Consider the following 57,671-nt stretch of genomic DNA (forward strand, 5'->3'; position numbering starts at 1 on the left):
GCTTCATCTTTGAAGCGTTCAAAGTCGAATGGGGTCTTTTCTTTCATGACCATGTCGTTTGAATAATTAAATATAAAAAATCTTATTAAATTATTCCCTTGACACAGTTCACGTTACAATCTCCCTTCGTTTGTATGGTATCAAACCCAGGATTATTCTCGGTAATCATAATTCTTTTTCAGAAGTTTCAAAATATTTTATTTCTGATTTTGCATCAGATGCACAGGTGATGTTAAACGTACAGGAAGATAACTTTTTTAAATATATTTATTTGGATTCATCTTCTAACGCTATACTGCTGGACAGTTGATATGGCTCAAAGAACAGTTGCAAACAGTAAAAAAAATATTATTTTTTCGCATCATCCTATTTTAGAAATCAGTACTCCAATTGATTATCTAGGTACAGCTCTGAATAGACGGGACGAAATAAAATATGCTTTATTTCAGATTAACAATGAAGTAACTATCTTTTGCGGACATTACCATATGGAAGATATCACGTCTGAAAAAATATACTTCAATATTCAACCCTTGCTTGTTCCTGTCAGATAGAAAAAGATGTTGATACTGTCATTATAAACGATCAGATTTATGGATACAGCATCATAACAATCGAAAATGATCATATTAACAGAACCCTGATTAGGTTTAATAAGTACTATAATTACTGAGTATATCAAATAGGCTAATCGCTAAAGACAATTTTTCTTGAAAAAAATCATAAATAGATCGATCACAAGTCAAAAATCATTTCATTCACATCGCCCGATAATGTTCATTTACATATACGGCTACCATGAACATTAACTTATTACCTTTAATGTGGTAATAAGCTATTCACTTCCGAGATGATTTCGTTGAGATCAAAAGGTTTTGCTAGAAAGCTGTCAGCTCCCGCTTCCATGGCGATCTTATTTCCGTCTCCACTCGCAGATATCACAATAACAGGTAACTTTTTTATCTCCGGATTATCCCGGATTATTTTTAAAATCTCATCGCCCGGCAAGATGGGCATCCAAAGGTCCAGCAGTAGAAGATCGGGCGATTGCGTTAAAATTTCATTAATAATATGAATACTATTGATCTGCGGTAAAACCTCAAACCCCTCAATCTCCAGAAGCATCTGGAGCACATCAAGTATTCCTTGATCATCGTCACAAACCATTATCCTTTTCTTATCCATAGCATTAACTTTTTATGATTGGCAACGTAAAATTAAAGGTCGATCCTTCACCCACTTCACTTTCTACCCATAAGGTTCCTTTGTGATTCACAATAATTTCATGAGAAACATACAGGCCGATTCCTAATCCAGGGTATTTTTTTTGAATATCGCTTGCTCTGAAAAATCTTTCAAAAATCTTGATTTTATCTTGGTGACCGATACCCATTCCATAATCTTTAACAGAAATTTTTACAAAATTTCCTACTGTATTGATATATACTTCTATGTTTTTAGATTCTGGAGCATATTTTATTGCATTTGAAATCAAGTTGTTAAAGACCTGTAAAACCTGCATCTCATCACCATTTACAAGAGCATTCGTGCATCCTGTAAACGAAATCTGATATCCCGGTGTGGCAACAGATAGATTTTCAATTGCATCTTTAATCGTTTTATCAATTTCAAAAGGTTCTACATGTAGCTCGATATTTCCGGAATGAATCTTTGAAGTATCCAGTAATTTAGAAATAAGTTTATTTAATTTTTCTATATATAGCGCTACTTTATCGAGTGAAGTAGTAAAAAGATCCGGATTTTTAGCAGGATCCATACGCTGAAGCAACTGTATAAGACTTTTGATTGTTGTTAACGGAGTTTTCAATTCATGACTTGCTATAGATAGGAAATCATCTTTTCTACGATCCAGTTCCTTTTTATCCGTAATATCTTCTATAGCAATGAGTATCCTGTCTTTATATTGTCCTTCAAACTCTATTCTATAAGCATTTAGAAGCATCACTTTTTTTCCAATATGCTGAAAATGATGTTCCACTTCATAATCTGTGACCGGATTATTTGTCGGCAATATTTTCGTTAAAAGATCTTTTAACGTTTCAATGTCCCATTGATGGTTTCCGAGTTCAAAAAGTACTTTACCCACCGTTTCTTCCTGAGTAACTTTAAACGAACTCAGAAAGTGATTATTTGCACTCAAAACGACGTAGTTAGAATCGAGAACTAATAAACTTTCTCTTACTGTTTGAATGATACTGGATAAGAAAGCCTCCTTTCCCATCAGTTCTTTAGTGCGTTGCTGAATTTTTTCTTCTACAGAAGATTTCTCTTCACGCAATTCGTACTCTACCTTTTTCCGATTTGTTACATCATTTTGCACTCCAATAAAGTGCGTAATCAGTCCGTCATCATTTTTAACCGGAGATATGAATAATTCATTCCAGAACAATTGACCATTCTTTCGGTAGTTTCTAATTTCGACCTTACACTCTATGCCATCTCTTATACTTTCTTTAAGGAGTTGTCTTTCAGCTTGCGATCTGTCCTGGGCTTGAAGGAAACGACAGTTATGACCTATTATTTCATCTTTACTGTAACCGGATATTTTTTCAAACGCACTATTACAATAGATTATAGGATTATCGGGTTGTAAATTATCTGTGATAATAATACCCGAGTTTGCCGAATTTAAGGCTTGAAGATATATATGGAGATTCTCATTTATCATAAAATTTATTTTCGTTACATGCAGTCTTTATCATGATGTATAAACTGCATTTCAAAATATATTAATTATAGAATCAATTTTACAAATACTATGCCTTTACAAGCACTTCATCTTTTATAATTTTCTACAAGCGGATCGTTTACTGCCCATAAAACCTTCCCGATAATCATCTTATTTAAAGATGTCTTGCCATCATTTATTTGACTTTATTGTGGTTTTAACGGTTAAAAATAAATGAATTAAGTTTTTTATATCCATCGAATGGAAAGATAGTTTATAACAAATTAGCATTGTCGATCAAACGGTATTTTTTCGATGAATATAACGTAGTGTTGTAGTTATAAACCGTAGAAATTCGTGAAGGTCAGGTATTTTTTGATTGTTCTTTACATGCCATAAGGAAATTCGAATTTATTACATTTCGTTGCTAAAGATCATTTAAAAATGATGCTTTAATTCCGTTGTAAATTTAATTCTCTGCTATATGTAATTTATAAATCGATCTTCTTGTTTAACTTTTACGTTCAGCGAGCATCTCCAGGCCTTTGTTATAAATTGATTAAAATCAAAAGGGCCTAATTCTCATTAGACCCTTTATCTTGGCGTTCAACTGCACAGTAATTTTTATGTTTCTTATCGTTTCCTCTTTTTTGTTTCATCATCCAAATGGTTTTGGGACACTTGGATTTTATTACTGCACTACGTCATTTATCGTTTTATACTTAATAAAAAGTAATGTTGAGTACTGCTTTATATGAGATGAACACTTGGGCTCAGAAAAAGTTCATATAAATAAATATTTTTTTGATTTTTCGGAACTTTTTGAATAATTACCGCTATAACATAATTGTTTCCTGGTAAGCAGGTTTTATCGAAGGTGTTTCGGTTTTAAGTTTTGTTCTGCACTTTCGACAATTTCAGTGATTCTTTTTTGTCGTACCTGCGATTGTTTGGCAAGAACAATCCATTGTAAAATAGCTTTCTTTACCGATTTGCTTAAACTTACATAGAATGCTTTAGCATGAGGTTTAGTTGCAAATTCCGCTTCAAGATCTTCTGGGATAATCAATTCTTCCACCTCATCCAGTACTGTCCAGAAACCATTTTCCTTTGCAATTTCTATGCTCTTGTGACCAGCTTCATGCATGAGGCCGTTTTCAATGAGATGTATTATTTTTTGTTTATTGATTTTTGACCAAGTACTTTTAGGTTTACGTCTGCTAAAATATTGATGGGAAGTTTCACTATCGACAGAAATCCTTTTACTGTCAATCCAGCCGAAGCAAAGTGCAACATCGACTGCCTCACTCCAGGTAATCGATTTTTTTTCAGAACTTTTTTTATGAAAAACAATCCATACAGCCTGTTTTGTCTGATGGTTTTCCATTAACCATTCGCGCCAGGCTCTACTATCAATAGGATAAAATATTTCTATTTCTTGCTTCATCATTTAAAACGATAGTTTCAGGTTCTATTGTTCCAGTATCGAACGTCTTAATATATCGTAAATGTAATGATAAACGGAATGGTATTGATAAACTTCATGTGAAAAACAGGAAGCATTATGATTAGTTATATTCTTTTACATTAAAACTATTGTTGATTAATATTACATTAATCAACAATAGTTGTTTCATAGAAGTTTTTATTCCTCTAGCTAAAACAGTATTTTATATTGATTACAGCGTTGCCATATCAATCACAAAACGGTAACGAACATCGCCTTTTTCCATCCGTTTATACGCTTCATGAATATCTTTAATATCGATCAGTTCAATATCCGATACAATATTATTTTCAGCACAGAAATCTAACATTTCCTGCGTTTCTTTAATACCGCCTATACCCGAGCCGGCTAGACTTTTACGGCCATCTAATAGTGCAAATGGCGGTATTTGAGAAGGAACTGCAGGAATTCCGACACAAATATGAGTTCCGTTTGTACGTAATAGAGATAAATATGATGCGATATCATGTTCTGCACTAACGGTATCTAATATAAAATCAAATGTTCCTTTAGCCGCTTCAAACTGTTCAGGGTCTGTTGTTACAACAAAATGGTGGGCACCTAATTTTCTGGCATCCGCTTCTTTTTTAGGCGAAGTACTTAGCACCGTAACATCAGCACCAAATGCAACAGCAAATTTCACTCCCATATGGCCTAAGCCACCTAATCCTAAGATTGCGACTTTGTGACCTTTTCCCACTTTCCAGTGGCGTAGGGGAGAATAAGTAGTTATGCCCGCACATAACAAGGGGGCTATTGCCGCTAAATCTAACTTATCAGATACATGTAGTACAAAATCTTCATTAACGACGATTGTTTTAGAATAGCCGCCATATGTAGGCATACCATCCGTGTACGGATTCACACCATTGTAAGTTTGTACGTTACCATTTTTACAATACTGCTCCAGTCCCTCCTTACAATTTTCACAATCTCTGCAAGAGTCCACCATACATCCTGTTCCTGCTAAATCACCGATTTTGAATTTCGTGACTTCAGATCCGATTTGAACAACCCTTCCTACGATTTCATGTCCCGGTACCATGGGAAATAAACCTTCAAACCAATCATTATTAATCTGATGTAAATCCGAGTGACAAACCCCACAAAATAAAATATCAAACTGTACGTCCTTAGGCCCCAGTTCACGACGTTGAAAGTTCCATTCGGCAAGCTCAACACCAGCCTGCTGAGCCGCATATCCTTTTGTTGTAATCATAGATTCTGTTTTAAATAAATTAATTTTTTATTTGATAGCTTTTTCTAAATCCTTGCGGAGTTAGGCCTATATTTTTCTTGAAAAATTGATTAAAATTGGACTGATCTGCAAAGCCTATACTAAATCCGATTTCTTGTAAACTCCAGTCCGATTGTATCAATAAAGCTTTACTTTCTTCCAGTAAACGATTTTTAATGTGTGTGCTTACATTTTGCCCCGTATACTTCTTTAATATCGCATTTAAATAATTTGGATGTATAGCGAGCGAGTTGGCAAATTCTTTAGCCGTTTTAATGCGTACAGGATTATGCCTATTGATATTCGAAGCTTCTGCTTCCAGTAATTGAAAAAAATCATGAATTTGTCTATATTCATCACTAACAATATCTGGTTTTGGAAAATTAGCAACTTGTAAACTTTCGATCATCACCATTTGCATATACGTTTGTAAGCGGTCCTCCTTCATATCATCCTGATCTTCATATTGCCTTAGCATGATTTCAAACCAATGGTTTAAAGGAGCTAGATCATTTTCTCCCAATCGAATGACATTTTTCTCTATTTTACTAAACAGTTCATATTTTTCCATAGCAACTTTTAAGATCGGCTGCTCATCCAGATAACGCTTTTTAAACAGAACGTAATATCCGTCAGAATCATCAGAAAGATTTTTCCAGGAGATTATTCCGTTCGGATGCAGAAATATAATTGTCGGATTATCTATATAATAAGTGTGGGTACCAATAGTAAGAATACCTGTACCTTTAGAAATATATAATATTTTATAAAAGTCTCTACGATGTGGAGACAAATAATTTTTACAAGGATCCTCTTTTCGGCTCACCACACGAATATTCCAATTCTCAAAGTAGGCATGACTTATTGGTAAGAAATCCTCTGAATTTCGTAACAAATCTATTTTTTCGACATCCGAAGCTTTCAACATAATGAGATCTTAAATACTTTATTGGATACAAATGTACAGGTTGTCTTTTTCAAACTATTATGATTTACTTTCTGTTTTTTATGAAAATCAAAGGTCACACCCAATAAGAATATGAACCAACCTAGGTGGAAATCAATATAGATGCGCCATAGCTAATTTAAATAATATTTAAGATAGTTGCTCTATTTCATTATCGAGAAAGTAGATGCATAACTCCATTTTTTTCAACATGCTGGGGTTAATAAAAGCAGGAGGGTATGATGTTTCAGAAAGGAGTATAAAAAAATCCTCCTAAGGTTTTAAGCTCAGGAGGATATCAAGTGCGGAAGAAGGGACTCGAACCCCCACGCCTTGCGGCGCCAGATCCTAAGTCTGGTGCGGCTACCAATTACGCCACTTCCGCATTAGGATTTCTTTGATGTCGCAAATATAAAAACGAAACCTATACTTTGCAAGTATTCTGCTTTTATTCGTTATGGCAGATACAGATGATGCTGTTAATGAGTAGGATATTTTTTTAGCAAATTCATTTTTTTGTTTACAATTCTATTTTAGCTTCATGATAATAAACATCAAGCTTTGAAAATATGATTGTATGTTAAAGCTTTGCTCCCAAAAGCACCCAAATTAATCGAAAACTAGATTCATTTAATGTTCTGTATCCATATTGTTTTTTTATAAGGCTGTTATATATATAAAATAGCTAATGTTAGCGCGTCAAGAATCCTGGTGAATGGGTTGAAATATTCTGTTTTTTTATTTTAATTTACTCATTTGTAGTGTTTTATAATAATGTGATAGCAGTGTGAAATGTCTTTTTTCTTTGATTATTTATTTAATGTTAATCTTTACCTCAGCGATCATTAAGATATGTTTGTGCTTTGCTGGTGGTGACAATAGCACCATCGATTGGTAATGTATATTGCTTTTTTAATTATCAAATGGAATTTCAATTGTATGTTCATAATGGTACAGTTGAATTCATTCAACAGGGATTAACGTGATCCTTGTTGAGTTCATTTTCTTTCCATATTATTTAACATCGATATGTGTGGTAACAAAATATCCTCCTAGCATGTAGTTAATAATAGACTTCGGAAAAATATTATTACTGGATCTTTTGCATTGTCCATAATTAAATCCTTTGTATTGTTAAGGATAAATGATGTTTTCAATTAGCATTATTCCAAGGTTTAAAATCAGATGAAATCGGTTTTGTCAAATCAAATTCGACTGAAAAGACCCTTTCCGAACCTATTCGCCTCAAGTTGTACGAAAACTTAGTCTCATCAATTGTTACCCACCAGACATTATAAGCAGCGTAATCGATAAGTTCTTCAGTTGCTGCATCAGCAGGAAACATCTGCATATGAGCTGTTCCTTCGTTGGTAGCGGTCCCGCCATAAAAAGTAATTTTGTCAGGATTTCCATCCGGTTTTCTATGATCATGTTTTAGTTCTACAAGATTATTGTTCAAAGAGAAGATCCAGGTGCGTGATTTGTCATCCCCAACGAAGAAGGGAACTTTTATCGCACTGTCATTATAGCTCATTACCTGCATCAACAAGCGTTTGCCTGTAAATCCGTCGCCTTCCTTTCCACCAGCGGTAATAATTCCTTCATAATAATTACCTAAATGTGGTTTAAAAGCCTGCATAAAAGCTTTTGAATTTGATTCTTGAGCATTCGCCAAACTGATTACGAAGTATGCTATTATGAGTAACATGTATTTTTTCATATGTTATTAATTTTGAGATTTCAACCTTATTTTATGGCTTTACATATACTTATGATATGATAGCTTCTCCGGGAAATTGTAGTAGCAATCTGGGGTCAGATTCTATAAAAGTACAAAAATTACCTTATTCAAATTTGATTATTTACATTTTAGACCTTATAGTAGTTTATTAAAATTAATCGCTTTTTTATAACAATTAATAAATTTCCAATACCGCACGTTTCGGATTTTATAGCGTTCTCTTTCGCACTAGCTTTGTGTTAACCAAAAAAATAAAACACATGCAAATTTTTAAAGACAAGACCATCCTGATTACAGGAGCCAATAGGGGTATAGGCAGATCATTTGTAGAGGCTCTGCTAAATAATGGGGTAGGAAAGATATATGCAACATGCAGAGATGTAAATAAAATGCCGACATTTAATGATGACCGGATAGTACACTTAGCGCTGGACATTACAGATGACAAGCAGGTTGCATTGGTTGCATCTGCTGCTCAGGATACTGAAATTCTTATCAACAATGCAGGAACAGTAAACCCTGGAAATATCTTAGAAGGAGGTCTTTTAGGAATGGAAAATGATCTACAGGTTAATTATTTTGGAACAATAAAGATGATGCGCGCATTTGCGCCAATTCTGATCCGAAATAAACCCTCCCTTATGATCAATATAATTTCTATCGCCGCTTATTCTCCTTTGCCATCCATTGCAGGATATGCAGCTTCAAAAGCAGCTCTTTTTTCTGCTACCCAGTCTGTTAGAATAGAACTGGCTAAAAAAGATGTATCCGTTTATGCTGTTAATCCTGGAGCAATTGACACGGATATGAATAAGGGAAGCGATTGGAAAATGGCAGATCCAGATAGAACAGCAATAAAAATATTGGAAAATGTATCTGATGGGACACTTGATAGCATTCCTGATGAAATGGGGCAGGGGATGTATACTACGTGGAGAGAAGAGCCAGCTAAACTGGCGAAACTATTTTCTGATCTGTATTATAGTGAAAATACTAAATAAATGGTATTTAAATGTATGTTTCAGTTGTTAAAACATTTTCATGTTTAACAACTGAAACATGTATAGCGTGGAGATTTATTTGTTATACTAGGTTCTTTTGGAATAGAATGCTCTTTTAACTTTGGTGTCATCTATAAAAGAATTTTGTATGCTTTAAATCATAAAGGTCTGCTGAAATAACCTTGAGTGCTCAGCAGACCTTTTATTAAACCTATTTCTAAAATACCAGTACTCCTAAACGGGTATGCTTCAAAATCGAATACCCTTATAACTTGCACTGGACTGATCGGATGTACTTTCTTAATGCGGTATTACAGATACTAATATCTATCGTGGCCGAATAAAATAGTTTCGGCTGATAATGACGCTTGGTGCTTGAGCCAACCAGCTAAATTTCTTGTATCATATACATTTCCACCTCTATCATTTGTCCATTTCATACCCCCTTGCACACCTTTCATCTGTTCTTTGGAAAGCTTGGTCAATTTTTCTTTTAACAATTCTAAATTTTTCATATGCATAACGTTTTATCTGTGAAATTAAGGTACGGACAATTTACAGTAGGTATCGGCTTAAATGTATATTCGCTGGTTCTGCGTCAATATTTGCAATACTTGGTTTCAGGACATGACAGTCTTTAGTAATTTTGCTAAAACGTTTTAAATTTATTAGGTGAAATTAAAAATAATTTTCCCGATCGCTCCATTTATCTTATATTGGCTTCTTATTTTTCTTTATTAAAACATTTTTTAGGTTTATAGGATCATATTTAGGCCGATTAACGGGGACAATTTATAGGTAAATTGAATGAAAAATAGATACTAGAAAAGTGGGCAGGGATTGATCTTTATCAAGTTTGAAAGTAAATCAAATTCCTTTAGACAGTAAAGAGAATTTACTTCTAATAATGGAAATACGTTGTAAATAATATTTAAAAATCGATATATACAATGAAATATGTGAATTATATGGTTTGTGCGAGTCTATTGGTTACTTTAGGCTGTGCTTCCAAAAAAGATACTCAGCATGACTCGTATGCAAAATCTGTTAATCCTTTTATAGGGACAGATTTTACGGGGAATACCTACCCCGGAGCGCAGGCTCCATTTGGTATGATCCAATTGAGTCCTGACAATGGTTTACCAGGCTGGGACCGCATATCGGGATATTTCTATCCGGATAGCACCATCGCTGGTTTTAGTCATACACACCTAAGTGGAACAGGAGCAGGGGATCTGTATGATATCTCTTTTATGCCAGTTACGCTTCCTTACAAAGAAGCAGAGGCTCCACTCGGTATTCATTCCAAATTTACGCACAGCGATGAACAGGCACACGCCGGATATTACCAGGTAAAATTAACTGACTATGATATCAACGTTGAATTGACAGCAACTCCTCGTTGCGGTATTCAGCGTTATACCTTTCCAGAAGCAGATGCTGCCGTATTTTTAGACCTGAAGAAAGCCATGAACTGGGATTCGACAGTGGATTCGCATATTGAAGTTGTCGATTCGGTAACGATTCGCGGCTATCGATTTTCTGAAGGTTGGGCGAGAGGGCAACGTGTCTATTTCGAAACACGTTTTTCAAAACCCTTTACTGCTGTACACCTGGATAGTACTGCCATTCTATCCATTACAGACACCCTTACAAAAGCCACTAAACGTACCGGAACGGCTTTTAAAGCCCGTTTTGATTTTAAAACAGCTAAAGGAGATCAAGTTACATTGAGTACAGCACTTTCGGGAGTAAGTATGGAAGGAGCATCAAACAATTTAAAAGCAGAAGCACCAAAAGATGATTTTGACTATTATCTCGCGCAAGCCGAAAAACATTGGAATGATGAACTTGGAAAGATCGCCATTCAGACGGCAGATAAAGAGACCAATGTGAAATTTTATACTGCATTGTACCATAGTATGTTAGCGCCTACCATATTTGGAGATGTAGATGGATCCTACTTTGGTGCAGATCGAAAAATACATAAAGCCGAAAATTGGACCAACTACAGCACGTTTTCATTATGGGATACGTATAGGGCATCACATCCCTTGTTTACCATCACCGACCCCAATCGCGTAAATGATATGATAAAGTCCTTTATAGCTTTCTACGAGCAACATGGTCGTTTACCGGTTTGGAATATTTATGGAAGTGAGACGGATATGATGATCGGGCATCACGCTATCCCTGTTATCGTCGATGCCTATTTAAAAGGGATCGGTGACTTTGACGTCAATAAAGCGCTTGAAGCTTGTGTAGCTTCAGCAAATACAGATGAATACAGAGGAGTTGGTCTATATAAAAAGCTCGGCTATGTTCCATATGATGTTTCCGATAAATATAATGCCGAAAATTGGTCCTTATCCCGCACATTAGAGTATGCATTCGATGATCATTGTATTGCAGTGATGGCAAGTAAGATGGGGAAAGCGGATATCGCAGCGACATTTTTGGCGAGGTCAAAAAATTATAAAAATGTCTATAATCCAGCAACGTCGTTTATGCAACCACGTCATAGCAATGGTCAATTTATAAGTCCATTTGATCCTGAAGATTATAGCGAACATATCTGTGAAAGTAATGCTTGGCAATATTTTTGGTCGGTACAACACGATATTCCTGGCTTGATCAATTTGGTCGGCGGGAAAGAACGCTTTGGACAAAAACTCGATAGTATGTTTACTTTCCATCCATCAGATACAACCAAACTGCCTATTTTTAGCACCGGTATGATTGGGCAGTATGCACATGGCAATGAACCGAGCCATCATGCCTTATACCTATTTAACGCTGTTGGACAGCCATGGAAAACACAACAGTATGCGGCCGAAGTAATGGAAAAGCTGTATCTGAACAATCCTTCTGGTTTAAGCGGTAATGATGATTGTGGACAGATGTCCGCTTGGTATGTATTCAGTGCATTAGGTTTTTATCCAGTAGATCCGGTCAGTGGCCACTATGAAATTGGCACACCGCTTTTTGCACATAGCGAAATTATGCTTGCTAATGGAAAAAAATTTACGGTTAAAGCCAATCACGTCAGCAAAGATAATATCTACATCCAATCTGTTTCAATTGATGGTAAACCTCTTGAAACAAGTTATATCACACATCAGCAAATGATGTCTGGAGCAACATTGGTATTCGAAATGGGAAACAAACCAGGACCGGTATGGTATAAATAATAATTGCGTGTAGTAGCACCGTTTTCAATTAGAGCGTTGCAAAAAGTTACTGATTTTTTGCAACGCTTTTAGATGGTACAGCCCGTTTAAACATGAACAATCCTTCCACTTCCTCCAACTACTTGTATTCCACTAGGGAATGTTTTCCAAAAACGGATGTAATGAAACTTACTGTCAAAGTCTTGACCACTGTAATTTCCTTTTAATTCCAAGGTCAACGTAATCACTGCTGTATCATCTATGATGTTTAGATGTTCAACATGGGGAATAAGCTCACGGATTTTTAAATTACCGTCACGGTAACTCTGTAAATCCATTTCCTTTGTGATGACGTCTCCGCTTGGAAGGACAAAAAGCAGCTCATCGTGCAGCAGTTCTTCAAGCACGTTTATATTACTTTCCTTGATCGCTTCATAAAGCCTATTTTCCTGATCTAAAATATCTGTTTCTGTCATTAGTTATTATATTTTTAGCTTCCAACTTAATTGATTTATTTTTACTCCACTACTAATTTAATAAACTTTTAAAGAATAACTCTCCTCATACTCCTGTTGCATAAATGGATAATTGCTGTGTACCGAAACTGTTATTAAATGGTAGATTGATAATTTGAAAGTGGCAACTGCGAAAAAGATATTAATCCTGGACCTTCTAAGGCATTGTATAACCTTTGAATATCGCCTTCTTTTGCGATCTGGTGAATTAAAAGTGTGTTATTTTCGATGGAAATACAACGTACATTGTAACGATGTAAAATTTCCCAGATGTTTTCATTTGTGTCGAATGATATTTTAAATAAAGCAGCATTTAAAACAGAACCAAAAGTGATGGTAACATCCAGTACATCGGCTATTTTTTTAAGAGTGAGTATGGTATTGTCGATTAAGATTCCTGGCATAGCTACCTCAATCGTTATCAAAACTATTTCCGGAATATCTGTACGGGATTGTGAAATCGTCTCAATTTCTAATCCTAATTGATGCATTGTTGAAATGATTTCGGGTAGTAAATCACGTTGATTTTTGCAATTCAAAGTGAACAATTTAGCGGTCATATTTTTCTTTTTCATAACATGGAATCAAAAAAAAAGCTTCCCAAATTTTTTGGGAAGCTTTTTATAATATTATTTATTTTTAAATATCTTACAAAGTATTAACCTCCCATTTTGAACAAATAATGACGATGACCACGACTGTAGCGTTAATCAAGATGTTAATATTAATCTGTCCTAGATTGTTCATTATGAAAGTGTTTTCTTTTGTGTTTTTACAAAGAAAAGAAAATACTTTTATTATCCAATTTTTTGAAGAATAATAATTTTTTTGATCAGATTAAAATCACTGATCGTGTTCCATTGTCCATATTCATTTTCCAGGCTGCATTTATCTCTCTGAACAGTAAGGCAAAAGGATGGTCTTATCATTTATTAAAACAGTAAATTAGAAATAATTATTCCTGTACTGCGTCAATTAAAATGGCAAGTTGTATACATGGATGATCGGAGCGGTTGCTCCAAGCGTGGTTAGTGCCCCTCTGAATGACAATATCTCCTGCTTTTAAAAGCGTTTCACCTTCTTCCATGATCAGATAGAGTTCTCCTGAAAGGATAATGATGTAATCCAAGGTTGAGGTTTGATGCATCATCGGGTGGGGCTGTCCGATTTTTACATCCACCCCCAGTTCTTTATCAGGCGGGATAGAAACATAACGAAAATACGTTCCGTTTTTTGGCGTTTCGGGGAAACCTTTATTCGGGATCTGTACTTCATAGTCCAGGCTCGCGGGCATCTGTTGGGTATTCCAAACGTCTGATATGACCAGATTAGGGAAATGTTCTACAGCATTTGCCACAATTTTATCTTCAATGATTACAGACTTTCCGTTTTGGATTCCGGTGACGATTCTTCTTGGTATTTTATTCATGGATCATTATTAATTTATTTCCCTTTGTCTGGTTGTTTTTAAGTATGCGATGAGCTTCTAGTACTGTTTCGGTGGAAAGCTTGCCTACAATTTTATAACTTGGCGGACTTATCGTCCCATCCTGGATCAGTTTGGAAATATGTTGGAGATTATCTTTGTAGTAGGCGTAATTTTTGTTTACGCTGTGAGCATAATTGGAGATATTCACGATGCTTATTCCTTTATTAAAGAGCGTTTCACGGGATTTCGTGGTGTTCATAAAAGTAACATCAACATAGATTCCATTAATTTTTAGTAATTCCGCTGTAATTTCAGCAATCTCGTTTCCAACCAGATCGATTCCGATATCAAATGGTTGATTGTTGTTTGCTTTAAGCAGGTTATCTCTTAGATTAGGCAGTTTATAATTGACGATCTGATTTTCCTTTAGTCCCATATTCAAGAGAAGTTTAGTACTTTCCTCACTACCTACAGTAGCCATGATATTCTTAATTTTATGCGCCACTAATATCTTGACAAGAAACGAACCGACTCCTCCAGTAGCTCCCGTAATCAGTATTGTGTCCTTCGGACTGATTTGGAGCCGATTAAAAATTTGTAGTGCTGTCAGCGCTGCGGATGGTATTGCTGCCGCTTCCTCAAAAGAGATTTTCTTGGGTTTTAAGACAACGATAGCTTCAGGAACGGTAATAAATTCAGCATATGTACCATTACTTCCCATTGATCCACTAGCACAGAGAACTTCATCACCAATTTGAAATTCAAGTACTTGAGTGCCCTTGTCGACTACAATTCCTGCCAGTTCTCGTCCCAATATTGGTGAACTGATCAGTTTTCTTTCGTGTTCATTTTCCAACATCTGGTAATCGATAGGATTAAAACCACTGACTTTTATGTGAATCAGAACCTCATGGTCTTTAGGAATTGGTTTAGGAATGGATCCATCTTCTAGTTGGCCATATTGATTGATCGTTACTACTTTCATGATGTGTTGATTTTAGACAAAGGTATAGGTAGAATAGTTTATATTTGCTACTAGTTAACTGTTGGTAACTAGTAACATTAAGGTAACTATTATGGCAAATATTATAGAGAACGGTGTAGAAAGACCGGCGACATGTACAGAGGAGCTATTTGCAATGCGCGATAGTCTCGATGTGCTGGGCGGTAAGTGGAAACTGATGATTTTACGCTATCTAACCAACAGAACGGACCAACAGATTCATTTTAAGAAGTTACAACGTGGTATCGCGGGAATTTCAGCTAAAATGCTTACTAAAGAACTCCGAGAGCTTGAAATTAATCTTCTGATTACAAGAACCATTCAAGATACCAAACCCATTACGGTCATTTATGCTGTAACAGAATATGGGAAATCAGTATTTCCGGTGACCGAGACACTGGTAAACTGGGGTTTGATCCATAGAGACAAAATTAAAAATTCGTTGTAATAAAATATCCTATTCCCTTTCCCAGTCGAATGGATAAGGAAATAGGATATTTAAAGTTGTTAAGTGATCGATTTACTTATGGAGTAGCTGTCAACAAGATGACTACGCTTCTTCTGTTATTTTCTAAAACAGGATTTAAACCGATATTCATTAAGAAGTCTCCGGATAGAATCAGGTCTTCAGCGATTGTTTTATCATCTTGATACAAGTTTATTTCTTGAACCCTGTAAGATTTATTTGGGTCTAAACCTTGCCATTTGATCGGTTTAGTGGTTTTAAAAACATGGTTATAAAAGGTGAGGTAATTGAACATAACCGCTTTACTTTTATCGCTGTTGATGTATGCAAGACTAGCATAATTATTTTCTCTAGGATTAGAAAATCGATAAAGATCACCATGCCATACGATGTCTTTGATGTTATCGTATGTTTTAACCGCTTTTTGTGCGAAACTTAGTTCTTCCGGACGCAATTCTTCTAGATTGAGGTCAAAACCCATTTTTCCCATCATGGCTACATCAATTTTAAATTTAAGATCCTGCTTCCCAAAAGTGGTGACATGGTTAGCACTTCCTATTGCGGGGAAGAACAGCGAGTTTTCATATTGCATAAAGATCCGATCGTAAGGATCCGTGTTATCACTTGGCCAATATTCACTAAAGTAATTTAATGCACCGTAATCGATACGCCCACCACCACCAGAGCAAAGCATCATAGGAAGTTTCGGATACTTGGCGCGGAATCGTTCTAGAATCTTGTATAAGCTTAATGTGTAGTCAACATAGAAATTATTTTGGTCACTTTGGAAACTCGAGTATGCGTTGTATATAACAGCATTACAGTCCCATTTGATATAAGCTAAAGAAGGATTTTTCTGTAATAATTGATCAAGAGTGTTGAAGACAAAATCCTGTACTTCGGGATTGGATAAGTCCAGCACGAGCTGATTCCTAAAATAATATTCAGGCCTGTTTGTCTGCTTCACCACCCATTTTGGTTTCTTTTCATAAAGTTCACTTTTGGGACTTATCATCTCGGGTTCTACCCAGATACCAAATTTTACACCCACTTTATCGGCTTCTTTTGTGATTGAGGCAATTCCATTGGGCAGTTTTTTCTTATTCTCAGTCCAATCACCTAATGCAGACGTGTCCGCATTGCGGGGATATTTATTTCCAAACCAACCATCATCTAACAGGAAAAGATCAACACCTAATTTTTTGGTATTTTCCAGCAGATGAAAGATTTTCTTTTCATCAAAATCAAAATAGGTACTTTCCCAGTTATTGAGTAAAGTTAGGCGTTCTCCGTTTCCATCAACTAGGCGATTATTTTTTGCCCATCGATGGAAATTACGAGATCCTTCTCCTACACCTTTGGTGGAAAGTGTATAAGTAAATTTCGGAGTGACGAAAGGTGTTTTAGGCTTTAAGGCATAATGTGAAGCATAATTATTGATGCCCGCAATAATTCTCAAATTATCTTGCGGATCTTTTTCAAAATCAATTCTGAAGTTACCGCTCCAATCCAATCCTCCCAATAATACAGTTCCCTGTGTTTCATTCCATATCTTATCCATACCAATGGCAAAATAAGAGCTCATCAACAAGTTGGTCCGGGTACCCAGTTTACTGTCCAGTGTTTTGATGCCGTGGGTAAGTCTTTCTGTTTCAGGTTGCATTTCCGCTATCCAGTCGCCGTGATAGCTGCGCAAGTAGAAATCGTCTGATTTCAGGTTGAGGTTAGCCGAAGCAAATTTGGTTAGTTTTACATTTTTTTTCTCTTCATGCCGAATAACCGTCCATTGTTCAAAGATATTGTCCTGATAATTTGCCAGATAATGTAATTCCACATAAAAGGGATACAGATCATCTTTCATAAAGATGGTGACATGCTGTTTTCCTGCCGTACTGATATCATTTTTATGGTCGATATATTTAAGATCTAAAGATTGATTTCCGTCGGCATGCTCGACACTTATTGCGGGTTCAAGTAAGTTTCGGGTGCCCGAAGCTGCATAAGCAGATTGATACATACTGGTGTAGTCATGAGCCTGTTTATATTGTGTGGTTACTTGTGTATATTCATCCGATTTTGACAGCTTATTTCCAAGGTAAACCATATTGACATCTTTGTTTTCCTCTACATTCAGAACCAGTGCGATGTCAGCAGTTTCGAGGATGATATTTTTTGCGGTTTTGAGTTGCAATTGCGTTTGTTGTGCACTACTATCAATAAAAATAGGGAGCAACAAAAATAGGAGCATAAATTTTGTCATATTGTTGGTTTAGGGTTATGAAGTAATTAGTATTATTTAATTAAAGCCTAATGTATTCCATATCGTATTGATCGGATGCATCGGTCTCGACTATAATAAATAGAAACGGTTCAACTAAGATAGTGATTGCTAGATTGTTCTCAAAATCATCAATCGTTATAATCAGTATGGCAGATTACTTCTTTGATTTTTTTCTTTTTAGTAGCGGGTTGAAAAAGCTTCATATTGCAAGATATATGAACAAAAAAAATGCTTGCAAATCGTATATTTACAAGCATTTTATATTGTAATCGGCTTAGAACGTCTTACTTGATCTACTGATTTATTATTCCAGATTGAACAGAAATTCTCCCCCACCTTGTTTCAATTTCATTGTCTTATCTTCCGGGCTAAATTCTAAAACAATCCCTGCCTGTTCAAATTTGAATTTATCTTTTTCTGTTGCTTCAAGAGGAAATGCCGACTGTCCTGTTGCCTGAGCCATCAACGTTTTTTTGTCTTTTGTAATCGTAATTTTCAAAGGGATTTGTTTGGACGCATAAATGCCTAAATACTTTTCCAGATCTTCTGAAGATACTTCGTGGCTGGAAAAATTTGGAATATCATATGGTTTATTATAGACTGCACTTAATAGCGCAATAGCAATATTGTTATTATTAAAATGAGTTCCGTTTGAAGTTAAAGCAAAATCAATATTCTCGTCAGCAAAATGAGAAAAGACAGAACTAAAACCATCAATTCCTCCGGTGTGTCCATATCCAATTTTGTCATAAAAAGGAATTTGAAATAAGCCTACACCATATTGATCTTTGATGCTTTTCATGATTTCAAGATTTTCAGGATTCAACAATTTGCCATTAAACAGTGCATTGCTGAAATCGACCAAATCGCTTGGTGTAGAAACAACTCCTCCAGCTCCCAAAGGTATAGAAATATCTGTTTCAGGTTGAAGAATCCATTTCTCATTAAAGGTATATGACTTACATTCTTCTTTCGCCGGATTAATTTTTCCTCCCATATAGGTATTCTTCAAATCAAGAGGCTTTGTGATCAATTCTTTTAACAGATCTGTATAACTTTTTTTGAAACTTTTTTCAAGTATGTAGGTTAGAAGTACAAAATTCGAATTGCTGTATTGCGCTTTACTGTCGGGTACAAAATCGCTGCCCGCTTTTGCAATGATTGCTACCATTTCTTTTTCGGTCTTAGGTTGTGTATTCCAGGTCAGGTAATCCTTGTCATCTGTAAAATTATGTATTCCACTTCTGTGGCTTAATAAGTGTTTTATGGTTATTTTTTCGGCATTTTTAATCGTTGGAAAAAAGCTTTCGATCGTTTGATCTAGCTTTAGTTTATTCATTTCTACAGCTTTCAAAACCAAAACAGAAGTAAATGTTTTTGAAATGGAACCAATTCTATACTTAGAATTTGGGGTTGCTTTCTTATTGTTCTCAAGATCAGAAAAGCCAACCGATTTGGAATAGATAAGTGTACCATTTTTTGATATAGCCACACTTCCCATAAATTTGTTATTTTGCTCCAGTGATGCAAAATACGAATCGAGTTTTTGGGAGTCGAAATTTTGCGCATAGCTACCAGTCGAAATCAAAAGAAGTACGAAGTAACCTGAAATTTTTTTAAGCATAATAATTTGTCTTATGGTTTTTAATTTGATGGATAATGAGCTGATGTAACTTGCAGCTTCTTAGACTTTAAAGATAATTGTTTTAGTTTATATTTTAATGCTTCCTGAGTTCGATTTTCTTTTAATAAGATCCATTCGATCATTAGAATTATGTATTAGAAAATGGAGTTCAACGTTTTAAACAAGTTTTTGCGGTACATCCGACTGCCCAATTGTTGTGTAAATGATTTTTTAAAGGAATTCTTATATAAAGAAGGGCGTTTTCATTTTTAACTCTATCATTACCTTAAATGCTTTATATTTGAATTATGATGGTAAGTGATATTTTTTACGGTAATTTCGAACTTGAAGATATTCTTAGCGAGCTTATAAGCTCGAAACCCGTTCTACGATTAAAAAATGTTCATCAGGGAGGTGCCATCTTTCTGGTCTCTCCACATGTTGATCATAGCAGATATGAACATTCTATCGGCGTTATGCTTCTTGTGCGGAAACTTGGAGGTAGTCTGGAAGAACAGATCGCTGCGCTTTTGCACGATGTTTCGCACACTGCTTTTTCACATGTGATTGATTATGTCTTGCAGCATAAAGGCGAAGATTATCATGAGCAAATTTTTGAAACAGTAATAGGAAAGTCTACGATACCTAACATTTTCGCTAAATATGGATTCAGTACTTCCTTATTGGAAGATCCAAAGCATACCTTGCTTGAGATGCCGCTACCTGAGCTTTGTGCAGATCGAATAGATTATACCATTAGGGATCTATATCATTTTGGCCTGATCGATATTGTGGAGGCACATGATTTTATAAGCGAACTTGGTGTTCAAGATGGTAAGATAGGTGTCCAGAGTGAAGAAGTAGCTTCATGGATTAGCAGTAAATACCTTCAGCTCAATCATGCATATTTCAGAAAACCGGAACATATATTTGCTAATACCAAGCTTGCAGAATTGATTGCTTTAGGACTGGAAAAGTGTATCCTTGTTTTATCAGATCTTTGGCAAGATGACCCTGCCGTTTTATCAATAATAACGACCGATCCTTATCTCAATTCAGAACTTGACAAAATTAAAAACCTGGAAGGTTTTGAAAGTTTTTCAAAAACTCAATCTGGGAAAATTTTCAAGGAAAGGATACTAAAGCCTCTGGTTATAGGTACTTACTAAATAAAATCTTTTTTACCTCCACTAAATAATTTATATCTGCCAATTCCCCTCATAAATCGGTCATAATAAGTGTGTGCTTCAGAAGCCTTAAATACATTTTATAACAATAATGTTACAAAATGTATTGCTCCAGATACTATAGGTTTTTTTTCGTCGTTAATTATTTGATAATGCTTAAGTTTTAATGTAAATGTTTTCATTAAAATACTTTTTATTAATCGTTATCGACAATTTATAGATGATCTAAACTTAAAACCTTTGTATGAAATTTAGTGCTACCCAATGTAAACTATGGTTGTCATATTATGTACCATCCTTGTTCTTTTTGCATGTCCTATTGATTATTCCTGGCGTTGCGGCAGCGCAGCAAAAAACGATCCTCGGTAAAGTGATCGATGCGGTGACAAAGACACCTTTGTTAGGTGTTACGATAAAGCTTGACGATAAAAATGGTACGACCGTAACGACAGATAAACAGGGTGGTTTTGTATTAGACAATGGGGCAATAGGACAATCGCTAACTTTTTCATTTTTGGGATATTCCAGTCAGACGATAAAAATAGATACGCGCACAAGCTATACAATATCTTTAGCACCTGTTTCCAATGTGATCGAAGAAACGGTTGTGGTGGGATATGGCCGTCAGAAAAAACGAAATCTAACAGGAGCTATTGTTTCTGTGGGGGATGCTGAAATTGAGAAAACAACGTTGCAGGATCCGATTTCCATTTTACAGGGACGGGCAGCCGGCGTGCAGGTATCGTCCAATTCGGGAGCACCGGGTGGAGAAATGAGTATCCGTGTTCGGGGAAGTTCTTCGCTGAACTCGGGTAATAATCCGCTTTTTGTTGTAGATGGTATCCCGTTAGAATCCAATTCTATTTCTTCTTTAAATGGTACAGAAAATTCAGGTCTAAATCCAATGGCGGATATCAATCCAAGCGATATCGCCTCCATTGAAATACTAAAAGATGCAGCGTCAACAGCAATTTATGGTTCCCGCGCGGCCAATGGAGTTGTGATGATTACGACCAAACGTGGTGCAGCAGGTAAGCCAGAAGTAATATTGAATGCAAATGCAGGAGTGAGTTCCTTGACGCGAAAACTAAGTGTTCTTAATGCCAGACAGTATCGAGAAGCAGTGTTGGACTCTTATCGCGGCATGACAATCCCAGAAGACCCTTTCTATACGATTATCGACTCCCTAAACCCCATGAACAATGGTGATGTAGACTGGCAGGATGAATTGATGCGTACAGCAAAACAGTATAAGTTAGATCTCTCTGTAAGGGGAGGGAATGAAGGAACAAAATACGCCTGGAGTTCGTCCTATTTGGATCAAGATGGAGTCATATTGAATTCGAATTATAAACGGTTTACCTCCCGACTGAATGTTGACTTTACAATTTCAGATCGTGTGCGGATAGGGCAGAGCATTTCGTACACCAACGCGGTAAACAATCGAACGAATGCTGCTGGCTCCGGGAATTTGAGTATTATCAGGAGTTTATTGGTAAGGCCACCAAATATGTCAATGTACTTACCTGATGGATCATTGAACGGCTATATGATTGGTCAGCGGAATCCTGTCGGTATGGCTTTATTTTCCACCAATCTCAATAAGAGCAACCGTATCATTGGAAGCCAATATCTAGAAATTGATATTTATCAGGATCTTAAGTTCCGGAGCAATGTCAATCTGGATTATATTTCAATGAAGGAAGATGAATTTATGCCATCGATACTGGACTATCGCGAAGGATACAATAGCGGTGCTGTACGATCTTCTGGAAATCTTACATGGGGGAATGAGAGTTACTTTACATACACAAAAAATATAGCGGATAAGCACCACATTGGAGCGGTGTTTGGCATGAGCTTTCAGAAATGGCGTTATGACCGTACAGGTCTTGACGGACAATATTTTCCAAGCGATGACATACGTACACTCAATGGTGCATCTGTCATTTCAAACCAGGGAGTAAATGTCGCTTCCGAACATGCTATGCTTTCTTATTTTGGCCGGGTTACTTACGATTATGAGAGCAAATATTTGTTGGAATTCAATCTTCGTTCTGACGGTTCTTCCCGCTTTGGCCGTGATCGACGGTTTGGGTTCTTTCCCTCTGCATCTGCAGGATGGCGTTTTGTGGAAGAAGAAGGTATCAAAAATCTAGGCTGGCTGAGTGACGGTAAGCTCCGCTTTAGTCTCGGAAGTACTGGAAATGAAGCCATCGGTGATTACACATCAAGAGGAGAGTTTACCTTAGGAACAAACTATTTGGATTTTTCGGGCGCTGCGCCTACTGTGATGCCCAATCCGAGCCTCACTTGGGAGACTACCCACCAATATAATCTGGGTTTAGAGCTCGGATTTTTTAAAAATAGAATCCTATTTTCAACAGATGCGTACTTGAAGAAAACGAAAGATCTGCTGTATAATGTGCCTACCCCCGGAACTTCTGGCTTTGAATATATTACACAAAACATAGGTTCGATTGAGAATCGGGGCCTGGAATTTAGCCTACAGACCCGTAATCTAGAAGGCGCATTTCGTTGGAGCACGAATGTAAACATTAGCTTGAATAGGAATAAAGTGACCTCTTTACCTAAGAATTTATTGACCAATGGGCATATCCAAAACGGTAATTTCCATATACTACAAGAAGGTTTACCTATTGGCGTATTTTATGGCTGGAATTTTCTTGGCGTGTATGCGCGTGACGAAGACAATACAAACAAGCTCACTAATGGAGCCAACGGAGCAGTCTTTGTAGGTGGAGACCCCATTTGGAAGGATGTAAACAATGACAAAATTATCGATCAGAATGACCGGGAGATAATCGGATATGCAGAACCTAAATATTTTGGCGGGATCTCCAACGATTTTAGCTATAAGAACTTTCATCTGAATGTGTTTTTTCAATATGCTGTCGGTAATCAGATTTATAACGAATTGAATCATCAACGAAACTCAATCGTTCGTTACAACAATTTATCGACCGATGCCCTGAATCGGTGGCGGGAGCAGGGAGATCAAACAGATTTTCCCCGATTGATTCGGGACGATCCAAAACAGTCCGATAGCAGGGTCCAAAGTAGATGGGTTGAAGATGGTTCGTATCTCAAATTAAAGAACGTCAATTTAAGATATTCTTTTGATTCAGCTTTGAGCAAACGGATCGGTATGCGCAAGTTGGATGCATTTGTTACCGCTGCGAATCTGGTCACCTGGACAAAATATACGGGCTTTGACCCAGATGTCAATTCCTATTCCGGTCTTCGTGTAGGATTGGATGAAGGCTCTTATCCACAGAGCCGCACATTTACGTTTGGTTTAATCTTTGGACTTTAATAAATAACGATGAAAAAAATGTATAAATACATATTTTGGTCTATTCTTTTTCTATCTGCTACCAGCTGTTCTAATTCATTGCTGGATAAAGAACCTATTAGCAATTTTTCTGGAGAAGGGTATTATAAAAAGCCCAGTGATGCCCAAGCTGGAGTCAATGGAATCTATAATGGTCTACAAACTCTTTTTCGTCAAAATTATGCCCACTGGGGCGAGGGCCGGGCTGATAATGTGGTGACCCGTCATGCCGGTGATCCTGGAGCGCTGCAACAAAATACGTTAACGCCAATTATCAATTCAGCACGGTGGGATAATTTTTACACCGTTATATCCCGTGCGAATTACGCAATCAAATATATTCCTCAGGCATTTGGAACTGAGGATAGCGAACTTAAAAAACAATTACTCGGGCAGGCACATGCATTAAGGGCACTCGCTTATTTTTACTTAGTTCGGATCTGGGGGGAGGTACCCTTAGTCATTGAACCGTACGAGGGTTTGGGTCAGGAGCTGTTTGTCCAAAAGAACACGGAGGCTGAAGTATTGGCTAAGGTAGAGGAAGATTTGATGCTCGCGACGGAGAATTGTGCTACAAATTATTCAGGAGCTGGGAATCGCGTGCTGATCACCAAAGGAGCTGCTTATGCATTTCTGACCCAACTGTATATGTGGCAAAAGAAATATGCGCAGGCCATAGAAATGTCCGAAAAAGTGCTCGCGGATCCGCAATATACCTTGGTGTCGATCGAGGATTGGAATAATATTTTTGTAAAAGGGAGCAGTGCTGAAAGTATTTTTGAAGTCGGCTACAATGAAGTACAGACCAATAACCTCCGTATATGGTACGCCATGGGATCAGATAGTGACTATGTACCCAGTACATCTTTTATTGCGTCTATCGAACCAGATGATCTTCGTAAACCACGTATTTACGATGTGTCCCAAGTACAGCCACGAAAGATCTGGAAATTTTTTGGACAGGGATTTAATGACGAGAGTCCAGAACCTTCGGCTGGCAATATGGTATTAACCAGAGTAGCTGATGTTGTTTTACTAAAGGCCGAAGCACATGCAAATTTAAACCAGACCGTTGAGGCATTAGCATTACTTAATCGTATCCGCTTCCGTGCCGGACTCCCTGCTTTGGATCAAAATAAAGCCAATACCCAATTTGGAAGCTTACTCACCGGAATTTTGCATGAAAGATCCGTAGAGCTTTGTTTTGAGGGACATCGATGGTTTGATCTTGTACGGACTGGAACTGTCATTTCAACAATGAAACCGATCAATGGCCTCTCGGACAATCGAAATCTGCTGTGGCCGATACACGAAGGCGAACTACTTAAAAATCCAAATTTGAAACAAAATGAATTCTATAGATAATCATATGAAGAAGATCAAATATATCGTTACGCTTTTCCTGTGCAGTTTTGTTGTGCTGGTTACTTTTTTTAGTTGCGAAGTACAGGACAGCTTTGAATACGATTACGCAGCAGACAATAGCAGATTAAATATGTCCGTATGGGACTATATCCAAAAAAATGATTCTTTGTCTTCCCTAAAAGAAGCAATTATGCTAGGTAAGGATGAAGGATTATACGAACGTACAGAGAAATCGACCTTTATTCTGCCCACGAATCGTGCGTTTAAGGCATATTTAGAAGAAAATAATTACGACGCTATAGGTACAGTACCGGTAACCATACTGAAAGATATGTTGCGATATCATATTGTAAAGGCAGTAGTGAATTTTAATGATCCGGCTTTGGCTCCAAAAAATAAGCCCATTGCATATCAGACTGAAAATGGTCAGATCATGTATCTATCCCATACCGGTACCTATGTTGGGCTCATCAATGAAGGAACCAATAAGCAATGGCAAATCCGTACGTCAAATCTTGTTCCGGACAACGGTGTCATCCATATTGTTGATCAGGTTGTTTTCTATTCCGAGAAGGTAAAATAGGCATATTGTTCCTGCATTTCCACAACAGTTAAAATGCAGGAACGTAATTTTCTTTGAGAAAGTACGGGATGTTCAAAACCTGATCCTGTCACGAGTTTTTATCCAGCCATCAATATAGTTCTATCCAATTACTTCTTATTTTTAAAGCCTGATTAAATAGTTTTTTTGTTCTTTCTCGTCTTGCGGGATCTTGATTAGTAACGCTCATCGTTTGTTGAAGCTCCATGAAATTTCTCTGCGCAAACGTAGAAACTTCAAGCGGTTATTCTTATTTGAATAATATTTTTGTTAATATTGGTATTACAGTACTAATTATAAATTTTGATGATCCGTAGTACCTTACTTTCGATCAGTATACTTCTTTTTTCATGGATTACTAGTTTTTGTTTCGGTCAAGAGCAAGGAACAGTCTATTCTTTTAAGAACATCACTTCCGATCAAGGATTGGTACATAACCATATCAATTGCAGCCTACGAGATCAATATAATTACATGTGGTTTGGAACAGAATCTGGACTTAGTCGATTTGATGGACTTCAATTTACAAATTTCCGGTATTCATCAAACAAAGGTTTTGGACTGAGCAGTAATCGTATATCGGCATTATTTGAAGGACCAGGGGAGCAAATTTGGATCCGTACCCATTCGAAAATGAATGTGTACGATCAAAAAAAAGGAGTAATCATTCAAAATATAGATTCCATTCTTCAGACATGGAATTTACCGATCGGAGATCCTCAAATTATCCGCCATTTTGAAGATGATGAATATGCTGTTTTGTACAGCGATAATTCATTCATGCTAACACATACGATTTCAAAAAAAACGAGAAAATTTTCACCACTTAAGAATCAAAAAATTGTCGATGTTGTAAATTATTCGAAGGAATCTTTTTGGATAATCTATGAAAACGGTTTGACACAGCTCGTACAAAAAAAGAGCTGGAATATTCTTAAACAATTTTCTTTACCTGCCAGCAAACAGCGCGTTACTTATGGTCTATTTATAGATCGCGAAGGCGATCTGTGGATTTATTCAAAAAATGTTCCAATCGGCGTATTTTGGGTCAAAGCTGGATCGGATGAGATCAGTCATATCAAAGAGCAACTTTCGAATGTATTTGTAGGCAGTATCGTTCAAGATGAACAAGGTTTGATTTGGTTAGCTACTGATCATGGTGGAATCAACGTCTTTAATAAAAAGACGCAATCACTTTTTGTGATCAATCACGAGGGGTATAATTTAAGAAGTTTACCCTATAATAGTATTACCTCCCTGTATAAAGATCCGAAAGGCATTATCTGGGTTGGGACATATAAGGGCGGCATCAGTTATTATCACCCAAACTTACTGCTTTTTCCGGTATACCAGAATTATGCAGGTTACGCCAAAACATTGCCATTTGATGATGTCAACAGGTTTATTCAAGATCAAAATCATAACTTATGGATTGGTACAAATGGTGGCGGTCTTTTGCATTATAACTTTCAAGATAAAGTATATAAACAATATCTGCACAATCCAAATGATGCAACTTCTTTACCCAGTAACGTTGTCGTAAGTCTGTATCTGGATCAAAAAAATATACTTTGGGTAGGTACTTACCACGGGGGATTGAGTCGGTTCGATGGTAAAAGTTTCAAAACATACAACAAGGGTACTGATCGGTTACCAGACGATAGCGTCTGGGAAATATTTGAAGACTCAAGAGGTCGTTTCTGGGTTGGAACACTATCTGCTGGTTTATATTTGTTTAATAAGGATATGGAAACGTTTTCCACCTATCGCTCGCGTGAGGGAAAGACAATTTCCAGCACCTATGTATCTGTCTTATTTGAAGATTCAAAAAATAATATCTGGGTTGGAACTGCTACAGGCATCGAACTGATTCGGTCAAATGGAGAAATACATCAATTTAATGAAAAAGAAGGCAAGTTGCGTCTTTCCAATGATTTGATATATGATATTAAGGAAGATGAACTAGGTCGCATTTGGGTGGCCACTCAAGAAGGAATTAATATCATTCAGGATGAAACGATCCAATTCCTCAATACGAGCGACGGTCTGATTGACAATGCCGTACTGGCATTAATAAAAGATAATAAGGGCAATATGTGGGCCTCAACAGCAAAAGGATTATCTGAAATTGTTCCCAATCAAAATGCTAAGCAATTTGTCATTCGTAACTTCACCAAAGAACAGGGACTACAAAGCAATGTCTTTAATGAAAATTCAGCTTTAAAGATGGATAACGGCCAGCTCATATTTGGAGGACCAAACGGTTATAATATTATTGATCCAAATCAAATTTTGGGATCAAAAGAAAATATAACACCTGTTCTATCCAATATCTATCTTTTTAATCGTAAAATCAACGTTGGTGAACGTGTAAACGGCAAGGTTATTTATAATGAGGCACTGACCAATGTGAAGAAATTAGAACTGCCATATGATCAAAATGCGATCTCCTTGGAACTATCCTCATTTAATTATTTGCAGCAGGATAATCGGATCTACCAGTATCAGTTGGATGGACTCAGTGAGGAGTGGTTTGATTTTGAAACGGGAACAATGAAGGCCAATTTTACGAATCTTGATTCCAAAACATATCGATTTTACATCCGACATTCAGTCGATAATGAAAGCTGGTCCGAAAAAACATTATTATTAACCCTCGTGATTGAGCCTCCTTTTTGGAGGAGCAATTGGGCATTAATGCTTTACGTGCTGATTTCTATTTCCTGTATCTACCTGTGGCAAGCTTGGGTAAAACTGCGGACAAAGACACGAAATCAATTGATAATGGTCAAAGAACAGGCGTTGCAAGCAAAAGAACTCGAAGAGTTGAAGACACGTTTCTTTACTAATGTAAGCCACGAGTTCAGAACGCCGATCAGTTTAATTTTAACCCCATCAGAGCAGCTTCTAAAAGAAGAAACAGATCTGCATAAAAAGGAAAATTTAAGGCTGATCAATAAAAATGCATCTCGTCTATTGATTTTGGTCAATCAATTGCTGGATTTTCGAAAACTGGAAAAAAATCAGCTTAGCCGTATGGACGAATATGGCGATTTAATTCTTTTTACTAAAGAACAGATTGAACCCTTTTTCCAATTGGCCGAAGTCAATTCGCTCTGCATCGAGGTAATATATAACCGCGATCATTATCTCGGTAATTTTGACAAAGGAAAATTGGAAAGTATCCTATTCAACCTATTGTCCAATGCAATTAAGTTCAGCAGATCGGGAGGTACAATACATATCACGAGCACAATTAAGGAACAAAACGATGACCTCGATATATGGCGATTAGAGATTAAAGACCAAAGTCCCGGGATACCGGAAGAATATCAAAATCGGATATTTGACCGTTATTTTCAATATGATATCAACAGTGGCCGTTTAAATCAAGGTACAGGTATTGGATTAGCCATTGTGAAAGAATATGTCGAGTTTCTAAACGGAAATATTTCCGTTCAGAGCAAAGTCGGAGAAGGATCATGTTTTGTGGTTGAAATACCGATTGAAGCGATTTCGGAAACATCAGCACTCCCAGAGAAACAAATCAACAAGAGAAATCAGATTTTGCTGATTGAAGATCATGTAGAATTTTTAGAATATTTGAAAAGAAATTTAAACGATGAATACTTAGTTGATGGTGTCTGTACCGTGAAGGAAGCAAAAGACCATCTGACTAAAAAGGAGTATGATTTAGTGATTGCCGATATTCAGCTTGCTGGTGAAAGCGGTATCGATTTTTGTACGTATCTAAAATCATCAGAACGTTACCGACATATTCCTGTCATTATGGTAACCGCTGTGCTGGATCAAAAAATACAGTTGCAGGCAATCCGTGCAGGAGCTTCAGATTATATTCTAAAACCATTTAATTTTGAATTGCTGAAATCTAAAATCGCCAGTGTCCTGGATCAAAAATCATCCCTGGTCAAAAAATACAAAAAGCAAATCGCAATCGAACTCAACCAGCCAGAGGTTGAGTCTGCCGACGAGAAGTTTATCCGCGAATTCATTTTTGAAGTCGAGCGAGATTTGTCGGACTCGACGTTGTCTGTCGAAATATTAGCCGGAAACATGCACATGACCCGGGTAGGACTTTATAAAAAGATATTAGCCATTACCGGATATTCACCAACAGAATACATCAGGCATATCCGCCTAACAAGAGCCATGCACCTGATACACCATTCCAGTTTATCGCTTTCAGAAATTGCATATGAAGTTGGTTTTAGTAATCCCAAACAATTTACGAAATACTTTAAGGCTACTTTCGGATTTTTACCATCCTATTATCGTAAAAGTCTGTAAATTAAATTCTTGTGATTTTTAGATGATCTCTTCAGATCTCACCTGTTAACATTAGATACCCTAATTGTTAACATAATACCCCCTCCTGGAAATAACTACTGCGCTATATTTGATCCTACCAATTCAAACGGTAAAAGGGAAATAACCAAAATTAAACCAGTAATTATTTATATATGCAAAACCTAAAGTTTGCTCTGAGCGGTATTATGCTTTTTGCACTTGTCCATAATGGAAATGCGCAAGTGAATAAATCCAATTTTATAAAAACCCAATCAGGTGTCAAGGTCAGTTTCAAAGGATCTGAAAGTGCCATTGATCAAGATGTTTATCTGGATGTGATCACGGATAAAATCATCCGCGTCACTGCACTTCCTTATGGAGATCCATTTCCATCACAAGCAAGTTTGGTGGTCGTCGATTCTTTGCAACGTCAGCTCAAATCCTTTTATGTACAACCAACAGATTCGACGATCAACTTAACAACATCGGATCTTATCGCTAAGGTTTCTTTGGTGAGCGGGAAAGTCGAATTTTTTGATTTATCAGGTAAGAAAATTTTTAGTGAATCAAAAAGAAATGCCGATGCATTCATTCCCGACAGCTATAATGGAGATCCTTTTTATCGATTAAATCAAGATTTTATTGTAGACACCGCTGAGGGTATATTTGGACTTGGTCAGCATCAAAATGCGATTATGAACTACAATCGCGGTAAACAGGTGACTCTGTTGCAATATAATACCGAAATTGGAATTCCTTTTCTGGTTTCGACAAACAATTATGGACTTTTATGGCACAACTATTCCATCACCAAAGCTGGAGATACACGTGCTTTTCTGCCCCTCAATGCGTTTAAATTAACTTCTAAAGAGGGCGAGCATGGTTGGTTGACAGCAACCTATGTGAATAAGCATAAAGATGACGAAGTTTTCCTGTCACGTCCCGAATCAATTATCGAATATAGTTACCTGACAGATCAGCATAAGTTTCCCAAAGATGTCAAACTCGTAGACAGTAAAGTTATCTACGAAGGCCGTATATCTTCTCCTTATTCAGGAAAACATGTGCTTCATTTTAAATACTCGGGTTACATGAAAGTGTGGATTGATGGACATTTGGTCGCTGATCGGTGGAGACAATCCTGGAATGCAGGAACCTTTGAAATTGAACAGCAATTTAAACGAGAAGAGGATCATGATATTCGTATAGAATGGTTGCCAGATGGGGGAGAATCTTATTTTACTTTAAATTGGCAAAGCCCTATTCCAGCGCAGCGTAAAAATGTGTTTTCTTTTAACTCTGAAGCCGGTGATGCGATTGATTATTACTTTGTACATGGGCAATCGATGGATGAAGTCGTTTCTGGATATCGCCACGTGTCAGGAAAAGCACCGATTATGCCTTTATGGAGTTTTGGTTACTGGCAAAGTCGCGAACGGTATAAAACGCAAGCGGAGATTGAGAGTGTCGCAACAGAATTTCGAAACCGAAAAATTCCCATTGACAATATCGTACAAGATTGGTCATACTGGTCAGAGCCCGACTGGGGAAGCCAGCAGTTTGATAAGACGCGATTCCCTGATCCAGCAGGGATGATCAAAAAATTACATGATCAAAATTATAAGTTGATGATTTCGGCATGGCCCAAGATCAATGAACAATCTACCGTGTACAAACAGTTCAGCGACAATAAATGGATTTACACCAGAAATATTTATGATGGACGGAAAGACTGGATCGGAAAAGGATATACATCGACTTTTTATGATCCCTTCAATAAAGGAGCACGCGATGGATTTTGGCAATTATTAGACAAAAATCTTTTTCAAATTGGCGTCGATGCCTGGTGGATGGATGCCAGTGAACCTGATATACATTCAAATATCGATCTGAACGAACGTAAATCTGTCTTTCAGCCAAATATCGGATCATCAGTCCGCTATTATAATGCATTTCCACTTCAAAATGCGAAAGGAATTTATGAGGGACAGCGCGAAACAGATCCCAATAAACGTGTATTTATTTTAACACGTTCCTATTTTGCGGGCCAGCAGCGCTATGCGGCAGCAGCGTGGAGTGGCGATATTGCTTCAAGATGGCATGATATGAAGGATCAGATTGCTGCTGGAATCAATTTCTCAATGTCTGGTACGCCTTACTGGACGATGGATGCCGGTGGATTTTTAGTAGAGAATAGGTTTCATAAGCCCAATCCTGCAGATCAGGAAGAATGGCGCGAAATGAATGCCAGATGGTATCAGTATGGCACTTTCCTGCCTATATTCCGCGCTCATGGTCAATTTCCATTTCGCGAACCTTTTAATATAGCTCCAGAAGATCATCCCGCATATAAAAGCATGGTTTATTACATCAATCTGCGCTATAAACTTCTGGCTTACAATTACAGTATAGCCGCAAAGACATTTTTTGAAGACTACTCGATGATTCGTGGATTGGCAATGGACTTTCCCAAAGATCAGAAGGGGTTTAATATTAATGACCAGTACCTGTGGGGACCATCCTTATTGATCAGTCCAGTTACAGAAATGGGAGCGACGTCAAGAGTCATCCATTTACCAGAAGGAAGAGATTGGTACAATTTCTACACGGGCAAAATGAGTCAGGGAGGACAAGATATCACAGCAGAAGCTGCTTATGAGCGTATGCCGGTATTTGTAAAAGCAGGATCAATATTGCCAGTAGGCAAAACCATTCAGTTTACAACTGAGCAAAAACAAGATCTGATCAACCTGTATGTTTACGATGGTGCCGATGGTGAATTTACGCTATATGAAGATGAAGGAATCAATTATAATTACGAGAAAGGACAATATAGCCGTATCGATATGACCTATGACAACAGCACAAAAACACTCGTGTTAGCAGACCGTGCTGGTTCGTTTGCTGGTATGCTAAAGGATCGAAAATTCAATATCATTTTTGTTGATCCTGCTCACGGCGCCGGTATTGATATACAGGCCAAAAAATCAAAGATGATTTCTTATTCCGGAAAAACACTACAGGTTAAATTAAAATAAATACAACCGATTTTAAATTTTAAATTATATGATAAGTAAGCAATTGTTTAAAAAGGGAATTGCCGTCGTCGTCATGACGGGCATGACCTCAGTTGTCTGTGCACAATCCTTTTCGGGATCAGTAGTTTCTGCTGATTCCAACTTGCCAATCGGGGGCGCAAGTATTAAAGTGAAAAATCAGGCAACTTCAACAAGTAGTAATGAATCTGGAAAATTTTCCATACCTGCAGCAAAAGGAACGATCTTGATCATTTCCTATGTCGGTTATAAAACAGAAGAAATTGCTGCCTCAGGTACAGATCTGGTCATTCGTCTGCAACCATTGGTATCCGATCTGGATGAGGTGGTCGTCATTGGCTATGGTGTACAAAAAAAGAAATTAAATACAGGAGCAAATCTTAAAGTAGAAGGCGAAGATCTGCAAAAACGTAATCAGCTCAATCCGCTACAGGCACTTCAAGGACAGGCACCGGGTGTATCCATCACATCGACCTCAGGGCAACCGGGAGCAGACATGAAAGTTGTCGTTCGCGGTTTAGGTACAATAGGCAACTCCGGGCCATTATATGTGATCGATGGTGTGCCGGGAGGAGATATTTCGGTGTTAAATGCGGCAGATATTCAGTCGATCGATGTATTAAAAGATGCTGCATCTGCAGCCATTTACGGGTCTCAGGCTGCAAATGGAGTTGTTTTAGTGACTACAAAAATGGGGGCTGCCGGTAAAAGTATCTTGTCATTTGATGGCTTTACCGGAATTCAGAATGTAGCCCGCAAAGCAAAACTATTGAATGCCGACCAATATAAAGTCATCATGAATGAACAGTCGCTTAATTCTGGAGCATCCGTTATCAATTTTGATGGTATGGAAGGTTTAGCCAATACCAGCTGGTTGGACCACATGTTTAAAGACAATGCCCGGATGGATAACTATAATATTGGATTAACCGGTGGATCGGAAAAGTCAACCTACGCGATGTCCTTAAATTATGTTGCGCAAGAAGGGATTGTTGGGGGCAAGGATGTTTCCAACTACGAACGCTATGGCTTCCGCAGTAATTCGGAACATAAATTATTGAATAACTTTCTAAAAATAGGACAGCATCTCAATTTCAACTACATAAAAAATAGAGGTGTAAGTGTTGGCGATCAGTACAGCAATACGCTACGTGGCGCATTTAGCACATCGCCATTGTCTCCCGTCTATTCGGACAATGGTCTTTTTGGAAGTCCATTTAACGATACCTCCAATTCGCCTTGGTACAACGGAGACGGTAATCCCTATGGTAGCATGATGACCAATTCCAATAATAGCAATGATGGTCAGAAACTGCTGGCCGATGTCTTTGCTGAAATTGAACCAATCAAGGGTTTGAAAGTTAGGTCGCTATTGGGATTTAATTATTATGCATCCGAATACAGAAGCTTTACGCCCATGTACCGCTTTTCAATTTACACCTACAACGAAGATCATACGACAACTTCTCAGAACATGAGCAAAGGTCATACGCTGACCTGGACCAATACAGCATCCTATGATTTTAGTATCAATAGCGATCATCGGTTTTCAGCTATGGTGGGTATGGAATCATTGCGTTATCAAGGAACATATCTATCTGCTTCCAATTGGAATCTATTATCGCAGTTCAATGATTTTTCGCATGCTTACTTGGATAATACCACAGGTCAGGCGCACTTAGATGAGAAAGGTAATGTTGTAGAAACCCGCACAGTGGCCGGTAAACCAGAGAATATTACCCGCAGGGTATCTTATTTTGGACGTATGGGTTATAATTACAAAGAGAAGTATCTTTTAAATGCAACCCTAAGAGCCGATGCCTCTTCCAAATTCTCCAAAGACAACCGTTGGGGTTATTTTCCTTCGGTTTCCGCCGGATGGGTGATCTCTTCTGAAGATTTTTTTCAAGACAACTTAAGTGCGATAAACTTTTTTAAACTTCGAGCATCATGGGGTCAGGTAGGTAATCAAGATATCGATGATTTTCAATATGCTTCGCCGATAAGTACTTCAACGGGTATCACTTCTGGCAACCCCGGAGCGCACTATGTATTTGGAGCAAGCAATAACAATATTGCAGGAGCTTATCCAAGCCGGTTATCTAATCCATACCTGACATGGGAAACTTCCGAGCAGACCAATATTGGTATAGACGCCAAATTTAGCAATAATCGTTTGGACATTGTTACCGATTTCTATATAAAAACTACCAAAGACTGGTTGGTTACGGCGCCCGTACTGGCCACAACAGGTACAAGACCACCTTTTATCAATGGTGGAGATGTCAAGAATACAGGGATTGAGCTTGCGGTCAATTGGTCTGACCGCGTCAATGAACTGAAATATAACTTTGGTGTTAATGGTGCTTATAACAAAAATAAAGTTGGTCAGATTCCGACTGAAGACGGTATTATTCATGGTCGAACAGCTATGCTTTATGACAACTCGGAAGAGTTTTATCGTGCCGAAAACGGTCAGCCGATTGGATATTTTTGGGGATATAAAACCGATGGTTTATTTCAGAACCAAGCCGAAATTGATGCATGGAGAGATGCCGGAAAGGGTGTTCTACAGGCAGACGTACGACCTGGTGATGTCAGGTATGTAGACCAAAATGGCGATGGTGTTATAAATGCAACCGATAAAATAAATCTCGGTGTAGGTATGCCAAGTTTTACCTATGGATTTAATCTAGGCTTAGATTATAAAGGAGTCGATTTTTCAATACAGGCCTATGGATCGATAGGAAACAAGATCGTACAGTCCTATCGCAACCACGCGAACAAACAAGGAAACTATACCACACGGATCTTGGACAGATGGACTGGTGAAGGCACTTCCAATACCATACCAAGGGTTACCGAAACAAATGTCAACTGGCAATTCTCCGATCTTTATCTGCAAGATGGCGATTTTCTGCGCATCAGTAACATTACATTGGGTTATGATCTATCCAAAGTCCTCCGCTGGAAATTCACCAATCAGATCCGCTTCTACGTACAGGGACAAAATCTATTCACATTCACCAAATACGACGGTATGGATCCGGAAATCGGTTACGGCACGGATGGTTGGGTTTCAGGTATAGACTTAGGTTATTATCCACGTCCTAAAAGTGTCTTGTTCGGTCTAAACGTTAAATTTTAAACACTAAAAATCATGAATAAATCTCATTTCATATACAGTTCTTTTTTAATGTCGGCCTTACTGTTCAACTCTTGTTCCTCCAGTTTTCTCGATGTCGAGCCGATGACAAGTGTTTTAGAAAGTAATTTCTATAAAACAGTAGCCGATGCAGATATGGCCTTAGTGGGTTGTTACGATGGTTATCAGCGTACTGTATCCAATGGTAGCCAGTCCTTTTATTTAACAGCTGAGGTGGCCGCAGACCAGTGTTTTGGCGGTACAGGTACCACAGATGGGCGAGCATTTCAAGCGATCGATCGATTTGATATTTCAGAATCCTCTTCAGATAATAATATTTTTGATGGTACCTGGTCAGATTATTATGCCGGTATTTTTAGAGCGAATACCCTTTTGGGTAAATTGGACGGGACAGACTTTGCTAATCAAACCGCTGCTAGAGCAAGGATTGAGGGGGAAACAAAATTTTTACGCGCCTTGATGTACTTTGATCTGGTGCGTTTATTTGAAAAAGTCCCTTTGCTAACGAGTGCTACTAATGAAAATATACCCCAAGCAGATCCTAAGGATGTATACAAACTGATTGTCGAAGATCTTAAGTTTGCGGCAAGTCATATTCCTGCAGATGCCTATCCAAAATCGGCAGCAGGAACCAATGATGGTCGGGCAACGCCTTTAGCGGCAAAAGCATTATTAGCACGTGTCTATTTATTTTATACCGGATACTATGGTACTGAAGATATAGGTGTCACTAAAGCCGAAGCACTCGCCGGATTAGAAGATGTGATCAGCAGTGGGCAGTTTGCCTTAGTACAAAACTTCAGCGCACTATGGCCGGCAGCGAGTTATGTTCCCAACAAAACCAACAACACGTTAGATATATCCAAGTATATCGGAAAAGGGAATTCAGAAGTGGTGTTTGCGCAAAAGTTCAATAATACCTCCAACTATAATGGTTATGTTGATGGCAATCGCTGGATCGTTTTCTTAGGGCTCAGAGGTAAAAGCTGGTCTCCTTATGGCCAAGGATGGGGTGCCTGTACCGTTAGTAAAAACTTCTTTAATAAATTTAGTAATAATGATACTCGAAAAGAAGCCTCTATCATTGACATCGATGGAGAGGGCATTACTAATTTTGATCTGAGAGATCAACGTGAATATACCGGATATACCGTAAAGAAATATGCGCCAACCGCTTTACCGGACGGAACGACCAATACGGGGGGAGAGAAAGATATGCAGCTTTCTCAAGATCAGGATTATTTTGTGATCCGTTATGCCGATGTATTACTGATGGCCGCAGAGCTGGGTTCGGGCAATGCTCAAAAATACTTTGATGATGTGCGAAAAAGAGCTTACAAAAGCAACTTCACAGCTGCCGCTGTATCCAAGGCTGCTATTTTAAGAGAAAGAGAATTTGAGTTTGCCTTTGAAGGAATTCGTTATTGGGACGTTTTAAGACAGGGGTTAAATAATGCTGCGGGCATACTGGAAACTTCTGAAGATGTGCTCAGTGGTTCTGTTCCTGAAAAAGTCACCGTTAAAAAAGAGAACTTCTTAAAGACAAGAGGTTTTATGCAGATTCCTAATAAACAGATCACCCTATCGAATGGCGTGCTAAAACAAAATGACGGATGGAATTAGTAAAACCGATCGTTAAATTTTGCTTTGATAAAAATTGTACAAAGATGAAAAATATAGTAAAGTATAGCATCTATTTCTTCATTGGAATAGTTCTGTTTGGAGCCTGTACTCCGGAAAAATATGAATTAGGGGATATCGATATTGCACCGGCCCAGATCGTAGAGGGCGTATCGTATAAAATTGAACATGATGCTTCGAATCCCAATATTATATACTTGACCAGTTTGGTTGATGCAAAATATACACCCTTGTGGGAGCATCCTCAGGGCCGTAGCCAAGATAAAAAGGTTACCCTGAATATTCCATTCCCTGGAGAGTACAAAGTGAAGTTCGGCGTTGAAACCCGCGGTGGTATTGTATATGGAGAACCTGCCACTTTTCAGGTAGATGATATGTATGCCGAGTTTATCAGTGACGAAACCTGGACACTGTTGGCAGGTGGGGCAGGAGAAGAGAAAACCTGGTATCTGGATCTGGATCAAAATGGACTGTCTAGAGTTTTCAAAGGGCCGTTATATTTTTATGGAACAGGTGACTGGTGGGGCAATGTCAATCAGCAGGGAAAGCCTCTCAATAGCGATTCTTGGCTTTGGGATCCCACCTGGAAAGAAAATACCTGGCTTATGCCAGCTGGTGATTATGGAGAAATGACTTTTAATTTAAAAGGAGGTGCCAATATCATCGTTAACCACAATATGCTAGGTAGAAAGCAAAAAGGATCCTTTATGATTGATACGGACAAGAAGACGATCCGTATGGTTGATGCAACACCCTTACATGGTAAACCTCAAGATGGTATCGTGGTCGATTGGGGCGATGTTCGTATTATGTCGTTGAATGAAAATACCATGCAACTGGCCGTTTTACGAGATCCTGTTCTTTCACAAGAAGGTGCCGCCATGTTGACGTATAATTTTATTAGTAAAGCTTATCGGGAAAGTTTGGAGTCGAGCGATTAAAAATGGGAGTTACGTATTTTTGTTTCTCGGAACAACAGAAACAGAAAAACGTAAATCAAGATTGTTTAATTTTGCTAAGCTACAATCTGCTGCGCATCAGCTTCGTATAATTTTTATTATAGAGATGGATTGATTGTGGTAGTAATAGTTGTTATACAATAAAAGGTCTAATGAAAATTAGACCTTTTATTTTGGCGTTTAGGTAAATTTCTACTTTTCTGTTTGTTAAACCACTGAATAGAATTAAATTTTCAATTAAAAAGAGTTGTTAAATAAGTATATCTGATAGTTATTTCAAAACTTAATTTGAGATATTTTTTTTATATTGTTGTAACAATTTTTTTATTCAATCGACTAATCGATTATTATCAGTTAACTTATTTATGAATTTATCTATAACAAACCTCAGTAAAATCTATCCGAATGGTGTAAAAGCCTTAGATGATGTCACTCTTGAAATTAAACCAGGCATGTTTGGTCTCTTAGGGCCAAATGGAGCTGGTAAATCTTCTTTAATGCGAACTATCGCGACACTTCAAAGACCGGATAGTGGTACAATTACTTTTGACCAGATTGATGTGCTGAAAAATCAGATGGACTTGAGAAAAGTACTGGGCTACCTCCCTCAAGAATTTGGAGTCTATCCCAAACTTTCGGCTGTAGATCTATTACAATATTTTGCTCGTCTTAAAGGTATTTCTTCAGGTGCTGATCGCCAAAAAATCATCAACCGTGTTCTTGAAGTAACCAATCTGTGGGATGTACGCCATAAAAGTGTCAGTGGATATTCTGGTGGGATGAAACAGCGCTTTGGTATTGCTCAATTGCTATTGAACGATCCCAAATTGATTATTGTGGATGAACCTACTGCTGGACTTGACCCTGCAGAAAGACACCGTTTTCTCAATGTACTGCGCGAGATCGGCACGGATCATACGGTTATATTTTCTACGCATATCGTAGATGATGTACGTGAACTGTGTCATGAATTGGCCATCCTGAATGGAGGTAAGATTTTATTAAGGGGAACTCCTAAAGAAACCATAGATGAACTGTCTGGTAAGATTTGGGTACGTATCATCACCCGGGAACAACTGGATGAGTACACCCAAAAATATAATGTGATATCAACCAACTATAATCAGGATAATACCTTAAATATCCGCGTGTATAGCGATCTATGTCCTGATGAATCTTTTGTTCCTGCTGATGGGCAACTGGAAGATGTTTATTTTGTCGCCCTTAAAAAAGATCAACACCATGTTTAGCACTATTTTTAAATTTGAGTTCACCCGCTGGTTTAAGAATAGTACCATCTATATCTACATGTTGCTGTTCTTTGTGCTAGCACTGTTCATCATGCTGTCTGCACTTGGTATCTTTGATGGTATTACCGCGACGACATCTTCCAATACAATCATGAACTCACCTCTGGCGATCAGCGAAATGATTAATGGGATGTCTAATCTTATTTATTTTCTGATCCCAACCATTGTGGGGGCTTCTGTCTATCGGGACTTTCAATACAATGTGCATAGCATTCTTTTTAGCTATCCCTTTACCAAGACTGATTATTTACTGGGTAAGTTTTTTGGTTCGCTTTCAGTAGTCTTAATCATCGTATTGGCTTCTACACTAGGGATTATAGTTGCGCAGTATGTTCCCGGTATTAACCAAAGTTTATTGGGGCCGGTACATGTACTTGCCTATTTTCAGACCTATCTTATTCAGGTCATCCCCAACCTGATAATTTTCAGTTCCATTATTTTTGTATTGGTGACACTGACTAGAAATGTATATGTGGGTTTTGTTGCGGTACTGATTTTACTCCTGCTGCAAGCGGTGGTTCACAGTACTACAGCTGATATGGATAACCGTTACCTCGGTGCATTGATCGATCCATTTGGGGATAGTGCTATTTCCTACTATACACAATATTGGTCTCCAGCAGAAAAAGATATCAGAAATCTTCCTTTTACTGGAGCAGTGATCTATAACAGATTGATCTGGCTAGCCGTATCTGCACTTTTTATTGGTGGTTTTTACTTGTTCTTTTCATTTTCTCAACAAGCTTTTACGTTTAAGACGAGTAAAATTGGTAAACGCGTGACTAAAAATAATTTTGAAAGTATTTTTAGAATGGATCTTCCGGTGGTGAAATATAATTTTTCAGCTTTTCACTATTTTAAGACTTCATGGGCATTGGCGAGATACAACTTCAGTTACATTGTCAAAAATCCTGTATTTATGATTTTGGCATTGGTAGGGATCCTTTTTGTCATCTTAATGGCAAGTACCATCGGTTCTATTTCAGGAACATCGACTTATCCTGTTACTTGGAAAATGTTGATGATACCTGGATCCACATTTAAGTTTTTTCTGTTGATATTGACTTTCCTGTTTACAGGTTTGCTTATTCATCGGGGGAGTATTAGCCGTATGGGGGGATTGATTGATGCGAGTCCTGTCCCGAACTGGGTTTTACTTTTATCAACTTTAATTGCTATTGTCAAAATGCAGCTGGCCTTGTTACTGGTTGTTATCGTGACTTGTATGGCCTTTCAGGTATATCATGGGTATTATACTTTTGAGATCGGACAATATGTGATGAATCTCATGGTGTATGGCATGCTGTCCAATGTAGCTTGGCTGTTTGTCTCTGTGTTTGTCCATACTTTGTTCAAAAATTATCTGACGGGATTTTTTGTGCTCTTGCTCTTGTTTATCGCATTGCCTTTTCTTTCGGCAATGGGAGTGGAACAGAATATTTACAAATTTAATCAGGGACCTGGACTTGATTATTCGGATATGGATGGCTTCGGGTATGTGTTGCCGTTCTTGACCTATAGGGTATATTGGCTTTTATTTTCTATTTTCTTTTTGACCATTTCGTTATTACTATGGCGAAGAGGTCTGTTCTCAGGAATCAAGGAAAGATGGCTGATCCTAAAAAGTAATTTAAATCCCACTATTGTCGCGATAATCACAATCAGTCTTGTGGGATTTATCGCTATTGGGGCTGGTATATATTATGAAAATAATATTAAAAAACCGTATTATACCAGTTTAGATCATGAAAAACAAGCTGTTGAATGGGAAAAGAAATATAAAAAATATCAATACCGGCCACAGCCTAGGGTTGTGGATGTTAAATTCAATATGGATATCTTCCCAAAAGAGCGAAGCTTTAAGGCACAGGTAGCCTATGTATTGAAAAATAAGACCGGGGTAGCCATTGATTCGATTTTTGTCAATTATAATGATTACGATTACAAGTTCTCGTTTAGTGTGCCCAATACTTTGGTTTCGGAAGATGATAAGTACAATTTTAACATCTATAAATTACAACATCCACTTGCTCCAGGTGATTCCATTACTTTGAATTTCAGTACCCAAAGCCCGCGCAATACTTGGGTGAATGGACGATCTCCAGTCAAAGGCAATGGTACTTTTATCAACAATATGCAATTCCCAAATATTGGATATTTGGATAGGGGGGAATTGGTTGAGAACGATATCCGAAAGAAATACGGACTGCCACATCGAAATCGGATGGCACCACCAACAGATCAGAAAGCGTTGCAAAACAATTATATTTCGAGTGATGCTGATTGGATTCGTTTTGAGGCTATTGTAAGTACAGATTTGGATCAGTTGGCCATTGCACCGGGTTACTTGACTAAGGAATGGGAAAAGGGGGGACGTAAATATTACCACTACAAGATGGATACGGAAATTCTCAATTTCTACGCCTTTAATTCTGCGCGATATGAAGTAAAGAAAGGCAACTGGAATGGCGTGAATCTGGAAGTATATTATCATAAAGGACATACGTTCAATCTGGACCGCATGATGGCATCCAGTAAGGCATCTCTGGCTTATTACAGCCAAGAATACAGTGCTTATCCGCACCGTCAGTTGCGTATTGTCGAATTTCCACGTACCGATGGAACTTTTGCCCAGTCATTTGCCAATACCATTCCTTTTTCAGAAGCTATCGGGTTTATCGCCGATGTAAAGGAGAAAAATGAAGATGCCGTGGATTATCCTTATGCAGTCACCGCACATGAGATCGCACATCAATGGTGGGCTCATCAAGTCGTAGGAGCGAATGTACAGGGAGCTACATTGCTATCGGAAAGTATGTCGGAGTATTCTTCGTTGAAAGTGTTGGAAAAACGTTATGGTAAGGGGCAGATGCGCAAATTTCTAAAAGATGCATTGGACGGTTATCTAACAGGGCGAAGTGCTGAGAAATTGGGGGAGAGACCCCTCATGTTCAATGAGAATCAAATGTATATCCACTACCAGAAAGGTTCCTTGGTATTGTATGCTTTAAGTGATTACCTGGGTGAGGATGTTTTCAATAAGACTGCTAAAACCTATCTGGAACATACGGCTTTTCAAAACCCACCCTATACAACATCATTGGAGTTTGTGGAGCACTTTAAACAAGCGACACCCGATTCATTGCAGTACCTGATTAAAGATATGTTTGAGACCATCACTTTATATAACAATAAGGTTGAAAAAGTTACTGCTAAAAAAATGAAAAATGGTAAGTATCAGGTCGATATTGAATTTGAGGTTGCCAAATATCGTGTGGATGAAAATGGAACGAAAAGTTATCATGATAAAGGCAACAATCCCATTTCATTTAAGAAATCGGATAAAGAAACTGTGGAGTCATTGCCTTTAAGGGATTACATTGAGATCGGTGTGTTTGCAAAAACAAACAAGAAAGGTGGACGTTCAACACAGGAATTGTATCTGAAAAAACATAGGATCGATCAGATCAATAATAAAATAACACTTGTGGTCGACGAGTTGCCTCTTCAGGTCGGAATCGATCCGTATAATAAGTTGATTGATATGGATTCGGATGATAACCGGAAGGATATCTGATTAACGAAAAAATAGCAAGGATCGGAATCAGCACATGAGCTTGCAATGTATTTTAATCTGAAAAGTGTCGGTTACTGTTTAATTAATTATATAGGTGCGGTAAAGCCACGTTGTGAAATGTGGCTTTACTTATTTGTGATCATATAGCTGTAGGTTATTCCTTATCAGCTATGATAATATGAGTTTTTCTAGAATGTAAAAATCCATAATATTTCCAACACATCTTGTTAAGAATATAATATAATCTTTGGTAAAGAACATGGAAAGGTCAATAGCTCAGGTATTCTGGAAAGGAAAGATCAGAAATATTTCTGTAGAGCAACATTAACTTTCAGAAAATATCGGCAAAGCTTTTTTTGAGCATTGAGCTGTTTTAATTTAGTGTTGCTAATCAACGAAGCTGTTCGTTAACGATCTAGGCCAAAGGGCGGATAGCTTTGCGTATGAGGAAAATAAAAATTACGAAAAATAGCCTTAGAAATAGAGTGTGAATAATTTTTTATAAAGATAAAAATGAATAACTTAGAGTTACACTCGATTAGTGTACCCGAATTGGATACTTATGAGATGACTCAAGTTGATGGTGGAGTTCTTAGAATGATCGATTCATGTATGTCAATTTAAATTTATGAATAAAAAGATTTATTATTTGCTAGCAGCAGTAGTAGGAATATTAATTTATTTTATCATGACTTACTTATTTCAGTTCGTTCAATAGCATTAAATTTCTAAGGAGTAAAAGATGAGTTTGGATGTATTTGATTGCAAAATAAATAGTAGGACACATTTATGGGATTAAATAATATTTTACAGCTATACGTAAAGAATAAAAGATTCATTATAATAGCAACAATTTCAGTATTTGCAATTTATAAAATTGGATATTACTGTGGTGGACTTTTATTTAAATTTTTATAAATGAAAGTACGTTATTGAGTAAGTATATGGAACAAAATTTATTAGAAAATTATATAAAGGAGATTAGAACTATTGATTTAGCCAAGGCAAATATTTTTTCTCTGCTCTTATTCATACCCATCATTTTAGTATATGGTCTTCCCTTTTATTTGATATGGGGTAAACTGGATTTTATTGGAGTATTTGTGGAGAGTTTTAGAGAAAATCCCCTCTTTCCGATAGCTGTTGTAATCGTTCTACTTGCTGGAATAGTTGTACATGAATTAATTCACGGAGCTACTTTTGCCCTTTTCGCTAAGCATGGATTTAAATCCATAAAGTTTGGAATCTTAATAAAGATGTTAACTCCCTATTGCCACTGCAAAGAACCTTTAAGAGTTAGACAGTATATAGTAGGAGCTATTATGCCGGCCATTATTTTAGGAGTACTTCCAGCCTTTATCGCAATTTTTACGGGTAATGTGTTCTTGTTAATATTTGCTATATTTTTCACGGTCGCTGCAGCTGGTGATTTTATGATCATCCACCTGATATGGAAAGAAGATAAAGATACGATGGTCTTAGATCATCCCTCAGAAGCAGGCTGCTTTATTTTCAAGAAAATATAATCAATACCTTACCCTACGTTTGTCAGAATTTATAAAAATACGCCAGTACAAACACCTCCAATAGCTGTAGTAATAAGGGAAATATATCGAAAAATGATATACTTTTTCTTGATAAGCTTCAGAACCATTTATATTTCTTTATTAATTCCTCTAAAACTTTTCAAGTAATATTTCCAAAATAGACTAGGGATTGTTCTTGCCACAGGAACCTACTAGCATATACCTGTGAACAAAAAATTAGGATACGGACTGATATAAATTTAGAAAGAGCTTTCTACCATCTTTTTTTAGGGAAGGTTATTTCTATATATAATCAGTCCGGTGTTCCAATGTTACATTGGATTGCAGTAATGAGGATTCTTTTTTTATGAAGATCTTCCATTACTGTTACTTTTCGTTGTTCGATGCTTATACAGCTCGACCCCATTGCGTCTTTTAACCAATGGATGTCTCGCAATATAGGGCAGGGATTTATTTTTATTGTACCAGTATTTGTAAATTTATAGGAATGGTATTGGTAATGAATTAGTTATTGACCCATGATAGACGTTAAGATTAATATCCTTTCGGATGAGGAGCTCCTTCATATGTTGCAGACCGGCAGCAATCAGGCCTTTACGGTATTGTACGATCGCTATTGGAAAAAACTGTTTACCGCGGCAGCTAATAAGCTGAATAGTTTCGAAGAAGCAGAAGATATCGTGCAGCAGATCTTTATCAGCATCTGGAACCGGAGGGAAGAGCTGGAAGTTCATTCCTCCTTAAGATCCTACCTAGCTGTTGCCGTCAAGTACCGGGTGCTGAAATGCCTTAATGCACGGTTTAAACATAAGCATTTCAGTGATATCGCAGCGGAAGAGGTACTTTCCGAGCTTTCGGACGATTCTACCCAGCAGTGGCTTGAGTTTCATGAAGTCAATGAAAGACTTCAGTTTCTGGTAGAAGCATTGCCCGAAAAATGCCGTCTTGTTTACGAGATGAGCCGCGTGGAAGGGCGCAGCCATAAAGAGATTGCATCCACCTTGGAGCTTTCAGAGAAAACCATCGAATGGTACATCACCAAAGCCCTGAAGTTTATCCGAACCGGCTTAAAAGTCTTTTTTCTCACGCTTTGATTTTTTTGTAAACATGTAGCGGGAATGGTAATTGAAAATAATATAGAAAGATAATTTTTTTAACAGTTGCGCTAGGGATAAATGTACAAGTAGGAACCTAATAGTAAAGCCGTGCAACTATAAGATTGATATGAAAAATAAACGCATCGAGTATCTAGCTCATAAATGGTTGAATAATACCATCAGCCCCGAGGAGGGACTCGAGTTCAATCAATGGTATCGTCAGGGCCTTGACAATCCCGTCTTTATTGGCGCAAATTATGCAAAATCGGAGGAAGAACTTCGTGACCGCATGTATCAGGTCATAGAAAGAAATATAAATCGAAAGAGGAGAAGCGGCCGTTGGCTGCGTACGGTGGCAGCTGCATTTGTAGTTCTGAACATCTGCGCAGGAATCTATCTGTACAGCAGTAAATACGAAGACCAAGAATTAGTAATTACCGATAGCGGTACAGCAGATGTGGCGCCAGGCACGGATGAGGCAACCTTGATCCTTTCCGATGGTAGCCGTGTTCAATTGTCGGATGTCGCACAAAACGGTCAACTAGCCGATCAGGGAGGCGTGGTGATATCTAAGACAGCCGACGGTCAATTGATCTACCATGTCGGAAGTAGCGCAAAATCCGGTTCTTTAGGTGTTATTGCTTATAACACTATTGAGACACCTCAGGGCGGTCAGTATCAAGTTGTATTGCCTGATGGAACCCATGTCTGGCTCAATGCCGCTTCCTCCTTTCGTTATCCCACTTTCTTTTCATCCTCAGGAAATAGGGAAGTGGAGCTGAGCTACGGTGAAGCTTATTTTGAAGTCAGTCCCGATGCCGACCAGCCCTTTGTCGTTTCATCCGGACGGCAGCAGCTGCGGGTGCTGGGCACACATTTCAATGTCAGCGCCTATACCGAAGATGGACAGATTAAAACCACCCTGTTGGAGGGTAAGGTAAAAGTCACGGACAGGCTTTCAAAAGCCGAAGCCCTGTTGCGTCCCGGCCAGCAGTCCTTGCTTTCAGGAGCAGGTATTCGGGTCAAGAACTTGGACGATGCGCATATGGAATTGTGGAAAGACGGGAAATTTATTTTTGACAATGAGCCAATGGTATCGGTGATGCAGCAGATTTCACGCTGGTACAAGGTTCAGGTTGTATTCCAGGATCCGGTTCAAGATGTACGGCTCAATGGTTCTGTCTCCCGCTTTGAGCATCTTTCCACATTGCTGAGCAAACTGGAGCAGACCGGTCTGGTCAGTTTCAAGCGTGAGGGGAACAGTTTGGTGGTGATGAAACCTTAAATAAGAAACGTTGCTAGAGCGTTGATATGAATATTTTATGCTGCTTTTTTAAGTAAGACCGTAGGAGGGACACCTCTTACGGTTTTTAAAGCATCGTAAGCATTTTTATAACAATGCCTTTCGATCAAGATACTGTTTTGAGTGTAGCTTTGTAATGAAACCGTAGGTGCGCGAGGTGCTTACGGTTTTTTGATGGCGTATTATGGTAGCAAAAGGGGCATCAACTATTTAGATTATTTTAGCTCCACAGCTAGGGATGCTCCGGTTCAAAGGAACCTATTGGTAGGACCAGCATAAGATCCACATAGGTAGATTTTTGTTAGCCGCAAAGTATAGTCGCTTTGCGGTTTTTTTTGTTAAAACATGAGTACACTTTCCGCTTCATATAAAAGAAACATTTTTTTACTGGGATCTCTAGGGATGCCCTGCTTTAAAGGAACCTTTAAGTATAAACTTACATTAAGGATTCATTATGAAATTGACAACTCTCATTTGTTTTTTACTATTTTTAACAACATCTGTCCACGCGCAGGAAAAAGACAAATACGGCAGACCGCCACTTGTACCCGGTATCGCGGAACTCAAAATTGGCGATCAGGTACCCGATATTCTGATTGACAATATTATCAACAATGACAAACGCTCAATACGCACTTCAGATTATAAGGATAAATTATTGGTACTGGATTTTTGGGATACCACCTGCAGTGTTTGTATTGCCAGTATGCCCAAATTAGATTCCTTACAAAAGGTTTTTGGTGATCAAATCAAATTGCTATCCGTGACCTGGCAACCTGAGGAAATGATCACAAAATTTTTTAAAACCAATCGTTTTTTAACAGAACATCAGCCACCTGTACATCGCGCATCCGTGGTTGATGACCGTGCACTTCGAACCTATTTTCGTTATGAAACCAATCCACATGTAGTGTGGATCTATAAGGGAAAAGTAGTGGCTATTACTGGAGGAGAATACATTACAAAAGAAAATATACAGACCTTATTGGATGGGCAAGCTGTCGACTGGCAATTAAAAACAGAACGATTTGATGCGACAACTCCATTTCTAACTATAAATCCTTTATGGCAAGATGCTACCCAATCGCCGGTTTACGGTTATTCGGTTTTGACAGGACAGGCAACATCTGTTCCGGAGCAGGGTGGTATCAATTTTATTCAAGATAGTATTCAAAATCATACAAGGGTAGCAATTTTTAACCAAAGTATTTTTCATACTTATCAGATGCTACTGGTTAATACAAAGTCTGAACCACCGAAATTTATTATTTCGCCAGGTCGTACATTTATAGAGGTTAAAGATCCTTCTCGCTATTTATATAAAGATGAATATGGAAATGTTTCAGATTGGAATACAAAAAATTTCATTTGTTATGAACAGGTTAAACAAGGTATTATAGATAAAACAGTAATGGCGAAGTTAGCGATAAAGGACCTGAATAACCGTTTAGGTATTGAAGGACGATACGAAAAAAGGAAGGTGAAATGTTTGGTTTTCGTCAAAACTGATAAACCTATTACGGATACTTTAGCGATTGAAAAAGGAGGAATGTCTATTGCAGGTATCGTTTTGATGCATTTGGATATGCAACGGAAATTTCCACCAGCTATTGATGAGACAGGCTTTAGTGGTGGCTTAAATTTGCAACCGTATGACGGTACAATTGCTGGCTTACAAAAAGAAGTGCAACGTCATGGTTTGGATTTAATTGAGGCCGAGCGTGAAATTGAAGTGGTAGTGATTTCTGATGGAAAATAGTAGCTTTAAATAACAGGACCAATAACGTGTAGATTTTTTATTTTTTACGAAGCCGTAAAGTAACCTCGCTTTGCGGCTTTTTTTATAGCATATGAATAAATACTTGTTGTATTGTTTTTTTTTATTTCAGGTATGCTTCGCTAGTTCTTCATTTGGGCAAGATTTTGAACTACGGGGATGCGTGGTGGATTCGCTTCAAAGAGGTATTGCGAGTGTATCTATTCGTGTTTATACTGATACTGATAGTTTGAGTAGCGGAACTGACAAGAATGGAAACTTTTCTTTTCGTTCAATGCAAAGAGGTAATCTGAGACTTATTGTTAGTAGCCTTGGTTATGAAACTTACAAAAAGAAATTAAATTATATAGGTGAAGATGTTATTTATGAATTACCAGCTATTGTCCTACGTATCCAGTCTCAACGTTTGCAGGAAGTTGCGGTCAAAGTACCTAGTCCTATTCGAATTGCAAAAGATACGATCGAATTCACGGCCTCAGCATATCAAGTCGGCGAACATGATCGTTTAGAAGATCTCTTACGCCAATTGCCGGGATTGCAGATTGATGCCACGGGCAATGTGACAGCGATGGGGGAGTCCATGTACAAGTTACGGGTCAATGGGAAAGATTTTTTCACCAATAATCTGAAAGATTTTTTGAAACAGTTTCCCGCAGGCATCATCGCCAAATTGCAGGTCATCGATGACTATGGTGATCAGGCAAATTTTACAGGGATTAAAGTGGGGAAACCTCAGAAAATGCTCAACCTAGTCATTAAGGACGGACAGAGCAAAGGTGTTTTTGGCAGTAATGAAGTTTCAGCCAGTACGCAGGGATTATGGAGCGTGAGACTGCAAGGTAATGTCTGGCTGGATGTCCATCAGCTCAGTGCCTATGCAAATCAAAATAATAATCGAACAGCTGAGGGGAAGCAACGTAGCACCAATGCCGGGACTAATTATCGGTATTCATCCGATCAGATCAATTACTACGGTAATTATGGGTATAACGCATTAAAAAGTACAGGCGAATCTGAAACTTATGTCGAAAGTGTGACCAGCCAGGGAACCTTGTTTAACCGTATTCACCAAAGCAATAGTAACGACAATCAAGGTCATCAAATACAATTAAACCTGCAGTCCCGTGGAAAAAAAGATTTCCTGAGTTTGCAGGTATCTGGACAAAAAAATGCAAGTTCATCCGAAAACCGCAATATTTCGAAGCAGACGGGTGTGATTGTACAGGATCTGGATCATACGATCCAGAGCGACGCTAAAAATAACATGGGAAATCTTGCACTCTCCTGGAGCCGGAATATGAGCAAGCAAGGACGAAGCTTAAGCGCCAATTTATCTGGTTCTGCACAAGGATTAACAGTGGAGAGCCATATTCAGGATCAGCTCCGTTTTTACGATCAGCATATAGGCAGTTTTTTGAAAGATTCGGTTAATATGCGTTTGTTGCAGGAAAAGAAAGAGCTAACGAATCTGGGCTTTACTGCTAAATATGTAGAACCCTTAAATGATCATGCCTCAGAGACAACCAAACGAAGTATCGATCTGGGATATAGCATTTCCCTGCGGGATGATCAGCAGCAAAGAGAAACGCATATTAAGCAAGAAGATTTATTAACGCGCATCGATTCACTCAGTAATAACTATAACAGCTTATTCAACACGCAACAGCTGGATATGAGTTATCGCGTAGTAGCGCCCAAATTGCAGTATAGTTTAGGTTTCAGTCTTCAGCCTGCGCTCATGCGGATGGATGAGCGAGTACAGCATAAAAAGGTGGACTATCCTATGTTCAGTATCCTGCCTATAGCCAGTATGCATTATGCCCTCTCGTTAAAAAACAGCATCCAGATCAATTATACAGGAGCTGTTGCCGCACCAGCTAGCGATCAATTGATGCCCATAAGAGATATCCGCAATCTCCAACAGGTCACGGTTGGTAATCCCGATTTAAAACCCAGTAAAAATCATGGGCTAAGTGTCAACCTCGCTCGGGTAGAGCCGACTAAAGGTAAAACCTATAATCTTTCTTTTAATGGATCTCTGCGACAAGATCAAGTTACGACCAATATTTTACTTTTGCCCGATACTTTGGGGACATTGCGCCAAGAAACGCATTATGTCAATGTAGATGGATCATACAATTTGGGCGTAAACTACGATATGTCGCTACCTTTTGCCAAATTCTATCAATTCCGCTGGGCAACACAAATGAGTACAAATCATACGGTGAACTATCTGGACGGTATAGAAGGAGCAAATAGAATGCTTTATTTCAGTCAGAACCTTTCGGTGTCATGCAATAAAGAAAAATTGCGAAGCACCTTAAATTTCAATTATTATGCGACAAAGAGCACTGCTGGAGTGAATTCGACTTTAAGAAATTACATTACAACTTGGGAAATGAGTAGCAATGCCCGTTGGACGATTTTCCCTTGGTTGATTGCAGGAGCTGATGCCAGTTATCGGATCAACAGCGGGTATAGCATCCCGATCAAAAATCCGATTTTGATCAATGCTTTTATGGAGCTTTATCTCACCAAGAGAAAAGAACTCAGTGTACAATTGCAGGCTTATGACCTCTTGGATCAACAGCAGGCTGTTGCCCTGATGGTAAATTCGAACGCCATTACACAGCGTAGTTTTAACCGGATCGGACGTTATGCGCTACTGTCAGTTAAATACGATCTGTCCCGCTTTGGAGGAAAGTAATAATATTTGTCTTTTACATTAGGGATAAGCTCTGCTATCGGAACCTATAGATACTAACCAATTTTTTAAAATAAACTAAAAATGGAGCAACCACTTATTTTCCGATCCGACTGATGGTCTATAGGCAAAAAAGCCACGCTATGTTCGCGCATAAGCATGGCCAAATAGCCGGGTCCACAGCAACAATCAATTTGAAATTTACCTATTAAACCCAACTAACCCAAAAGTATGGATTATTTTTATTTTAAACAAGGGGGACGGCATCGCTGGATTTCACCCCATAGTATGCTTGTTATGAAAATAACGACATTTTTACTGCTTATCGGTTGCTTGCATGCAAATGCAGATACCTATGGGCAAAAAGTTACCCTTTCCGAGCGGAATGTTACTTTAGAGCGGGTCATTAACTTATTGAAACAGCAAACCGGTTACGATTTTCTGTATGGGACTGATCTGCGTTCGGATGTAAAAAAGGTAAATGTTGACGTCAAAAATCAAGAATTGTCATTGGTTTTAAGTTATTTATTTCGCGACCAACCCTTTTCTTATGTCATATCTGATAAGACAGTTGTTATAAATTCAAATAGTAATGGCGATAATCAGCAGCGAACAATTCAAGGAAAAGTACTGAATGAAAATCGTAAACCTTTAGCAAACGCTTCAATAGTAGTTGTAGGGAGCACTGCATCAGTTACCTCTAATTTAGAAGGTATGTTTATATTGAACGGTGTACCCTCTAATGCAACTATTCGGATTACGTATGTTGGTTATGATACGCGTACGGTTAAGGTATCCAACATTAAAGGCTTTTTAGAAATCATAATGCAGATGTCTGAAAACAAATTGGAAGAGGCTAATGTGCTAAGTACTGGTTATTATAAATTACCTAAGGAACGAGCGACTGGTTCTTTTGAACATGTAAATAATGAACTGTTTAATAGGAATGTCGGCCCAGATGTGATTACTAGATTAAAAGGAGTTACTACTTCTACTATATTTGGAGGTGTAGATAATATACCTAGATATTCTGCTCCGTCAGTGAATACTGCCTTGATAAGTAATCGGAAAGTTAATGCACTAGGTAATCTACAAATTCGAGGAATTAGTACGTTGACAATGGCTACACCATTTGATGCAGGTACTCCAGGAAGATTACCTTTAGTGATTCTTGATGATTTTGTATATGAAGGCGATATCAATAATATCAACCCTAATGATGTGGAATCAGTGACGGTGTTAAAAGATGCGGCGGCAGCATCGATTTGGGGCAGCCGTTCAAGCAATGGAGTTATTGTTATCACGACTAAAAAAGGAAAATTAGATCAACCTTTGCGTATTTCGGTCAATAGTAACATAACCGTAAAAGAACGTCCAAATCTTTTTTACAGTCCGGCGATGAGTAGTTCAGATTTTATTGATATTGAAAAGTATAATTTTGCTCAAGGGACGTATGATTGGTTTAGTACGGATTCGATTTATACTCCAATGACACCAGTGGTAGATTTACTGTTTCAACAACGTGAATTATCCTTAAATGATGTAGCAGGGCGAGCAGCCATTGATGCAAAAATCGATGCTTATCGAAAGTACGATCGACGAAAGGATATTTCGAAATACCTCTATCGGAATGCGATGCTGCAACAGTACTCGATTAATCTCTCGGGTGGTGGACGACAGTTTAATTATTTTCTATCAGCTGGATATGATCACAATACCGATTCCGAGGTGAATGCTTTCAATCAGCGTAAAAATCTGAGAAGCAGTATGACTTTCAAACCTATTAAAAATTTGGAGTTTACGACAGATATTTATTATACGAATGAGCTTTATCATGCTCCAGTATCAGGGCTTGGCGGTCAGATAAGTACTAGTAGGGTTTTGAATATGCTTCCCTTTGATCCTTATTTACGTCTTGCAGACAAGAATGGAAAGGCGTTGGAAGTCATTAATCCAACGGGTGGTTTAGCAGCAAAAAAACATACATACAGATGGATGGCCGGAAATGGAAGATTGTTGGATTGGCGCTATTTTCCGCTCAATGATATCCATACCAATTATGCCGAAAGTACTGCACAGAATATATTGATGAATTTCGGTACGAACTACAAGATTTTACCAAGTCTACGTGCAAGTTTAAATTATCAATATAGTAAAAATACTGATGAAGGAACCCAATTTGCAAGCCGTGATGCTTATTTATTACGAGATGCTATTAATACGTTTGCCATGTACGATAAATATAATCCAAATGGTCCAGTGAACTTTCAGTTACCTATTGGTGATGCGATTCAAAAGCGAACAATTCCGCGTATTGCGAATATTTTGCGGGGACAATTGAACTTTGATCAGATTTTTCACAATTTACATGAATTAAATGTTATTGTGGGAGCAGAACGAAGTGACGCCAAAATAAATGGAGGAGCATATGTTGACGTAGTGTATGGTTATAATGTTGATCCAATGATTTTTACTCCTATTCAATATGATGTAGAATTACCTTTTCTTAATGATCAAGGTACCGGTAATTTTCCTATTCCTATAGTATTACAAACATCATTTGTAAATAGAACCACTGCTGTTTTTATGAATAGTTCATACAGTTATGATAAACGTTATGTACTGACAGTTAGTGCACGTAATGATGCGGCTAATATTTATGGGATAGAGGCTAGTGATCGTATTAAGCCCAATTGGTCGATTGGAAGTGCTTGGAATATACATAATGAAAATTTCTTTAGATCTGAGATTTTGCAGACGCTAAAACTGAGAGCTACCTATGGATATATGGGTAATGTAGTCAATACCGTTGCTGCTTATCCAACTATTACCTATGGTTCTGAACCACATACTATAACAGGTTTAAATTATGCTAGAGTAGCTTCTCCACCAAATCCACACCTATCACCAGAGCGTACTGGTATGTTTAATTTAGGGCTGGATTTTTCTTTGAAGGGTAACAGACTGTCAGGTACATTGGAGTGGTACGATAAACGAACAACTGATCTGCTAGCACCTACACTTCTCGATAATAGTACAGGGTTTACTAATATCATCCGGAACTCAGCAAATATGAAGGGTAATGGTTTTGAAATGAATCTGCAATCGGTAAATTTACAAAATAACAATTTTAAATGGAGCTCAAATCTGCTCATGAGTTACACGCGAAATATTGTAACGAAATATTTGTTGCCTAAGCCAAATATTGGGTCATTTTATGTGTCTTTTGCAGATGGAGCGCTCCCATCGCAAAACTATCGAGAAGGACAGGCTCCATTTACGCTTTACACCTATAAATTTGCTGGGTTAGATCCGCAGACAGGTGATCCTTTAGGGTACGATGAATACGGTAATATCACCAATAATTACGCTGGCATACTTAGGACTGATTATAAAGATCTGGAAAATCATGGCTCGATTATTCCTCTCTACTATGGTGCATTTCGCAATACGATACAATGGAAGTCTTTCTCTCTATCGGCTAATATTTTGTATAAATTTAAGTATAACATGAAAAGACGTTATTCTAGTCCGCAAGTTTTATTTAGTGATAATGCAGCGCCAATTCATCTATATGGTGAACGTTGGCAGAAACCAGGAGATGAAAAGTGGACAAATTTACCATCGATCAGATTAGGAGAAAGAAATTTTTCGCTGGATCAATTTTATGCTTCTTCATCAGCACTTGTATTTCGTGCAGATCATGTCCGTTTAGAGGACATTCGCTTGGACTACCGTTTCCCGAAATCTGGACAAGTATTAAGCAATCTGCAGCTTTATTGTAATATTAGCAATTTAGGTGTACTCTGGAGGGCGAACAAGTTAGGTATCGATCCAGAGTCACTTGATCAGCCACCACCACCTAGAGCGATAACTTTAGGTTTTAACGCTAGTTTTTAAGGTAAATAATAGATAAGTTAAGATCAATATGAAACATCATAATTTTTTTTTAATCAGTAGTACCCTATTGTTGTTGCTACTGTTACTGACAAGATGTAAGAAAGATTATTTAGATCAGAAACCAGATCTGAGTAAGGCTGTGCCTAGTACGCTTGGCGATTGTCAAGCTATGCTGGATGATTATGATAGGATGAATGCACAGTTTCCCGACCATGGAGAAGCAGCCGCAGACAATTACTATATGACAGATGTAAATTATGATAGATTGCCTCCGGTGAATGGAACACCAGAACAGCGCTATAATTACAGTTGGCAACCTGAAGGAGAGCATGTGTCACAATATTCGAGTGGTTATCAAATAGTGTATAGTGCTAATATGGTATTAAGTGTTCTTGGGAAATTATCTTCCAGTGACCCTAGTTTTAATACCGTCAAAGGATCGGCTTTGTTTTTTCGGGCTTTTGCTATTTACCACCTAGCACAATTATTTTGTAAGCCCTATACAGCCGTTACAGCGAAGACGGATTTAGGAATACCTTTGCGCTTAACGGCAGACCCCAATGAAGTATCTGCTAGAGGTACAGTACAACAAGTATATGATCGGATTACAGCAGATTTGATAGAAGCAGTTTCCTTATTACCTTTGGAAGTTGTGAAAAAATCGCGTCCTTCTAAAGCCGCTGCTTATGCAGCATTGGCACGAGTTTATCTTTCAATGGAGGATTATACTAATGCAGGTAAGATGGCTAATGAATGCCTCAAGTTGCAAAATACATTAATCGATTACAATGCGACAAGTTCTCCAGCAACTTTTACAACAGTAAATAGTAATCTAACTGGACCTTCTTTTGTCCGCTTCAATACCGAAGTAATCTTTCAAGCAGTAACACAAGGCGGTATATTATCGCAGGCAATAGCTTTAATTCGTCCAGATCTCTATAATTCTTATAATTTAAAAGATCGCAGACGAACTGTGTTTTTTCAAAATGCTGGTGCTAATGTTGTTTTTCGAGGAAATTATGATGGTATTTCCTCAGCTGTGTTATTTATGGGTTTAGCAACTAATGAAATGTATCTGATACGAGCGGAGTGTTATGCTCGTATTGGGAACATAGCATTGGCGATGCAGGACTTGAATACCTTAATGGCTAAACGTATGGTACGACCCTATGTAAACAGAACAGCAACTAGTGCTCACAATGCATTGGT

35 protein-coding genes and 1 tRNA gene (1 of these 36 cut by a window edge) are annotated in these 57,671 nt (G+C 37.9%); 22 read left to right on the plus strand and 14 right to left on the minus strand.

Going from position 1 to position 57,671, the window contains the following annotated elements:
• Positions 1–311 precede the first annotated feature (311 nt).
• Positions 312–554 carry a hypothetical protein gene (locus tag JAZ75_RS11010; RefSeq protein WP_208701782.1) on the plus strand — a complete coding sequence of 81 codons (243 nt, stop codon included), beginning with the start codon at positions 312–314 and terminating at the stop codon, positions 552–554.
• A 265-nt stretch (positions 555–819) separates the two neighbouring features.
• On the opposite strand, the gene JAZ75_RS11015 is transcribed toward JAZ75_RS11010, so the two are convergent.
• The 7 genes from JAZ75_RS11015 to JAZ75_RS11045 form a co-directional block, all read right to left on the minus strand.
• Positions 820–1,185 carry a PleD family two-component system response regulator gene (locus JAZ75_RS11015; RefSeq protein WP_208701785.1) on the minus strand — a complete coding sequence of 122 codons (366 nt, stop codon included), beginning with the start codon at positions 1,183–1,185 and terminating at the stop codon, positions 820–822.
• 4 nt (positions 1,186–1,189) lie between these two features.
• Positions 1,190–2,689: a PAS domain-containing protein gene (locus JAZ75_RS11020; RefSeq protein WP_208701787.1), complete on the minus strand. Its 1,500-nt coding sequence runs from the start codon at positions 2,687–2,689 to the stop codon at positions 1,190–1,192.
• Positions 2,690–3,557: 868 nt separating this feature from the next.
• On the minus strand, positions 3,558–4,139 hold the full coding sequence (locus JAZ75_RS11025) for a YdeI/OmpD-associated family protein (RefSeq protein WP_208701789.1): 582 nt from the start codon (positions 4,137–4,139) through the stop codon (positions 3,558–3,560).
• Positions 4,140–4,368: 229 nt separating this feature from the next.
• A complete protein-coding gene (locus JAZ75_RS11030) occupies positions 4,369–5,415 on the minus strand; it encodes an NAD(P)-dependent alcohol dehydrogenase (RefSeq protein ID WP_208701791.1) in 1,047 nt (348 codons plus the stop codon).
• A gap of 19 nt (positions 5,416–5,434) precedes the next feature.
• The gene (locus tag JAZ75_RS11035) at positions 5,435–6,361 is read right to left on the minus strand and encodes an AraC family transcriptional regulator (RefSeq protein ID WP_208701793.1); all 927 of its coding nucleotides are present in this window, start codon (positions 6,359–6,361) and stop codon (positions 5,435–5,437) included.
• 321 nt (positions 6,362–6,682) lie between these two features.
• A tRNA-Leu gene (locus JAZ75_RS11040) sits at positions 6,683–6,764 on the minus strand.
• A 768-nt stretch (positions 6,765–7,532) separates the two neighbouring features.
• Entirely contained in the window at positions 7,533–8,099 is a 567-nt protein-coding gene (locus JAZ75_RS11045; protein WP_208701795.1) for a hypothetical protein, read from the minus strand.
• A gap of 281 nt (positions 8,100–8,380) precedes the next feature.
• Between JAZ75_RS11045 and JAZ75_RS11050 the strand changes: the two genes are divergently transcribed.
• Positions 8,381–9,121: an SDR family NAD(P)-dependent oxidoreductase gene (locus JAZ75_RS11050; RefSeq protein ID WP_208701797.1), complete on the plus strand. Its 741-nt coding sequence runs from the start codon at positions 8,381–8,383 to the stop codon at positions 9,119–9,121.
• Between the two features lie 320 nt (positions 9,122–9,441).
• On the opposite strand, the gene JAZ75_RS11055 is transcribed toward JAZ75_RS11050, so the two are convergent.
• Positions 9,442–9,636 (minus strand): hypothetical protein, encoded by a 195-nt coding sequence (locus tag JAZ75_RS11055; RefSeq protein ID WP_208701799.1) that lies wholly within the window; start codon positions 9,634–9,636, stop codon positions 9,442–9,444.
• Positions 9,637–10,071: 435 nt separating this feature from the next.
• Between JAZ75_RS11055 and JAZ75_RS11060 the strand changes: the two genes are divergently transcribed.
• Complete coding sequence (locus JAZ75_RS11060; protein WP_208701801.1) at positions 10,072–12,312, plus strand: GH92 family glycosyl hydrolase; 2,241 nt, start codon at positions 10,072–10,074, stop codon at positions 12,310–12,312.
• Positions 12,313–12,398: 86 nt separating this feature from the next.
• On the opposite strand, the gene JAZ75_RS11065 is transcribed toward JAZ75_RS11060, so the two are convergent.
• The 4 genes from JAZ75_RS11065 to JAZ75_RS11080 form a co-directional block, all read right to left on the minus strand.
• Positions 12,399–12,767 (minus strand): nuclear transport factor 2 family protein, encoded by a 369-nt coding sequence (locus JAZ75_RS11065; RefSeq protein WP_208701804.1) that lies wholly within the window; start codon positions 12,765–12,767, stop codon positions 12,399–12,401.
• Between the two features lie 134 nt (positions 12,768–12,901).
• Positions 12,902–13,381: a hypothetical protein gene (locus JAZ75_RS11070; RefSeq protein WP_208701806.1), complete on the minus strand. Its 480-nt coding sequence runs from the start codon at positions 13,379–13,381 to the stop codon at positions 12,902–12,904.
• Positions 13,382–13,761: 380 nt separating this feature from the next.
• Positions 13,762–14,235, minus strand: coding sequence for a cupin domain-containing protein (locus JAZ75_RS11075; RefSeq protein WP_208701808.1), 474 nt, complete (start codon positions 14,233–14,235; stop codon positions 13,762–13,764).
• A complete protein-coding gene (locus tag JAZ75_RS11080; RefSeq protein WP_208701810.1) occupies positions 14,228–15,220 on the minus strand; it encodes a zinc-binding alcohol dehydrogenase family protein in 993 nt (330 codons plus the stop codon). The genes JAZ75_RS11075 and JAZ75_RS11080 overlap by 8 nt, the downstream gene beginning before the upstream one ends.
• 91 nt (positions 15,221–15,311) lie before the next feature.
• On the opposite strand from JAZ75_RS11080, the gene JAZ75_RS11085 reads away from it, so the two are divergent.
• Positions 15,312–15,686, plus strand: coding sequence for a winged helix-turn-helix transcriptional regulator (locus tag JAZ75_RS11085; protein WP_132845892.1), 375 nt, complete (start codon positions 15,312–15,314; stop codon positions 15,684–15,686).
• A 76-nt stretch (positions 15,687–15,762) separates the two neighbouring features.
• Here the strand turns inward: JAZ75_RS11085 and JAZ75_RS11090 are convergent, their stop codons facing one another.
• Entirely contained in the window at positions 15,763–17,964 is a 2,202-nt protein-coding gene (locus tag JAZ75_RS11090) for an alpha-galactosidase (protein ID WP_208701812.1), read from the minus strand.
• A gap of 325 nt (positions 17,965–18,289) precedes the next feature.
• The gene (locus tag JAZ75_RS11095; RefSeq protein ID WP_208701814.1) at positions 18,290–19,609 is read right to left on the minus strand and encodes a serine hydrolase domain-containing protein; all 1,320 of its coding nucleotides are present in this window, start codon (positions 19,607–19,609) and stop codon (positions 18,290–18,292) included.
• Positions 19,610–19,917: 308 nt separating this feature from the next.
• On the opposite strand from JAZ75_RS11095, the gene JAZ75_RS11100 reads away from it, so the two are divergent.
• The 18 genes from JAZ75_RS11100 to JAZ75_RS11185 form a co-directional block, all read left to right on the plus strand.
• The gene (locus JAZ75_RS11100) at positions 19,918–20,778 is read left to right on the plus strand and encodes an HD domain-containing protein (protein ID WP_208701816.1); all 861 of its coding nucleotides are present in this window, start codon (positions 19,918–19,920) and stop codon (positions 20,776–20,778) included.
• A 262-nt stretch (positions 20,779–21,040) separates the two neighbouring features.
• Positions 21,041–24,133, plus strand: a complete 3,093-nt coding sequence (locus JAZ75_RS11105; RefSeq protein ID WP_208701818.1) for a SusC/RagA family TonB-linked outer membrane protein — start codon at positions 21,041–21,043, stop codon at positions 24,131–24,133.
• A gap of 18 nt (positions 24,134–24,151) precedes the next feature.
• Positions 24,152–25,516 (plus strand): RagB/SusD family nutrient uptake outer membrane protein, encoded by a 1,365-nt coding sequence (locus JAZ75_RS11110; RefSeq protein WP_232789411.1) that lies wholly within the window; start codon positions 24,152–24,154, stop codon positions 25,514–25,516.
• Positions 25,517–25,520: 4 nt separating this feature from the next.
• Positions 25,521–26,099 carry a fasciclin domain-containing protein gene (locus JAZ75_RS11115; protein ID WP_232789412.1) on the plus strand — a complete coding sequence of 193 codons (579 nt, stop codon included), beginning with the start codon at positions 25,521–25,523 and terminating at the stop codon, positions 26,097–26,099.
• A gap of 324 nt (positions 26,100–26,423) precedes the next feature.
• Positions 26,424–30,425 carry a hybrid sensor histidine kinase/response regulator transcription factor gene (locus tag JAZ75_RS11120; protein ID WP_208701824.1) on the plus strand — a complete coding sequence of 1,334 codons (4,002 nt, stop codon included), beginning with the start codon at positions 26,424–26,426 and terminating at the stop codon, positions 30,423–30,425.
• 173 nt (positions 30,426–30,598) lie between these two features.
• Positions 30,599–33,463: a TIM-barrel domain-containing protein gene (locus JAZ75_RS11125; protein ID WP_232789413.1), complete on the plus strand. Its 2,865-nt coding sequence runs from the start codon at positions 30,599–30,601 to the stop codon at positions 33,461–33,463.
• A gap of 28 nt (positions 33,464–33,491) precedes the next feature.
• Positions 33,492–36,629: a SusC/RagA family TonB-linked outer membrane protein gene (locus JAZ75_RS11130; protein ID WP_208701826.1), complete on the plus strand. Its 3,138-nt coding sequence runs from the start codon at positions 33,492–33,494 to the stop codon at positions 36,627–36,629.
• Positions 36,630–36,641: 12 nt separating this feature from the next.
• Positions 36,642–38,270 carry a RagB/SusD family nutrient uptake outer membrane protein gene (locus JAZ75_RS11135; RefSeq protein ID WP_208701828.1) on the plus strand — a complete coding sequence of 543 codons (1,629 nt, stop codon included), beginning with the start codon at positions 36,642–36,644 and terminating at the stop codon, positions 38,268–38,270.
• A gap of 44 nt (positions 38,271–38,314) precedes the next feature.
• Positions 38,315–39,229, plus strand: coding sequence for a hypothetical protein (locus JAZ75_RS11140; RefSeq protein ID WP_208701830.1), 915 nt, complete (start codon positions 38,315–38,317; stop codon positions 39,227–39,229).
• 383 nt (positions 39,230–39,612) lie between these two features.
• On the plus strand, positions 39,613–40,497 hold the full coding sequence (locus JAZ75_RS11145; protein ID WP_208701833.1) for an ABC transporter ATP-binding protein: 885 nt from the start codon (positions 39,613–39,615) through the stop codon (positions 40,495–40,497).
• Positions 40,490–44,134, plus strand: a complete 3,645-nt coding sequence (locus JAZ75_RS11150) for a M1 family aminopeptidase (protein WP_208701835.1) — start codon at positions 40,490–40,492, stop codon at positions 44,132–44,134. Before JAZ75_RS11145 ends, JAZ75_RS11150 begins: the two co-directional genes overlap by 8 nt.
• Before the next feature lie 944 nt (positions 44,135–45,078).
• Positions 45,079–45,660 carry a DUF3267 domain-containing protein gene (locus tag JAZ75_RS11155; protein WP_208701836.1) on the plus strand — a complete coding sequence of 194 codons (582 nt, stop codon included), beginning with the start codon at positions 45,079–45,081 and terminating at the stop codon, positions 45,658–45,660.
• Positions 45,661–46,199: 539 nt separating this feature from the next.
• Positions 46,200–46,775, plus strand: coding sequence for an RNA polymerase sigma-70 factor (locus JAZ75_RS11160; protein ID WP_208701838.1), 576 nt, complete (start codon positions 46,200–46,202; stop codon positions 46,773–46,775).
• A gap of 130 nt (positions 46,776–46,905) precedes the next feature.
• On the plus strand, positions 46,906–48,063 hold the full coding sequence (locus JAZ75_RS11165; RefSeq protein WP_208701840.1) for a FecR family protein: 1,158 nt from the start codon (positions 46,906–46,908) through the stop codon (positions 48,061–48,063).
• A gap of 472 nt (positions 48,064–48,535) precedes the next feature.
• Positions 48,536–49,840, plus strand: a complete 1,305-nt coding sequence (locus tag JAZ75_RS11170; RefSeq protein WP_208701842.1) for a TlpA family protein disulfide reductase — start codon at positions 48,536–48,538, stop codon at positions 49,838–49,840.
• A 91-nt stretch (positions 49,841–49,931) separates the two neighbouring features.
• Positions 49,932–52,565 (plus strand): outer membrane beta-barrel protein, encoded by a 2,634-nt coding sequence (locus JAZ75_RS11175; protein ID WP_208701844.1) that lies wholly within the window; start codon positions 49,932–49,934, stop codon positions 52,563–52,565.
• Between the two features lie 228 nt (positions 52,566–52,793).
• Positions 52,794–56,462 (plus strand): SusC/RagA family TonB-linked outer membrane protein, encoded by a 3,669-nt coding sequence (locus tag JAZ75_RS11180; protein ID WP_208701846.1) that lies wholly within the window; start codon positions 52,794–52,796, stop codon positions 56,460–56,462.
• Between the two features lie 28 nt (positions 56,463–56,490).
• Positions 56,491–57,671 carry the 5' portion of a RagB/SusD family nutrient uptake outer membrane protein gene (locus JAZ75_RS11185; protein WP_208701848.1) on the plus strand. 220 nt of this gene lie beyond the right edge of the window, so only the first 1,181 of its 1,401 coding nucleotides appear in the window; the start codon lies at positions 56,491–56,493; its stop codon lies off the right edge, out of view.

It is taken from the genome of Sphingobacterium sp. UDSM-2020, assembly GCF_016132525.1.
GTDB lineage: Bacteria > Bacteroidota > Bacteroidia > Sphingobacteriales > Sphingobacteriaceae > Sphingobacterium > Sphingobacterium anhuiense.

Bases quoted from the DNA above. Each gene is read 5' to 3' on its own strand.
- JAZ75_RS11010 (WP_208701782.1), top strand. From the start codon at position 312: ATGGCTCAAAGAACAGTTGCAAACAGTAAAAAAAATATTATTTTTTCG.
- JAZ75_RS11015 (WP_208701785.1), bottom strand. From the start codon at position 1,185: ATGGATAAGAAAAGGATAATGGTTTGTGACGATGATCAAGGAATACTT.
- JAZ75_RS11020 (WP_208701787.1), bottom strand. From the start codon at position 2,689: ATGATAAATGAGAATCTCCATATATATCTTCAAGCCTTAAATTCGGCA.
- JAZ75_RS11025 (WP_208701789.1), bottom strand. From the start codon at position 4,139: ATGATGAAGCAAGAAATAGAAATATTTTATCCTATTGATAGTAGAGCC.
- JAZ75_RS11030 (WP_208701791.1), bottom strand. From the start codon at position 5,415: ATGATTACAACAAAAGGATATGCGGCTCAGCAGGCTGGTGTTGAGCTT.
- JAZ75_RS11035 (WP_208701793.1), bottom strand. From the start codon at position 6,361: ATGTTGAAAGCTTCGGATGTCGAAAAAATAGATTTGTTACGAAATTCA.
- JAZ75_RS11045 (WP_208701795.1), bottom strand. From the start codon at position 8,099: ATGAAAAAATACATGTTACTCATAATAGCATACTTCGTAATCAGTTTG.
- JAZ75_RS11050 (WP_208701797.1), top strand. From the start codon at position 8,381: ATGCAAATTTTTAAAGACAAGACCATCCTGATTACAGGAGCCAATAGG.
- JAZ75_RS11055 (WP_208701799.1), bottom strand. From the start codon at position 9,636: ATGAAAAATTTAGAATTGTTAAAAGAAAAATTGACCAAGCTTTCCAAA.
- JAZ75_RS11060 (WP_208701801.1), top strand. From the start codon at position 10,072: ATGAAATATGTGAATTATATGGTTTGTGCGAGTCTATTGGTTACTTTA.
- JAZ75_RS11065 (WP_208701804.1), bottom strand. From the start codon at position 12,767: ATGACAGAAACAGATATTTTAGATCAGGAAAATAGGCTTTATGAAGCG.
- JAZ75_RS11070 (WP_208701806.1), bottom strand. From the start codon at position 13,381: ATGAAAAAGAAAAATATGACCGCTAAATTGTTCACTTTGAATTGCAAA.
- JAZ75_RS11075 (WP_208701808.1), bottom strand. From the start codon at position 14,235: ATGAATAAAATACCAAGAAGAATCGTCACCGGAATCCAAAACGGAAAG.
- JAZ75_RS11080 (WP_208701810.1), bottom strand. From the start codon at position 15,220: ATGAAAGTAGTAACGATCAATCAATATGGCCAACTAGAAGATGGATCC.
- JAZ75_RS11085 (WP_132845892.1), top strand. From the start codon at position 15,312: ATGGCAAATATTATAGAGAACGGTGTAGAAAGACCGGCGACATGTACA.
- JAZ75_RS11090 (WP_208701812.1), bottom strand. From the start codon at position 17,964: ATGACAAAATTTATGCTCCTATTTTTGTTGCTCCCTATTTTTATTGAT.
- JAZ75_RS11095 (WP_208701814.1), bottom strand. From the start codon at position 19,609: ATGCTTAAAAAAATTTCAGGTTACTTCGTACTTCTTTTGATTTCGACT.
- JAZ75_RS11100 (WP_208701816.1), top strand. From the start codon at position 19,918: ATGATGGTAAGTGATATTTTTTACGGTAATTTCGAACTTGAAGATATT.
- JAZ75_RS11105 (WP_208701818.1), top strand. From the start codon at position 21,041: ATGAAATTTAGTGCTACCCAATGTAAACTATGGTTGTCATATTATGTA.
- JAZ75_RS11110 (WP_232789411.1), top strand. From the start codon at position 24,152: ATGTATAAATACATATTTTGGTCTATTCTTTTTCTATCTGCTACCAGC.
- JAZ75_RS11115 (WP_232789412.1), top strand. From the start codon at position 25,521: ATGAAGAAGATCAAATATATCGTTACGCTTTTCCTGTGCAGTTTTGTT.
- JAZ75_RS11120 (WP_208701824.1), top strand. From the start codon at position 26,424: ATGATCCGTAGTACCTTACTTTCGATCAGTATACTTCTTTTTTCATGG.
- JAZ75_RS11125 (WP_232789413.1), top strand. From the start codon at position 30,599: ATGCAAAACCTAAAGTTTGCTCTGAGCGGTATTATGCTTTTTGCACTT.
- JAZ75_RS11130 (WP_208701826.1), top strand. From the start codon at position 33,492: ATGATAAGTAAGCAATTGTTTAAAAAGGGAATTGCCGTCGTCGTCATG.
- JAZ75_RS11135 (WP_208701828.1), top strand. From the start codon at position 36,642: ATGAATAAATCTCATTTCATATACAGTTCTTTTTTAATGTCGGCCTTA.
- JAZ75_RS11140 (WP_208701830.1), top strand. From the start codon at position 38,315: ATGAAAAATATAGTAAAGTATAGCATCTATTTCTTCATTGGAATAGTT.
- JAZ75_RS11145 (WP_208701833.1), top strand. From the start codon at position 39,613: ATGAATTTATCTATAACAAACCTCAGTAAAATCTATCCGAATGGTGTA.
- JAZ75_RS11150 (WP_208701835.1), top strand. From the start codon at position 40,490: ATGTTTAGCACTATTTTTAAATTTGAGTTCACCCGCTGGTTTAAGAAT.
- JAZ75_RS11155 (WP_208701836.1), top strand. From the start codon at position 45,079: ATGGAACAAAATTTATTAGAAAATTATATAAAGGAGATTAGAACTATT.
- JAZ75_RS11160 (WP_208701838.1), top strand. From the start codon at position 46,200: ATGATAGACGTTAAGATTAATATCCTTTCGGATGAGGAGCTCCTTCAT.
- JAZ75_RS11165 (WP_208701840.1), top strand. From the start codon at position 46,906: ATGAAAAATAAACGCATCGAGTATCTAGCTCATAAATGGTTGAATAAT.
- JAZ75_RS11170 (WP_208701842.1), top strand. From the start codon at position 48,536: ATGAAATTGACAACTCTCATTTGTTTTTTACTATTTTTAACAACATCT.
- JAZ75_RS11175 (WP_208701844.1), top strand. From the start codon at position 49,932: ATGAATAAATACTTGTTGTATTGTTTTTTTTTATTTCAGGTATGCTTC.
- JAZ75_RS11180 (WP_208701846.1), top strand. From the start codon at position 52,794: ATGGATTATTTTTATTTTAAACAAGGGGGACGGCATCGCTGGATTTCA.